The organism is Acinetobacter sp. AM (assembly GCF_003105055.1).
Taxonomy (GTDB): domain Bacteria; phylum Pseudomonadota; class Gammaproteobacteria; order Pseudomonadales; family Moraxellaceae; genus Acinetobacter; species Acinetobacter tibetensis.
Window position 1 is genome coordinate 1 of sequence record NZ_QETG01000008.1, and the last position, 57,671, is coordinate 57,671.

Genomic DNA, 57,671 nt, shown 5'->3' on the forward strand with positions numbered 1-57,671 from the left:
AACTCAGAAGTGAAACCTCTTAGCGCTGATGGTAGTGTGGGGTTACCCATGTGAGAGTAAGTCATCGCCAGCTCATTTATTCAAACACCCCCTAACCAATGTTAGGGGGTGTTTTTTATTGCATAGGTTTTTATTAAAAAATTAATAATACTTTAGCAGAGGGGGATAATAATAATTAGAGGATTTTATCGTTATTTTGAAATAACTAAAGAGGAGATAATAAAAATTAATGAGAAGCTTAAAATGCTGGTTTGAGATGTAAAATAATGATTAGAAAGATTTGGCTTTTTAATCCACTCGTTATTGTATGAAAATTATTATAAATAACCTTAAAGTTGCTACTTATAACTGTAAGGCTATTTCTTCGGTGTTTTTTAAATCAAAGATTAAAAATCTGAAATACGATTACTGGCAGTTTTTAAGGCATAAAGGAGTTGTCCTAGTAACACATCTTTTTCAGCAAGAGTCACAATAATCATTGGATGCTTGTTTGATGTAATAGAGGTGAGAATAGCTTTGCCATTCTCAGCATCTAAGGTGATGGATTGACAGCCTTCCAAATGAATTTCATTCATAAATGCTGCGACCATTGCGAGGATTGAGCTGCTCACGGCTGCAAGCTTTGTGCTATTGTAACCGTCTTTTTTATGGACATGAGCCAGTTCAAAGCCATCAGTGCTACAAAGCATCACATAATTGACACCACGGACATTCATCAGTAAGTCGTGAATTTCATCTTTGGCGAATTGAATTAACTCTTTGGGTGCCGTACGGTTTTGCTCTAGAGTAAACATATCAAACCTCTATTCAATTAATTAGCAATGTTGGAGTTAATTTCAATGGATGTGATTAACGCCTCTAATAATAAGAGTACATCTTCTTTCTTGCGTGCATCAATAAAATATAATGGTGAAAACAAGTCATTTTGTAATAACCAGTCTTTATAAATCCCTGTAGATTTTGAATTTTCAGAGATGAGATCGGTGTGGGTAATGCCGATCGAGATATTGTCGGTAAAGTTTTGGAAAGTTTCTAAGTAGCTTTCGAGTTCCTGAATAGGATCTTCAGAATGATGGTCGATAAGAATCACTGCACCGATTGCGCCTTTCGTAATCGCTGACCAGATAAAGTCAAAACGACTCTGCCCAGGTGTTCCATAGAGTCCGATAGTGACATTGTCATCTAGAGTGATTTCTCCGTAATCAATGCCAACTGTAGTTTCCATTTTGCTATGGCGTTGAGAATCTGTATTAAAAGCTTCAGTTTGCAACACTGGAATTTCTGATAATGATTTAATGGCTTCAGTTTTACCAGCCCCCATACCTCCAGCAAAAACAATTTTGAACCGTTGTAATATCATGATATTTTCCTATATGCCCAATTTTTTTCTTAATTTTCCAAAGAAACTTTTAATAAATCCTGAGTCTTCAGTCGTGACTGGAACTTCTGGTGGATTAAAGTGTTTATCCCAAATGTTGATTCGGGAAAGATTATTGGCTGCAATATTTGCTGCTATGAATCTTTGAACTGTTTCTAAAGGAATATTTAATTGAGTTGCAATTTTTGAAACTTTCCCTCCTTGAATAAAACAGCTAGAAAGTTGGAATATAACTTTTCGATCTAGGTCTTGAGAAGGTTTTGGCCACATATGAAGCTTAAAATGGCCATCTTCTGGTGCAATTTCTTTTAAGAATAAAGGGGAATCCCAAAAGAATTGCCATAACCAGTCATTTAAAAGATAAGTCTGTTTTCTTGAAACTTTCATAAAACTACTGGTGCTGGCAATATCATAGCCAAAACCAGAATCTGTAAAAGCCTGTTCTCGTTCTGTATTGAGCCAAGCAATATTTTTTTTGACATCGATAATTGCAATTGTGCCTAAAGTATCGAAAAGATGTAGTTTTGAGTTGTGCTCTTTGTCGAGCATCTTACTGAAATATTCGAGTTTATACGGGGTTTTCTTAGGATTAACTTCAAAAATATGATCGTTCGGATTTTCGAGTGATGTATTGAGCAAATGTTGTAAAATCCAGTCAGAAAAACTCTGTGGATTAACAATAGGTAAAGATAAGGTATTTTCCTGAAGGATATTCTCATTGTTATTATTCTTGGTAATTTTTAACCAAGGAAAATTACGGCTTTGAATTATTTTTTGAATACCGTCAGTTTCATAGAAATTTTCATGTATAAATAAGCAATCGATAGTGGGGTCTGCTGCTGTACTCCATTTAATTTTATATTCTTGTGGAATGAGATTACGTAGCTGGGTTTTGAGTTCTTCAGAATGATGAATACTTAAACCAGTTATCGCAATATTAAGATATTGCTCTGTCATACTATCTCTACACATCTAACAAGTTGAAACGGTAATCCCCCTTTTTAGACAATTCAAAAAGGGGGCATGTTGAATCATGAGAAATCTAAACCTTTCTCATAACTTTTAAGTTCATGACGTGCCATTGCAAGATTTGCTTTGGAACGCTCTAATACAAGGTATAAAAAGAGTTTTTCATTACCTTCTAATGGGCGAATTAGGTGATACTGTTTGCCGAGGGTGATCAATATATCTTCAATTGTATCGTTCAAATTTAGTGCATTTGCAACACGACGTTTTGAACGTACAACTTCAGTATTTCCTGCTGCAGCTAATTCAAGATCGATGTCACCCCCTCCCTGTGTTGCTAAAGCCAAACCGCTTTCCCCATCAACTAATGCAGCTGCATGGAAACCATCAATTTCTGATAATGCTTCTAATGATACTCTAGCCATATTGATTCTCTTATGTTTTTTGCATTTTTTGGATTGATTTAACTTGGTATCAAATCCATTTGATTATATGAATGGCACTAAAATATTATCAACAGAAATTATTTTTCTCTCTAAAAGCATCTGACAATTTGGGTCTATATCCGATTACGGCACTCAACTTAATTGTGACTTGAGTCTCATAATAAAGATAGGAATATGAATAACCATATGGATTTGGATGTCATATTATGACTATAATAGAAGTGTAACAATGTGTAAATTTTACCGGGCGGTCAAAAATAAAAAGAGGACTAATCAAATAAATTGATAAATAATTGAGACTAAATTTTTTTTTATAAAAAAGAGAGTGCAATTATGATTTAATCACACTCTCTTGTCATCTCTTATACAAACATCTGAGTTGCAGCAGAATAAAGTACCCATAAAATGGCTAAAGCGACAACTGGTTCTAAAATTTTAGCCCAAGTTGGAACCACAGTTTTTTCAACTTCAGTTACTTGTTCATGATGCTCTACAACATTGTTCTGATGAACCATTTGATTAAACTCCTTCATAGTTTCCTCTAATGATAGCTCTTCTTCGGGCATCGGTTTAGATCCTTTGAGCTCTGTTAGCTCACTTGTTGACCAAACCCAGTCAGCTGCTTGCCCAGACAAATGTTCGACTTGCCCTGTAATCAGTTCACGTAAGCCTTTAATGCCATAATGACCTGTATCATCTAATTGTTTTAATTCTGCTAACTGTAAAGACAAAACTTCCGTAATTGTATGTTCAAATTCAGCTTTCTTTAAAGTGGAATGATTCTGGTCTGAAGTGGTGAGGTGGCGAGCAATATCAATAATATAAAGTTGTTCTTGGGATTGAATTTCTTGATAGAGTTTATTTTCATCTTTACGCCATAAGGTAATCAGTTTGGCAAGACTGAGCGTATTAATTTCTGCCAGATGTGCTTTACGCTCACTCGACTGATATTGATTCAGAAGCTCTGGCTTTTGAATGTGAATTTGCTCTGCAAAATATTGTACTAAGTCAAAAGCCATATTGCTTCCTCTTGTTTTAATCTAATAACCTCAAGCTTGGCTTTTTCTTGGGTTGTTCTTGGTTTTGTTCAGGTTCTGATTTTAAATCATCTTGCTGAATTTGAACATTTTCATATTCATTTTGATCAAAAAATAAGCCTTGCCCATTTTCACGAGCATAGATACCTAATACTGCATATAGTGGCACATAAATATCACGAGATACACCACCAAAACGTGCACAGAAGGTAATTGCATCGTTACTCATATGGAGCTGATGTACCGCATGTGGCACGATGTTGAGGACGATTTGACCATCTTGAATGAATTGTTCAGGGACCATGGTGTTTGGTTGTGTCGCATCGACTAACAAGTATGGCGTGAGATTGTTATCACAAATCCATTCATAAATAGCTCGGGCCAAATAGGGACGGGTAGGAGATAAGTTGGTTTCCTGTTCAGACATTATGGTTTACTCGGTGGCGAAGATAAAAACTTGCTATAACGATTTTTTTCCTGCAAGGTCAAAGATTTGATAAATGCAGGTCGTTGGAAAATACGTTGACAGTATAAGAGGATTGGGCGACATAATTTATGCGGTAATTCTATTCCCATAGAATCTAAGCGTAAGAAAATGGGCGCTAACATACAATCTAAAATTGTAAAGTTATCCGACATAAAATAAGGATAATGTTGGAACAATGGTGTAAGAGAAATCAGAGTGTCTCTTAATCGCTTCTGTGCTTTAGCGCTATCATTTTTATTGAGGCTGTCTGGATGACGCAACATGATATCGGCTAATTTCAACCAATCTTGTTCAAAACGCCAAATATATTGACGCTGTTCGGCACGTGGTGCTGGTGCATCAGCATACAGTTTATTTTGACGATAGCGATCATCTAAATATTCCGAAATGATATTGGTGTTAAATAATTTAAGATCATTTTCAATCAACATTGGAAGTTGATGATAAGGGTTCAGGCTCGCCAGATCTTCATCGTCGTAATCGAGCAAGATGAGATTAAATTTAATCTGCTTTTCGGCAAGCACATAACGAATCCAATGCGAGCGAAAATCATCAGCGTGACTATAAAGGGTAATTCCCTGAATGGGAGTTGCAGGATTTTCTAAAGACATAAGTCTCAAAAATTTTGATTGATCATATAGAATACTAAAATTAGCGTCGGAAATCACGCCATGCTGAATAATATGCTGCTTATGAGCAGATTTATTCTCAAATAAACCAGAAAAGAGAAAAGCAAATGAGACAATCTCATTTTACAGTTGTGTTTGGGATTGTGTGCTTTGTGATAAGTGTGGATTTAGCATCGGTTTAGGTTGTTGATAAGATGTTAGAGATGGTATAGGGGATTGTGGTAACGGGTGATTGATTAAGCTGTCAGATGCTGAAATTAAAAAAGCAGTAGAGTTCGAAGAGTGTAAACGGCCGAATTACTCTTAAAAGACCATCAATTTTTTAAGGTCTATAAAGTAGATGGGCAGCATAGTTGTCAAATGTTGAAGTATGCCAGTGGTGATGTAGAGATGTTTTGTTCTAAGCCAGAAGAGTTTTACTTAAGATATAAAAAAACCTCGGGAAATCCGAGGTTTTTTTGTCCGATTCGGTAAGCGAATTAACGTTTAGAGAATTGAGGACGTTTACGAGCTTTACGTAAACCAAGTTTCTTACGTTCAACTTCACGAGCATCACGAGTAACGAAACCAGCTTGACGAAGAGCAGGTTTTAAAGTTTCGTCAGAAGCGATCAACGCACGAGTAATACCGTGACGGATAGCGCCAGCTTGACCACCGATACCACCACCAGCAACAGTGATGTAAAGGTCATACTTTTCAGTAACGTCAAGAAGCTCTAAAGGTTGACGAACAACCATACGAGCAGTTTCACGACCGAAGTATTGCTCAAGAGTACGGTTGTTAATTACGAGCTTGCCTGTACCAGCTGACAAGAAAACACGTGCAGTTGCGGTCTTACGGCGACCTGTACCATAATTAGTAGCCATGTGCTGTATCCCTTAGATGTCCAAAACTTGTGGCTGTTGAGCAGCGTGTGGATGCTCTGTACCTGCATACACTTTCATTTTCTTGATCATTGCATAACCAAGAGGACCTTTTGGTAACATACCTTTAACAGCTTTTTCTAAAACCGCTTCAGGTTTGTGAGCGATTAACTTTTCAAAGTTAGTCTCACGGATACCACCAGGGAAGCCAGTGTGGCGATAGTATTTTTTATCAAGTGCTTTTTTACCAGTCACTTGAATTTCTTCAGCATTGATTACAACGATATAATCGCCAGTGTCAACGTGAGGAGTATAAGAAGTCTTGTGCTTACCACGTAGACGACGAGCGATTTCAGTCGCAAGGCGACCTAAAGTTTTGCCAGAAGCATCAACAACGTACCAGTCGTGTTGAACTTCAGCAGGCTTAGCGCTGAGAGTTTTCATTAAACCACTACCTATTATAGTTGGTTTGGACTATGGAATCTGTCCAAACAAAAGGAGACGCGATTCTAAACGAATACGTTAAGAATCACAAATGAAAATATAAAATTTCAAGAGCCGTATTCTAAGGTATTTCCCCGTATAAAGGAAGAGAACGAAGTTTATTCTTTTTAAAAAATACAAATATGGTCATGGCATATATGCCGAGGCTGACGTTCGGATAAGAACAAAAAAGAATAAAAGGGTTTTAGCTTTTGAAATACAGGCTGCTGATAGCGTTTGAATACTTTGTGTTTTATACAATATATTGTTTATTCTTTCTTTTTTTGATTTCAAACTTTGCCCCGTGATAAGGTTTTTCAGTCAATTGAAATAAGCGCAGTTAGAATTGAAATAAACAAGCTTTAGATATGCGTTTTGTCATTCATCGATCTGGAAATAGACGTTGTATAATGAGCGACATGCATTTTCTCTGAGTTGCTTATGCTTCCTTTATATGTCACCAGTGGTGAACCTGCTGGAATTGGTCCAGATATTTGTTTGAGTCTTGCAGGACGTATAGACGAGCGTCCTATTGTGGTCCTTGGAGATCTCAATTTATTGCGTCAGCGTGCAGAATGCTTAGGTATTTCCGTTGAGCTGATTGAGTATTCAGGTCAAGAAAATTCATCGCTTCTCGGTCAACTTTATGTGGAGCATATTGCTTTAAATCAGACTGTGGTTTTGGGTGAGCTGAATCCTCAAAATTCGGCTTATGTTTTAGAGCAACTTCGTCGCTCGGCGGAGTATGCCATGTCTGGAAAAAGTGTTGGTGTGGCGACTGCACCTGTACAAAAATCAATTATTAATGATGCAGGCATGCATTTCAGTGGACATACTGAATATTACCAAGAGTTTGCTGGGGTTGATCGTGTGGTGATGATGTTGGCAACCAAAACTTTGCGTGTCGCGCTTGCCACAACGCATTTGCCATTAAGAGCCGTGCCAGATGCGATTACTCAAGAACGCTTACATCAAGTGATAGATATTTTACTGCATGATTTAAAAACCAAATTTAAAATTTCGAACCCTAAAGTATTGGTTTGTGGATTGAATCCTCATGCTGGTGAAGGCGGTTATTTGGGTATGGAAGAAATTGAAATTATTAATCCTGTGTTGGAAAGCTATCGTGCTCAAGGAATCAATCTGAGTTTAAGTTTACCTGCGGACACCTTGTTTACACCTGAGAATTTGAAAGATGCTGATGCTGTTTTGGCAATGTATCACGATCAAGGTTTACCTGTGCTAAAATCACAGGGTTTTGGTGAAGCCATCAATATTACTTTGGGCTTACCGTTTATTCGTACTTCTGTAGATCATGGCACAGCACTCTCCCTTGCAGGCACAGGACAGGCAAAAAGTTCTAGCTTGAATGTTGCTGTAGACTTGGCTTTAGATTTAGCTCGACACTGATTTATTTAATCAATCTCACGTTGGAAATGTTTTATGTATCAAATTAATGCGCTTAACCCGAAACAAGAAGGGCATCAGGCTCGTAAACGGTTTGGTCAAAACTTTTTGCATGATCAACGTGTCATTGCGAAAATTGTACGTTCAGTGAACCCACGAACTGGCGATAATATTGTTGAAATTGGCCCTGGTTTAGCGGCATTGACTTCACCCTTAATTGGCGAATGTGATGCATTAACTGTGGTTGAACTAGACCGTGATTTGGCGGCAGGCCTACCAGGGCGTGTACCTCATCCTGAACGTTTAACCATTATTGAAACGGATGCATTGAAATATGATTTCACTAATTTATTTGAAGAGGGGCGTCCGCTACGCGTGGTAGGTAACCTGCCGTATAACATCTCGACACCACTTTTGTTTCACCTCTTGGAATTTGGTGACAAAGTTAAAGATATGCATTTCATGTTGCAAAAAGAGGTGGTGGACCGTATTACCGCAGAGCCAAATACGAAAGAGTACGGGCGTTTATCGGTGATGATTCAGTATTATTGTAAGCCAACTTTTTTGTTTGAAGTGCCACCAGGTTCATTCAACCCACCACCTAAAGTGACATCTGCTGTTTTCCGTTTGGAGCCTTATGCAACCAAACCGATTATTGCCAAAGATGAAAAAGCTTTAGCGCGTTTGGTGTCGCATGTGTTTACTCAGCGTCGTAAAACGCTACGCAACAGCTTAAAAGGGATGTTGCGTGAAGATGGTTTTGAACAAGCGGGTATTGATCCAATGGCACGTCCTGAAACATTAAGCTTGGCTCAGTTTGTGGCTTTAGCCGATCAAATGGTGTAACCATGGCGCGTTACAATTATGTCATTGGCGATGTGCAAGGCTGCTTCGAAGCATTAAAAGCATTATTGAAGTCCATTCAGTTTGATCCTGATCAAGATTTTATCTGGTTTGCAGGCGATTTGGTCGCACGTGGTGAAAACTCAATTGGCGTATTACGCTTTATTAAAAAACTGGTAGAGCGCGGTTCTGCTGCGACGGTATTGGGTAATCATGACCTGACACTTTTGGCATGTGCACGCGGCTTGAAACAAGTGAAAGATAAAGACCGTACCCGAGATGTGATTGATGCTATTGATAGTGATGATTTGATTGATTGGTTACGCAAGCAACCGCTTTGCTTGTTTCCGAACGAACAGACTATTTTGACGCATGCGGGTATTCCATGTATTTGGACAGCGGAACAAACCGCAGCTTTAGCGAAAGAAGTGGAAGCTGTTATTGGTCATGAAGACTTTACTGTGATGGATGCCTTCTTAAAAGAAATGTATGGTACGCATCCTGATGTGTGGTCGGATGAGTTAAACGGAAATGCGCGCTTACGTTGTATTACCAATTATCTGACGCGGATGCGCTTAAGTAATGCTGAAGGGCGTTTGGAGTTTAGCTTTAAAGATGCGCTTGAAGATCCGATGCCTGAGGGATTTCAACCTTGGTTTGAATTTGAATCGAAAGCCACTGAAACCCATCAGGTGATTTTTGGCCATTGGGCTGCTTTACAAGGTAGAACGATTAATCCACATATCCAAAATGTAGATGGTGGATGTGTCTGGGGTAATCAATTATTGGCGTATCGTTTGGAAGACCAAGAGCTTTTTGCAGTCGATAATCCTGTGATGAGTTGAAAAAAAGCCACGATTTCGTGGCTTTTTTTGACTTTATTGGATGCTTACCCAAGTTTGACTACGTCCCAAAATAGAAGCTCCAATATAGGCGCGCAGGGATAAACGCTTACCAGAAGGGTTGAGTTTCATTTTGGCATCATAGATTTGACCATTCAGTGGATCAACTACAAGACCTTGATTGGAGCTAGATGTCCCTCAACGCTTTTTAGTCCTTTTAACACAGTCATTCCTAAAATCGGTTTATTGATATAAGGGGTAGGGCAATTCACACAGTTGGGCGGAGGAGAATAGTCAGGTCGTTTGATTAAATCAATCACAGTACCAGAATGAGTATTATTCGATTCTTTCCAAATTTCGATGGTGGCTTGGGGATTCCCTGACCTATCATCAATGTGTTGCCAAACGCCAGTAATATCTTGTGCAAAAATAGAACTTTAGATAATCATTGAACCGAAAATAACAATTGAAGCAGCAATTTTTTCATTTTTCTATCCATTAGAAATAATTTACGTTGTTATATCCTTGTAAAAATATGTTAGGTAAGTTGTATATGCACTGCAATGAGAAAACGGTTCAAGTGAGAACTTATAGTTTATTGGATTTATGCTTGATTTTTATTTGCTTAGAGTATGTTGGAAATCATGTTGGATTGAGCTGAAACCGCCCAATCCATTTTTTAATAAGCGCTTATTCAATTCTTAACCAAGTTTGATTGCGCCCTAAAGCGGAAACACCCAAATAGGCACGCAAAGATAGGCGTTTACCTGTTGCACTCAGTTTCATTTTCGCATCGTAAAATTTACCTGACAGAGGATCAATCACACGCCCTTTTTCGTAATTATTCGTGCCTTCAACATATTTTAATCCCTTTATGATTTCCATACCTAAAATGGGTTGGTTTGTATATGGGGCAGGGCAATTGTTACAACGCTCACGCGGGGTATAGCCTGGTCGAGGGGTGATTTTAGTGATTTTCCCCGTATAGGTATTGTTTGATTCTTTACGAATTTGAATAATTGCCTTTGGTGAGCCTGACTTATCATCAATTTGTTGCCAAGTACCCACAATATCTTGTGCAAATGAGATCGATGTTGCAGAGAAAAGCCCTACTAAAATACCCAAGGAGATGATTTTTTTCATTGATTCCCTATTTGTGTAAAAGTGACGTATTTATATAAATTACGCAGATATGTTAAGTAACTTATTGGTTTGTCCCGATAAAACCAACTAAAAAGAATAAACTTACTAGTCAATTTGTCATAAAGATATGCTTTGAGCGCATAAAAAAGCCGCCTTTAAGGCGGCTAAATATGCTAATTTTTTATTCTTGACGAATCCAAGTTTGGCTACGTCCGAGTGCAGAGATTCCAACATATCCGCGCAGGGTCAAACGTTTGCCATTGGCACTCATTTTGGCTTTGGTACTGTAAATTTTGCCAGAAAGTGGATCAATAATTTTGCCACCCGAATAATTTAAACCATTTTCATGCTTTAACCCTTTGAGCACATCCATACCTAAAATGGGCTTATTGGTATAAGGGGCTGGACAATCAATACATGTGTCTTTTGGTGTATAGCCCGGGCGTGGAGTCACTTTCACAACTTTAGCTGTATAGGTACCATTCGATTCCTTACGAATTTCTAAAACGGCTTTAGAAGATCCTGTTTTATCATCAATGTTTTTCCATGTCCCTGAAATATCTTCCGCAAAAGCCATGCTACTAAAAGCAGATAAAACAAGTGCGCTGATAAATTTAGCTTTCCCCATCATAAATTCCTTTTTACTGACTTAATCGACTAAACAAAATCTATCTTAGGGATGTTTTCTGTACAAAACAACCTTTGGAATGCTCTGTTAGTCACATATTTTGCACGTAAAGTATGAAAGTTGGCAGCCAAATTGCGGTGAAAACGGCATTTACTGCCATGCCAAATGCTGCATAGCGACCCGCGACACTACCTCGTTGCCAAGCTTGAGCTGTTCCAATGGCATGCGCAGCAAGACCTAGCGCCAGTCCTGAGGCACGCTCATCATTAATATGGCGTAAAATCAGTGGAGAAAATGCCGCACCAATGACACCTGATAAAATTACAATCAGGATGACTAAAGTGACTGGTGCGTGCAATAACGTCGCAATATTGATGGCAATTGGTGTGGTTACCGCACGGGTCGCAAAAGCCATAATAGTTGAATCGGTCATATGCAACAGATACGCCAAACCCATGGGAAGTGCAACGGCACTGATGCTTGCAAAAACCAAGATACTGATGATGGCTTTAGGGGGTAAATCATCATAACGCATGGCAGCTAAAGGAATGGCGAGTGCAACCGTGACATAACCGAGTAAGTGACTAAAGATGGCATTGGTTTGCTGCATATAGGATTCGTAAGGAATGCTGAACAAAAATAGCAAACCGATCACAAAAAACATACCGATGACAATCACGGGAATTTGTGGAATTTTTTTATTGATTGGTTTAGCACATAGATAGGCAATAAGTGTAATGAGAAATCCAGACAGAATTGAGAACATGTGATTTTCCTATAACCAGCGCTTTGCCATTTTGGCGTAAACCCAGAGTGGAATGAGGGTACTCACCACCAGAATCAGCACAAATAAAGGAATTTCACTACCCATCTGTACCAACATCAGTAAAGAACCTGCACTAATGGGTAAAAAGGCAAAGGCACTTTCTTTCATGATTTTATTGTTGGTATCGACCAAACGCGCAGGGACTTTACGGAACTTGCGCCAGATTAAAAGCAGTATCAGCAGGCTGATGAGTCCAATTAAATTGCCCAATTCAGGATGATTGAACTGCGTCATGATCCAGACGGAAAATTCACGAAACCCGACAATCAGTGTCAGAGTACCCATCCATGCAGGCCAATCTATTGTTTTTACCCAATCCATGATTTGTCATTACATTTTAAAATTTTACTTATCACGTTTTAACCGATTTAAGGTTTGATTTCAAATTCCTCTAGCGTTCTCTTGAACAGGGCCGCTTTCTCTCCCAGAATTTCATCAAGAGGTAAATGTGCCTGACGAATCAGTTGTTCCAATTTTGCAGGTGCAATTTTAACGTTCAGATGTAGATTGCCTTCATCATCATAATGTTCGGATTGAATCACATTGAGCGTATAGAGTTGGGTACGGAATTTGCCATAAGCGGGTTTGAGTGTCAGTTCAAAGTTTTGAATTTGTCCCATCAGACATTCATGCACCGCTTGTTGTAACAACTCGATGCCTTGTCCTGTATGGGCTGAGACATACACCCGTTCTGGGCAGTTGGGCTGGCTATACACAATTTTTGCATCTTCAGCACTTTGGTCAATTTTGTTGTAAACGCGAAGTACAGGTACATCAGCCCCAATTTCTTTGAGGACTTTTTCAACTGCTTCAATTTGTTCCAACATTTCTGGACTACTCGAATCAATCACATGCAGCAACAAGGTGGCTTCTAGTGTTTCTTCTAATGTGGCTTTAAATGATTCGACTAAAGAATGAGATAGATTTCGTACAAAACCAACGGTATCTGCCAAGACTACGGTGCCAATGCCTTCCCAAGAAAGTCGACGTAAGGTCGGATCTAAGGTCGCAAATAGTTGGTCAGCCGCATACACATCGCTGTTGGCCAAGACATTAAACAGGGTGGATTTGCCTGCATTGGTATACCCAACCAAGGATACCGTAGGAACAGCGGCTTTTTGACGTGCAACGCGACCTTGTAGACGGGTTTGTCGAACTTTATCGAGTTTGGCTTTGAGTTGCCCCATGCGAATTTTTAAAAGACGACGATCTGTTTCGAGCAGGGTTTCACCAGGGCCGCGCAAACCGATCCCGCCTTTTTGACTATCTAGTGTCCCGCGACTGCGAATCAAACGGGAGGATAAGTGTTGTAATTGAGCCAATTCAACTTGTAGCTTACCTTCAAAGGTACGCGCACGCTGAGCGAAAATATCCAGAATTAATTCATTCCGATCAACCACACGGCATTTGAGGATGTATTCGAGATTACGGGCTTGTGCAGGCGTTAATGCATGGTCAAAAATGACTAAGTCGGCTTCATATTCTGTAACCAGTTCAGCAATTTCTTCGGCTTTGCCTGAGCCAATGAAAAGTTTGGCATCGGGTTTAATACGCTGTGCGTGTATATGTGCCAATATTTCAGCACCAGCCGATTGAGCCAGCAAATTGAATTCTTCGGCATCAAGATTTTCCAGCATTTGCACAGAAACGCTGACCAGAATAATGCGTTCACCACCTTGATGACCTTTAATATTTGCCACTCAGCCATTTCTCCACTTTAAAATTCTATTCTAGTGGAAAAAGGGCTGGGATGCTTGAGATTCGTTGATTTATAACGTAGCAGCGAATAATTTTGCAAACAGAATGATGGCAGCAAAATACAGAATACTAAAGCCGATGACCACTTGTAGTGTATGTAACCAGTGGTGGGATGACTTGGATTTTTGAGGTGATGTATGGGTTCGCATATGTTACACCTATTCATTTTAATGCTTATAAAATCATCATAATGAAGTTGTCATTTGAATTAAAATTGGATTTTGTAATGTTCATATTCGGTTTTTATAATCAATGCATGTGGGGAATGAACCGTATAGAATGAAGCAAAGTTCATCAAATACTCACAAGGTTTTGCTGGTTAGTCAAAATATATGAAAGAAAATTCAGCTGCTCAAACGTCTTCATTGAATCCAATTTCCAAGCTGTTCTTGTATGGTCGAAAGCTCAGTTCGGGCTTAGGCGTGGTTTCGGAAGGATTTTATCTGGTTGCCCGTCATGGGTTATATAAAGACCCGAACAATGCCAATAATACTCGCTACGTTCAGTATTTTTGCCGTCAATTATGCAAGGTATTCAATCTTGACGTTGAAGTACACGGTACGATTCCGCGTGAACCTGCCTTGTGGGTCAGTAATCATATTTCTTGGCTCGATATTGCAGTATTAGGTTCTGGGGCACGCGTATTCTTTTTGGCCAAGGCTGAAATTGAAAAATGGCCTGTGTTTGGAAAACTGGCCAAAGCGGGTGGAACTTTGTTTATTAAACGAGGTTCGGGGGATTCAATCAAAATTCGCGAACAGATTACCAACTTCCTTAAACAAGATATTCCTGTGTTATTTTTTCCTGAAGCAACCACTTCCGATGGCACACGGATTAAAAAAGTACATGGGCGAATTTTGGGGGCAGCGATTGAGGCGCAGCGACCAGTTCAGGTCTGTGTGATTTGTTATGTGAATCAGCAGGGTGAGTTAGATATGGTGGCGCCGTTTATTGATGAAATCACCTTTGCTGATCATATTAAAAAAGTGTTAGAAATGCCGAAAGTGACTGCACATTTGTTAACTTTGCCGATGATTGATACTGAAGGGCACACGGTCGAAAGTTTAACCGCAACCGTACAACGTGAAATGAACGTGGGTCTAGTGCAGTTACATCAACGAGTGTTACATTCGGTACAAGCAACGTCCAACCGTGCTTTGGTTTAAGCACAGTTGGAAACAAGGGTATTACATAAAGCCTTCTACAGGTAACCAAGAAATAAACTTAACCCCAGCTTTGTGCCACCATTTCATTTTAGGTTCTTTGGTGTACGTTTTGATATTTCCATTCGGATGCGTGAGTTGCCAATTAATTTGATTATTGGCATCTAAAACCAGTTTATAGGCATATTTCGATAGATTTTGGTCCATGGTTTCATGCACCGCTTTAGCCAAAGGTGGGCTATTTAAAATTACCCCAATTTCAGTATTGAGATACGCTGAGCGTGGATCGAAATTAAAAGAGCCAATAAACACTTGGCTTTCATCAATCGCTAACATTTTGGCATGTAAGCTAGAGTGGCTGAGTCCTCTTAAACTGATTTTGGCTTTTTGTGAAAGCTCTTCTGTATTGCGATACCAGTTTTCTTGTTCAGGAGCGGCCAGAAACTCATACATTTGCACGCCATTTTCTAAAAGGTCTTGGCGATATTTTCCATAAAATGCATGGACTAAAGCCACGTCATTGGCAATAAAGGAATTGGTCAACACGCGAACCTGAACCCCTTTTTGCGATATTTTTCCGAGAATATCCGCCCCTTTCTTTTCAGGTACAAAATAAGCGGAAACAATATCTAAACTTGAGTTCGGCGTTTCTAAATACGAAATGAGTTGGTGATTTAAATAATCTTCTGGTGCAGCTTTGTCGCGTGTTTTATTGGGAGAGTCTTTCACGACTTTGGCTTTGACCCAGTCAAATTGAATACTATGATCCAACCATTGCTCAAAAGCTTGTGAGCGATTGGCTAAGTCGAGGTAATTTTGTACCGCAGTATCGGCATAGTGTTGGTTGACTTGTTGTTTTAAACCTTCATAGCGTAAGGTGTACTTTTGTGGATCAACAATTTGATTGACTGGATAAGCATAAGCATCATTCCAGTATTCATTGAAAGATGATGCAATTTCATCTGAAGCCGTGCCGACCAACATGACATCAACATCAGAAAACTGATAATGATCACTCACATTATAGTATTGATTGCTCATGTTCCGTCCACCAATTAGGGCAATCTGGTTGTCGACAATAAAGCTCTTATTGTGCATGCGTCGATTGACACGTTTTAAATCCAGCAAGATATCCATCGCACGGAAGTTACGGAAACCATAAGGATTGTAGAGTTTGACATCGATATTACGGTGCTGTGCCAGTGCTAAATAAATGCCTTCCATTTTGCCTGCGTTATTGTCATCAATCAGCAGGCGGACTTTGACGCCACGATCAGCCGCCTGAATAATCTCACGCAAAGCGATTGCACCAATTTTATCGTTGTCCCAAATATAATATTGTAAATCTAACGTTTTTTCGGCACGCTCAATAAGGTGAATCCGTGCAGCCAAAGCCTCCAACGGGTCACTCAGGACATGGAAACCGGTTAAATTCGGATTTTGTTTACGTAACGGATCAATAATTTTGGCTAATGATGTATGAGAAGTGTCAATATCAAATGAATTGACTACAGGTTGTGGCGTATATTGGGGGAGAGTCGAGCAAGCAGGTAAACCGAATAATAAACTGCTACAAAGTAAAATTACTGCCTTGGATGAGGTCTTCTTTTTAACGACAGACATCTGACGCTGCACGACGTGATTGTTCGGGTCTATTATACTCATCACACTATTATGATCGCTAGATTTGGTTTGAGTATAATTGTCAGCTATGAAAAGATAAATAAAAATAGAGAATTAGTAATTGGTATAGTGAGTAATGATATTGACAACAGACTCAATGATTTACGTTTTTTATGGAAGTTTCGTGTTGATTGCATTTTGGGCAATTGCACAGGCATGGCATAGCCAGTCGCATACAGAAACGATCCATCCATTTAAAGCATTTGTGCATTTACTTGCGTTTTATTTGTCTTATTTACTCTGGCCTTTGGCACTATTTAGTCTTTATGCCGGCTGGAGTGGCTATTATTCGTTACATGAAGCAGGGTTTGTATTCTTGCTGAGTATCGTTTTACTTTATGCACGCTTTGTAGAGCCCCATTGTGTTCAAGTCAAAACCACACGATATCAATTGGATGCAGGAAATCGAATTCAAAAGCCTGTGAAAATAGCCTTGGTTGCTGACTTACATATCGGCTTGTTTTCAGGACATGAGCGACAGCTAAAAATAATCGTGGAGAAAATCAATCAGCAGCAGCCAGATTTAGTGGTGGTGGCAGGGGACTGGACGTATGAACCTGAAGATGCTTTGGCTGATGAATTGGCACCCTTAAAAAAAATTCAGGCACCTGTGTATTCAGTTTATGGTAATCATGATGAGCAATATCCTGGTCCGCCGATACAGGCGTTATTGAGTCATGCACTCAGTGTGAATGATGTGATTGATATTGAGGGGCAGATTGTTGAATTTGAAGAATTTCGTTTAATCGGGGTTGGCGATTTGTGGGCAGGAAAAGCCGATATGCGTTATCTGCCAGATTTACCCCAAGACAAGCCTTGGGTGATTCTCTCTCATAACCCTGACACAGTGGATATGGTTCCAAAACTTCCGAATCGTCCATTAATGTTGTCGGGGCATACCCATGGTGGACAAGTAGAGTTGCCGTGGTTAACGAATTATGTGATGAAAAAAGTCTCTATTCTGGGACATAAAAAAGGACTGTATAACCACGAACATGCAGATGTGTTTGTGACGGTAGGGACTGGAATGGTCGGTGTTCCATTTCGATTTCGTGTTCCGCCCACCATCGATATTATTGAATTAGTTTAATTTAACGCTTTTAGATGCCATCTTGGTATTCGCATAAAAAAGCCCTCAAACTTTGTAAGGTTTGAGGGCTTTTCATCGTTTTAAGATTTTATCGGGTGTAATTGTGATTAAACTTGGTTATTTACATCATCATTTTTAGTTTCACGAATGGCAAGGAATGCCAGCAATGAAAGAATGGAAGCCGCCGTGAGATAATAACCCACAGCATATAATCCGTAAGTTGTTGCGAGTTTGGTGGCAATCAGTGGCGCAAAAGAAGCACCGAAAATACCAGCCAAGTTAAAGGTCAAAGCAGAGCCGGTATAGCGAACTGAAGTTGGAAAAATCTCAGATAAAACTGTGCCAATGGGACCATAAGTTAAGCCCATAATGGCTAAACCTGTACACAAGAATAAGAACACCACAAAGGTGTTGCCAGATTCGAGCATGGTCGAGAAAACCAAACCAAATAATGCTGATAGTACACAGACTGCAATCGAGGTGGTTTTACGCCCAAATTTTTCTGCCAATACCGCAGAAAGTGGAATAAAAGCAGCAAAACAAAGTGTTGCGACCAATTGTAATTCTAAGAACTCAGCACGTGAATAGCCAAGTTTGGTGGTTCCCCAGTTCAATGCAAATACTGTTGTCAGGTAGAACACCACAAAAGTACAGATTGCAGCGATTGTACCCAATACCAGCATTGGCAAATGCTTGGTCATGACTTCTTTAAAAGGTACATTCACTTCTTTTTGCTTGTCGAGTACCTTTTGGAATGCAGGTGTTTCATGGAGCTGGAGACGAATCCATAAACCCACAATTACCAAAATTGCACTGGAAATAAATGGAATACGCCATCCCCATTGCATAAAGTCTTGTTCAGACATTAATGCACCCAAGGTTAGGAATGAGCCCGTTGCCAAAATAAAACCAATTGGTGCACCCAACTGTGGAAACATGCCATACCAAGCGCGTTTGCCTTCTGGAGCATTTTCGGTTGCCAATAACACGGCACCCGACCATTCACCGCCTAAACCAAGCCCTTGACCTAAACGGCAAAGTGCAAGCAGTAAAGGTGCGACAATACCAATTTGGGCATAGGTGGGTAATAGACCGATACAGACCGTAGAAATTCCCATGGTAAGTAAGGCTGCGACCAAGGTGGCTTTACGACCGATCCGGTCTCCCAAATGACCAAATAATGCGGCACCAATCGGGCGTGCAATAAAGGCAATCGCAAAGGTCGCCAGTGACTGAATAGTGGCTGTCATCGGATCTGTACTTGCAGGGAAGAACAGATGCGGAAAAATAATGACCGCTGCCGTGGCATAGATATAAAAATCGAAGAATTCGATGGTGGTACCCACCAGACTAGCGGTAAGTACACGAAATTTTGAATTAGTTGCTACTTCTATTGTAGCTGTAGTTGATGACGCCATGGATAACCTTACACTTACTAAAATTAAAAGAACTTAGTTTTAAAAGCGTAATCTTTTTAAAAAAGGCGTAATTTCTTAAAAAAACAACGGAAAATCGAACTCACATCTACTCTTTTAGGGTCACTAAAACGCGAGAGAAGTCGATTAAATCACGTACAGATAGACCGCGAGGAAGTGTGATCCCGCGCCTATCAGTACAAATACATGCCAGATCGCATGGGTATATCTTACCCGTTTTAAGGCATAAAACAATGCTCCGACTGTATAAGCCAGCCCCCCAAAAACCAGCCAAAAGAGCGCATCGGAAGATAAATAACGTTGCATATCACTGACTAATAACACAGCAAGCCAGCCCATGACCAAGTAGGCAATGAGCGAAACTTTCTGGAAACGATGAATGAAGATTAACTTGAAAAGTGTCCCAAGCAATGCAATCACCCAAAGTGCAATCAGTAAGTTGTGGGCTTTTTCGGTAGGAATTGCAATCGAGAGAAAAGGGGTATAAGTCCCAGCAATCAAATAATAAATGGCGGTGTGATCGAGTTTTTTTAGCCAAAAACGTTTTTCGTAGGTTTGAGCCATGTGGTACAGGGTTGAACCTGTAAACAGCAGAATCATGCTAAAACCGTATACCCAAAGTCCAATCCATTGTCCCGTAGAGAGGTAAGATCCTTTCATGATGAGCAGAATTGTGGCGATACAGGCAAGAATTACGCCGAGCGCATGGCTCCACACATTAAACTGCTCTTCGGTTGGATGATAATCTTGCGTATGGGGAGCGGTCATAGCGGCTGCTTTTTATTAAAAATACAAATGTATAGTAATTCAATTTTGCTTTTCGTGTAAGACGCTTTAAAATTTAGTCGCAAATTTGATTAGGTTTATTGTATGTCTGACTCGACTTCTCCTTCAGCTCAGGAACAACAGTTTCTCGATGCTGTGCAGCAAGCACTTGAAACACAAAGTTTTGAGCGTTTAATCCTGAGCCAATACAAGGGGGAAATGCAACAGTTAGAAAAAATGACTTTCCGCCTGATTGAGCTACAACAGCAACCTGTCTTGAATGTTTTATATCGACATAAAACCCAAGATGTCACCAAAAACTACCCAATCTCAGATGCTATGCAAATCATTGCGGAGCATCTAGCCTGTTGTAAGCAAGGCAATTTGTTTGCATCGACTCAAGATGTACAACTCAAGCGCAACAAGAAAAAAGATTTACTGACCATTACTCAGAAAACAGCGGTGGCAAAAAATGAAGCTCGTGCAGCCCAAGCGCATGATCGGAGCAAACATCGTTTTGTAGAGCAAGAAAGTGTGTTTTTGCAGCATTTAAGTATTACCGATGCTCAAGGCCAGATTATTCCCAGCATGGCGCGTAAATGGAAACAGATTAATAAATTCGTGGAAATTTTTTCAGGGGCTTTGACGCAACTTCCAAATCAAGATCAGGCGTTGCATGTGGTTGATTTTGGTTCGGGTAAAGGCTATTTGACCTTTGCTTTATATGATTATTTGGCGAAGCAGCAGCAAGTGCCCTTTGTGACGGGCGTGGAATTGAATGAAAAGATGGTAGAGTTCTGCCAACACGTGGCAGAGGCTTCTGGTTTTAAGCAACTGGATTTTTTCCAAGGCGATGTCCGAACCTATCAGCCTGAGCGTTTAGATGTAATGATTGCGCTGCATGCTTGTGATGTGGCAACCGATTTTGCTATTCATACGGGGATTCGCTTAAATGCACAGATGATTATGTGTGCGCCGTGTTGCCATAAGGAATTACGTCCTCAACTGAAAAGCCCAGAAGTATTGAAGCCAATGTTGCACTTTGGTATTCACGCGGGGCAACAGGCAGAAATGCTGACTGATACCATTCGCGCATTACTGTTAAAAGCCTATGGTTATGAAACCAAGGTCTTTGAATTTGTTGCTTTAGAACATACCAGCAAAAATAAGATGATTTTAGCCACCAAACGTGCCGATTTTGTTGCACCTGACGCTACGGTATTGGCGCAAATTGAGGCTTTAAAAAATATGTATGGCATTCAAAAACATTCCTTGGAATTATTGCTCAATAACCAATGGGATCAACGTGATATTGGTGCTAAGTGCTAAGTAGCAAGATTCAAAAGGAATTCGACATGACACTACAGATTCACACAGGGACTTGGGTTGAATTGCAAACAGATGTAAAGCCCATTCGTGAGCAAGTGTTTATTCAGGAACAACATATTGCTGCGGCAGATGAGTGGGATGCACAGGATGAGGTTTCCCAGCATTTTGTGGTATTTGATGGGGAACATGCCATTGCGACAGCACGCTTATTGCCAAATCACAGTATTGGGCGTGTTGCCGTATTGGCATCACATCGTGGACAAGGGATTGGCAAGCTTTTGATGTTGCAAATTATTCAGCAAGCGCAGCAGCAGCAACGTCCTTTATTGCAGCTTTCCTCTCAAGTCCATGCCATGTCTTTTTACCAAAATTTAGGCTTTCAAGTCCGTGGAGAAGCGTATTTAGATTGTGGGATTCCACATATTGATATGCAAATGTCCTTGCTTGCACAGAGCTAAACGTCCTAAATTTTAGGCATAAAAAAGCCATCTTCTGAGAGATGGCTTTGGGATTTAATGCCCGTTGTGTGCTGTAGATGCCGAGGACTCAGTCATCGCAGCATGTTCTTCGGCACTCATGTCCATAGTGTGCTCTGCTGCGGCACTGCTGGCTTGGGCAGCACGAGCTTCGCGTTGTTTACCTGGCATATAGTCAGGTTCGTTCTGCATGGCTAAATAGAACACCACTAGAAAAATAATACTAAGAATTGTGGCAATGATCAGGGCCTTCCAACCCCATGGAGATTTTTCAGGAGAAGTGTTGTCTGACATAACAAATAACCCAATGGATAAAAAAGAAACTTCTAAAAATTATGTAACTTTATAACATAAAATGGGATGGATGCAGACTAAATTTTATAAAAAGCTTAAGTGTTCTTGCTTAAGGATGAGGGTGAAAAGATTTGGAGGATGTGTCCTCCAAATCAAATTTTGCGTATAGAAAATTTATTGAATAATTTCTTTCTTCTGCGCTTTGTCTTTTAACAATTGTGGTGGATTGAAACGTTCACCATATTTAGCAGCCAATTCTTCTGAACGTTGTAGTGATTTTTCAATCCCGTTTTGATTTAGGAATTGAATTGCGCCACCAGTCCATGGAGCAAAACCGATTCCAAAAATTGAACCGACATTGGCATCAATCACTGATTCTAGAACACCTTCTTCATAACAGCGTAAGGTATCCAGTGCTTGAACAAACAAGAAGCGATCAATCATATCTTGTTCAGAAATATCATTCGCTTTCGTCCAACGGCTGAGTCCATCCCACAAATGCTTTTTGCCATTTTCAGGATAGTCATAGAAGCCTGCACCTGCTGCTTTTCCTTTACGATTCAGCTCGTGAATCATGCTGTGAACCACTTCATCTACAGGAGTTTTCGGTAGGTCTTTCCCTTCAGCTTGCAGTGCTTTGCGCGTTTCGCTTGCAACATGCTCAGTTAGAGTCAAAGATACTTCATCCTGAATCGCAAGAGGACCCACAGGCATACCGGCTTTGAGTGCCGCCATTTCGATTTTCGCTGGATGCACGCCTTCAGCAAGTAAACGCATACCTTCTTGAATGTATGTACCAAACACACGACTGGTAAAGAAACCACGGCTGTCATTCACCACGATTGGTGTTTTCGCAATTTGTTGTACAAAGTCATAAGCTTTAGCTAATGTTTCCGCAGAAGTTTCTTTACCTTTGATGATTTCGACCAATTGCATTTTGTCTACAGGGCTGAAGAAATGTAAGCCAATAAAGTTTTTGGCATCTTTACTTGCTGTAGCTAGACCTGTGATTGGTAAGGTAGAAGTGTTCGATGCAAAGATTCCACCTTCAACTAAATACTGCTCAGCTTCTTGAGTCACCTTGGCTTTGAGTTGTTGATTCTCAAATACCGCTTCAATGATTAAGTCACAACCTTGTAGATCTGCTGCATCAGCAGTAGCCGTAATAAGTGCTAACACTTGATCACGTTTTTCTGCGGTCATACGACCTTGGGAAACACGTTTATCAAGTAGCTTTTGCGAATAAGCTTTGCCTTTTTCTGCATTTTCTACAGACACATCTTTGAGTACTACAGGAATGCCTTTGATTGCGGTTGAGTAGGCAATCCCTGCACCCATCATACCTGCACCTAAAACACCGACTTTCTTCGCTTGCCATTTAGCAACATCCGCAGGGCGGCTCGCACCAGATTTAATTGCATTCAAACCATGCCAGAACGTACCAATCATATTCTTCGACACTTGACCGACAGTCAGTTGTGTAAAGTAACGTGATTCAATACGAAGCGCGGTATCTACATCGACTTGTGCACCTTCAACTGCCGCAGCCATAATCGCTTCAGGAGCAGGATAACAGCCTTTAGTTTTGTCACGAAGCATGGCAGGGGCAATTGCAAGCACTTGCGCAACCGCAGGCGTTTTAGGATCACCACCTGGGATTTTGTAGCCTTTTACATCAAACGGTTGCTGACTTTTTGGATTGGCTTTGACCCAAGCCATTGCTTTTTCTAACAGCTCTTGTTCATTCTCTGCCGTGTCATGTACTAAGCCGAGAGATTTTGCTTTATCGACACCAAATTGCTTACCTTCCATGAGGAAGGGGAATGCATTTTGTAAGCCGAGCAGACGTACCATACGCACGATACCACCGCCACCAGGAAGTAGACCTAAAGTCACTTCAGGTAAACCAAATTTGGTTTTTGGATCATTGATGGCAATACGATAATGACAACCTAAAGCGATTTCCCAGCCACCGCCAAGCGCAGTACCGTTTAAAGCTGCAACAACAGGCACACCTAAAGTTTCGATTGTGCGTAAGTCACCTTTGAGTTTTTCAATCATCTTGAAAAATTCAGTGGCGTGTTCAGGTTGTACTTGAATCAGCTCATCTAAGTCACCGCCAGCAAAGAAGGTTTTCTTAGCTGAACGGAAAATAATACCTTTCAGATCAGTTTCAGCTTTAAGCTTTTGACTGACTTCATCTAAAGCATCACGGAATTCTGCATTCATGGTGTTTGCAGATTGACCCGATGAATCAAGCGTAAGAATTACAATATTGTCAGCGTTTTTTTCGTATTTAATCGCGCTCATACATCATCGTCCAATATTTTATGGGCTTAATCGTAAGCAATCTGCGGAAGTAAAGATAAGCACCGCAGCGTCTTGTTAAGCTCTCATCTAGTTTCAGGATAAACCTTCGGTTCGACCTACTTTTGTTTCGGCAAAAGTAGGCAAAACCATTGTCATTCGCAAAACCTGAGGTACGAATAGCAAAGATTAATAATCTTTGCCGTACCGCAAGGCGAAAGCTATGCTTGAGCATAAACTACGCACTTTGTTTGTCTTGTGCTGATCCAAAGCTTTAGCCGCTTTGGTTTGCTCAGATTGCGAATGACGTTTCCGAGTCTCATATTTCAGGGAGGTGTTGAGTGCTTTACACCAACTCAATAATAGTCGCGATGCCCATACCACCACCGACACATAATGTTGCTAGACCACGTTTCTTGCCTTGACGCTCTAATTCATCTAGCAAAGTTCCTAGAATCATGGCACCTGTTGCACCCAATGGATGTCCCATCGCAATTGCACCACCATTGACATTGACTTTCTCAGCGGGAACTTTAAGTTCAGTGATAAAACGCATGACCACCGCAGCAAAGGCTTCATTCACTTCGAACAGGTCAATGTCATCAATGGTCAAGCCTGCTTTGGCTAAAGCTTTGCGTGCAGCAGGTGCAGGACCTGTCAACATGATGGTTGGGTCTGTACCGACCAATGCGGTTGCAAGTACCTTGGCACGTGGTTTCAAACCTTGTTCTTTCAATGCTTTTTCAGAAGCAAGCAATACCACCGCAGCACCATCGACGATACCTGATGAGTTACCTGCATGATGAACGTGGTTAATTTTTTGCGCTTCAGGATACTTCTGTAAAGCAACAGCATCGAAGCCCATTTGCCCCATCATTTCAAAGCTAGCATTCAGTTTTGCTAAACCTTCAACAGTGGTATTTCCTTTGATAAATTCGTCTTTTTCTAAGATTGTTACACCTGCATGATCTTTCACAGGCACAACTGATTTATCGAAATAACCATTTGCCTGAGCCGCCGCCGCCTTTTGTTGCGAACCGACCGCAAATGCATCTACATCAGCGCGGCTATAACCATCTAAAGTTGCGATCAAGTCCGCGCCCACACCTTGGGGCACAAAAGAAGATTTTAAGTTGGTTTCAGGATCAAGTGCCCAAGGCCCACCATCAGAACCCATTGGAACGCGTGACATGGATTCCACACCACCAGCAACAACAACATCTTCCCAACCTGAACGAACTTTTTGTGCAGCTAAATTGACAGCTTCTAAACCAGAAGCACAGAAACGGTTGATTTGCACACCTGCAACATCATCATTCCAACCTGCGGCAATGGCGGCGGTCTTGGCAATATCTGCACCTTGATCACCAATTGGTGTCACACAACCGAGAACGATATCATCGACTTTAGACGTATCGAGTTGATGGCGTTGTTGTAATTCATTCAGTAATGTGGTCAGTAAAGTAATTGGTTTTACTTCATGTAATGAGCCATCTTTTTTCCCTTTTCCGCGTGGCGTGCGTATTGCATCAATAATGTAAGCCTCGCTCATAATAGTTCCTTTTTTATTGCTTAAAATTTATTTGTGTTTTGAGTGTACTGGTTTTAATAGCGAGTGCAATGACAAGACTGGCATAGGCAGCATGATCATTTTGGTCAATTGATGTGTGGAAATATGAACTTGATCAAGGTGGAGCTTGATCAGTAAACTATGCAACCATAAAAAATAATCTATTTAAATGAAATTTATTAATATTATTGGTACGACTGGCTCAGGCAAATCGACGTTTGCACAAAAAATAGCTAAAGAACGACAAATACATTATATAGAGCTGGATGATTTACTTTGGTTGGATGACTGGAAGGAATCGCCAAATGACGCTTTATTTTTGAAGCTAAAAATCGCTATGGAAAATGCTGCGACAGGGTGGATCATTGATGGGCTTTATACCCGTACTATCCCAATGATTATGGAAAAGGTAGATACTGTCATCTGGCTAGATTATCCCTTTCACATCAATTTATACCGTTTGAGCGAGCGTACATTTGGACGCGTGATTAGCCGGAAAAAGTTATGGGAAAACTCAAATAATAGGGAAAGTTTAAAATTGATGCTGTCCAAAGAATCTATTTTTATCTGGCTTATCAAATCGTATCCTAAAAATCGTAAGAAATATTTCGACTTAATGCAGAATCCCGCTTATCAACATATTCAATTTATTCGTTTAACTTCACCGAAACAAGCAGCAGAATTTTTACAGAAAATTAAGAGCATATAATGATGCATATTCCAGCAAAGGCGCTTTGTATTTTTCGATATCAAGATAAAGTTTTGCTTTCTCATGGACATGACCCCAGCAAAAATGAAAATTATTTGAGACCGATGGGAGGCACTATTGAATTTGGAGAAACGTCCTTAGAAGCAGTTAAACGAGAAGTTTTAGAGGAAATAAATCAGCAGATTATTCATACAAAACTGTTAGGTGTTCTTGAAAATTTATTTACTTTTGATGGTCAAGCAGGGCATGAAATCGTTTTTGTTTATGAGGCTGAATTTTTTGATGAAACTTTGTATAGCCAAGTAGAAATAAAGGGGTGCGAGACAAATGGTTCAACTTATATCGCTGAGTGGGTTAATACACAGTTATTGGTGTCAGGTCAGTATCCTGTTTATCCCAAGGGCATAGCGCAGTGGTTGTTTAAAAAATAGACAGCTTATATAAGCTGTCTATTCAAAAAATTATGGCTTAAAGATAACCATGTAATTGACGGTATAAACCTGGGGTTACGCCCGTCCATTTCTTAAATGCGCGGTGGAAAGTACTGGTTTCACTGAAACCAACCTGCTGTGCGACATCTTCCAAAGTTAAATTTGGATTGAGTAACAAGTGAATCGCGGCATCACGACGTAAGGCATCTTTCACACCTTGATAGCTTTTACCTTCTGCAGCTAAACGACGACGTAAAGTTTGCGGCGAAAGATATAACATTGACGCTACATCATTCAGCGTTGGCATTTCTTCACCAATTTGACTCTTCAACACTTCACGAATACGAGAGGTGAGAGAATTGGTGTTTTTAAATTTAACCAATAGCTGTGCAGGCGCTGCTTTTAAGAATTCTTCTAAGGTTTCTTCATTTTGACGAATTGGTAAGTCTAAATAATCTGCCGCAAAGGTGATTTCGGTACGTGGCATATCAAACTGCATCACAGGAGCGAAAAACAGGGCATCATATTCATCTGCATGGGCAGGGCGCGGGTAGCCAAAATGTACGCGCTCTAAAGGTAGGCGACGTTCAATGAGCCAAGAGGCTAAACCGTGCCAAATCATTAACATGCTTTCAGTAATAAAATGATTTGGGTCCATTCCAATTGGAATGAGTGGAACTAAGCGGGCTTCATGCTTATCACGTTCTAAAGAAACACACCATTCATCGCCGAACAATTTATAAAATTGCGTCGATAATTCAAGTGCATCACCTAAGGTTTTTGCGTGGATGATCAGTTGGCACATAATGGCAAAGGTGCCCAAACGACGAGGTTGGGTATCGAAACCAATATGTTCATCTTGAGTCACCATCCATAACATTTTCACAAAACGTGTGTATTGTTCTGGAGAAATTCGAGCTTTAGGCTGACGTAGCAGTTCGGCTTCAATTCCGACGTGCGAAAGTAAGGTTTCGACATCCATGCCGAGGCGTTTTACGCCAGTCAAAGCCGCATTGACAAAATGGATACTGATTGTATCGCGGCTCATGTTTAATCCTTCAGTCTCTTTTGTATTCACTTGCGTATGACCTAAATGACGCTAAAAAAGTTTTTATAGGCAATTTACAATAGGTAAATTTGCCTTTCTACATGGTAAATTGCCGAAATGATCAAGGTAAATGGCTGAACATGACATTGTTTTGTTGATTTTATATTTCTAAGATACATGAAAATACAATAGTCCAAGAGTAAAAAGAACATGCAACATGCTTTACAGGGATTGAAAGTACTGGATTTTTCAACATTATTACCCGGTCCATTTGCCACTTTATATTTAGCAGATTTGGGGGCAGAAGTGATTCATGTTGAATCACCCACGCGCCCAGATTTGATTCGTCTTTTTCCACCTTATGCACATGGGCAGGCGACTGCACATCTTTATTTGAACCGAAATAAACAATCCGTAGCTCTGGATTTAAAAGACCCACAAAACATCGCTGCGATTAAGGAAAAGATTAGCCAATACGATATTGTCGTAGAGCAATTTCGCCCGGGTGTCATGCAACGACTGGGATTGGACTATGCCACTTTAGCGGAAATTAATCCGCGATTGATTTATTGCTCGATTACAGGCTATGGTCAAACGGGGAGTTATAAAGATAAGGCAGGGCATGATATTAACTATTTAGCCTTATCGGGGATTGCGGGGCATAGTGGTCGTACCCAGAGTGGACCACCACCTTTAGGTATTCAAGTCGCGGACATTGCAGGTGGTTCTTTACATGCGGTGATTGGCATTTTAACGGCTGTGATTGAGCGTACTCAAAGTGGAAAAGGGCAGTATATTGATATTTCCATGACCGATTGTGTTGTGGCGTTAAACAGTATGGCCGCCGCCGCCGCATTGGCAGGAAATATCACCCCGCAGCCAGAATCAGGCATTTTAAATGGTGCTAGCTTCTATGATTACTATGAAACACAAGATGGGCGTTATCTTTCAATTGGCAGTTTAGAGCCACAATTTATGTCGGGTTTGGCTCGGTTGTTAGAATTGCCAGTTTTATTAGAGAAAGGTGCTTCACTACAGTCGGAAGATTGCCTTAAGGTCAAACATGCTCTACAGGAAAAAATTAAAACCCGTTCCTTGTTAGAGTGGCAGCAACTGTTTTCGACCCAAGATGTCTGTGTAGAACCTGTTTTAAAGTTAGATGAAGCTTTGCATTCAGATTTGGCGCAACAACGGCATTGGGTAGTCCACGTTCCACTGCATGAACATTCCACCGAAACCCAAGCGCAGTTGGCATGCCCAATCAAATTTTCTCGTTCAGCAATGCGCTATGACTTTATGGGGCAAGTATTAGGTACAGGCACTTGGTAGCCTGTACTTTTGTAAATTTTACTCTATATCAGTAGCTTAACAAAAAACGACAAAAAGATTATATTTTAACCATAAAAAACAGGCGTAACCTGATAGGAATAAAAAAATTATAAAAGGTTGCAGGTATGCAAAAGCTCCGAATCTCAAGGGGATTGCTCACGTTGTGTTTAATGGGTTTGAGTGTAAATTCATGGACGTATGCCCAGTCGGCTTTTGCTGTCGACAGTCCTTGGATGTTTGGAGATTGGAATGGCACTCGAACTGAATTAGAAACCAAGGGTTATCGCTTTAATTTGGGCTATACAGGAGAAATGGCAACTTTACTGGACGCGAAAAAGCATTCGAGTCACGGTACTGAATATGCCGATCAGTTCGTGTTGGGGAGTCATTTCGACTTAGACAAAATACTGGGATGGCAAGACACTGAAGCACAAATTATTATTACTGAACGGAATGGACATTCTTTATCACAAACGTCGGATGCCTTAAATGGGCATTTAAGTTCAACCCAAGAAGTATGGGGACGTGGGCAAACGTGGCGTTTGACCAATTTTTGGATTAAGAAAAAATTTCTCAATCAACAGTTAGATCTTAAAGTCGGACGTTTTGGTGAAGGGGAAGATTTTAATAGTTTTGATTGTGATTTTCAGAACTTGGCTTTATGTGGCTCTCAAGTTGGCAATTGGGTGGGGGATCAATGGTTTAATTGGCCCGTCAGTCAATGGGCAGCCAGACTGAAATATCAATTTTCCCCTGAAGTCTTTAGCCAAATTGGGGTATATGAATATAACCCTGAGAACTTAAAGCGTAGTCAGGGCTTTAATTTAAGTACTTCGGGTGCCGATGGCGTCATTGTACCTATAGAGATGGTCTGGCAGCCGAAAATTGGTATGCAAGGCAAAACAGGTGAATATCGACTGGGCTATTACTACAGCAGCGCGGATGCCATTGAAATTCAAAATCCCAGTGCAACATCACATAAGCAAGGCATGTGGATTGTGGCAAAACAACAATTGTTGCAACACGCTCAAGATCCGCAGCGCGGACTTACAGGATTTATAAACCTGACTGTGCATGATGATAAAACCAACAATGTCGACACTATGCAAAATATTGGTTTGATCTATACAGGTGTGTTGGATATGCGCCCGCAAGATGAAATTGCCTTGGGATTTGCCCGAATCCATCTAAATGATGACTTAAATACGGGGCAAGATGAAGAATACAATACCGAACTGTATTACGGGGTACATGCCACCAATTGGTTAACGATCCGTCCAAATCTTCAATATATCCGACATGTGGGTGCGGATAAAAATGGAGAAAATGTTTGGGTCGGTGGGATTAAGTTTCAAACCGCATTTTAACGATGTTAGAGAAACCATCTTTCCTAGATCAATGATTTAAATGCGAATAAGAATAGCGAAACAAACGACAAAATAATCTAGCTGTTTTTACTGGGCTAGCGATAAATAATAAAGTGAATGAGGTGAATGGAATGAGTAACCCATCAAATACGATGCGAACCTTTACCGTTATTGTGATGCTTTTAATTGCTGCCTATCTGTTGATTGGGGGGGGATGGCTCATTCTACTCGGTGGTTCAATCTATTATGTGATTGCTGGTCTGCTAATTTTGGCATCAGCCTTTTTACTTAAAAGGGGGCAAGGTTCCTTTTTATGGGTGTACAGTTTCTTAATGCTAGCAACCATACTCTGGAGTTTATGGGAGGTTGGAACTGATTTTTGGGCTCTCGCACCTCGTTTGGATATTTTGGGGGTATTGGGTTTATGGTTACTCATTCCTGCAGTCACGCGCAATATGAGTCAAGTCCAAGGCAGCAAAATCGCCCTTTCGGGCACGTTGTTGATTGCTATTGCAGTTATGGTCTACGCGATTTTCAACGATCCCCAAGAAATTAATGGCGTCATTCAACAACCACAACCTGCATCGGCTCAAGCCATTGAGGGGGTGGCAGAACAAGACTGGCCCGCTTATGGACGTACTCAGGGCGGGGTGCGTTATTCACCTTTGACACAGATTAATGATCAAAATGTTAAAAATCTGAAAGTGGCTTGGACATTCCGCACAGGTGATGTCAAAACAGATAAAGATTCGGGAGAAACCACCAATCAGGTGACCCCGATTAAAGTGGGCAATAACTTATATATGTGTACCACTCACCAATGGTTAATTGCCTTGGATCCAGCAACGGGCAAGGAAAAATGGCGTTTTGATCCAAAATTGAAAGCCGACCATACTTTTCAGCATCTCACCTGTCGTGGGGTAATGTATTACGATGCCAATAATACAGCCGAGTTTGCGACCAGTTTGCAAAATCGAAAATCAGTTTCTGCCGAGTGTCCACGTAAGGTAATTGTTCCTGTGAATGATGGGCGTTTAGTCGCAGTGAATGCTGATACAGGCAAAGTCTGCTCAGATTTTGGTGAGCAAGGTGAAGTGAATTTACAAAAATTTATGCCTTATGCCTATCCTGGGGGCTATAACCCGACATCACCTGGGATTATTTCGGGTACAACAGTGGTTATTGCGGGTTCAGTCACGGATAACTATTCTTCCAAAGAGCCTTCTGGGGTCATTCGTGGCTATGATGTGAATACAGGTGAGTTGCTTTGGGTCTTTGATACAGGGGCACAAAATCCTAATGCCATGCCGAACGAAAATACGACCTTTGTACATAACTCTCCAAATGCGTGGGCACCTTTGGCTTATGATTCCAAACTGGATATCGTGTATGTACCAACAGGGGTAGGAACCCCCGATATTTGGGGCGGAGATCGTACTGAGTTAAAAGAGCGTTATGCCAATTCGATGTTGGCAATCAATGCCAGTACAGGCAAGTTGGTTTGGCATTTTCAAACAACCCATCATGATTTGTGGGATATGGATGTACCAGCGCAACCTTCTTTGGCAGATATTCAAGATACTACTGGAAAAACCGTCCCAGCGATTTATGTGTTAACCAAAACAGGGAATGTCTTTGTACTAGACCGACGTACAGGCAAAGCGATCGTGCCTATTAACGAGCGCGCAGTCCCTCAAACAGTAAAACGCGGGCCACAAACCCAAGGCGAATACTATTCGGCAACCCAACCCTTTTCTGATTTAAATCTGGCACCACAAGATAAGTTAAAAGATAAAGACATGTGGGGCGCGACCATGTTTGATCAGTTAATTTGTCGGGTCTATTTCCATCGTTTGAATTATGACGGTATTTATACTCCACCTTCAGAAAATGGTACGTTGGTCTTTCCTGGGAATTTAGGCGTATTTGAATGGGGTGGCATGTCGGTAAATGCAGACCGTCAGGTTGCTGTGATGAATCCAATCGGATTACCGTTTGTAAGCCGCTTAATTCCCGCAGATCCGAACCGTCAAGAAACGGCCAAAGGTGCAGGGACTGAACAAGGGGTACAACCAATGTATGGTGTGCCTTATGGTGTGGAAATCAGTGCGTTCTTGTCTCCGCTCGGTTTACCGTGTAAGCAACCTGCTTGGGGCTATGTGGCGGGTGTAGATTTAAAAACCCATCAAGTGGTCTGGAAAAAACGGATTGGGACTATCCGTGACAGTCTGCCGAAATTGTTCCAACTGCCACCTTTAAAAATTGGAGTACCTGGTTTGGGTGGCCCAATTTCAACCGCAGGTAATGTGATGTTTGTCGCTGGCACGCAGGATAATTATCTTCGTGCATTTAACGTCACCAATGGCGAGCAGTTGTGGGAAGGGCGTTTACCCGCAGGTGGTCAGGCAACACCAATGACCTATGAAAGCAATGGTAAGCAATATGTGGTCATTATGGCCGGCGGGCATGGTTCTTTTGGCACCAAGATGGGGGATTATTTGGTCGCCTATGCTTTGCAATAATTGACTACATCCTCCATAAAAAAAAGCTTGATTCGTCAGGCTTTTTGCTGTCTAAATTGGGACATGATGGTTCTATTTAGAGCGTTAGCAATAAATAAGATATAGATAGAAGAACAAAGTCCAAAACAGCTAAAAAAGTGCTTAAGCCTTATAGATTGGATCTTTTAGAAAAACAAAAAAGGCTTATCAATAAAACCGCTATGAAATATGTAAAAAACGCGTTTTGTTGATAGTTTAAATATCGTTATGCTGTGAGCCGTTATAATGAAACTACTAGCTGTACGCCATGTATTTATATACTGATTTTGATCAGCAACTGATCAATGAACGTGTTGCACAGTTCCGTGACCAAACGGAACGTTATTTAGCGGGTAAACTCACTGAAGATGAATACCGTCCGCTACGTCTCCAAAACGGTTTATACGTACAACGCTATGCGCCGATGTTACGTATTGCTGTTCCTTATGGTTTGATGAGCTCTACGCAGTTACGCAAGGTTGCGGAATTGGCGAAAGAATATGACCGTGGTTATGCACACGTGTCAACACGTCAAAACATTCAGTTTAACTGGCCTGCACTTGAAAATGTGCCTGACATGCTTGCCGAATTGGCAACTGTGCAGATGCATGCGATTCAAACTTCAGGTAACTGTATTCGTAACACCACAACAGACCAATATGCAGGTGTGGTTGCGGGTGAAGTTGCTGATCCACGTCCAACGTGTGAATTGATTCGTCAATGGTCAACCTTCCACCCAGAATTTGCCTTCTTACCACGTAAGTTCAAAATTGCGGTGTCTGCTTTAGAAGAAGTAGATCGTGCTGCAACGTCATTCCACGATATTGGTGTGTATATCGTGAAAAATGAGGCAGGCGAGATTGGTTATAAAATTAAAGTGGGTGGCGGTCTAGGTCGTACACCAATCATTGGTTCAATCATCAAAGAATGGTTGCCACGTGAAGATTTGATTGCTTATCTTGAAGCGGTACTTCGTGTGTATAATTTACACGGCCGCCGTGACAACAAATACAAAGCCCGTATCAAAATTTTAGTCAAAGCATTAACGCCTCAAGTGTTTGCAGAAAAAGTGGAAGCAGAATTTGCTCACACTGTGCAAACGCTAAAAGTAGATGCTGAAACTTTAGCGAAACTTGATGAAGAATTTACTCCATTTGCATATCAGCAATTGGCAGATGAAGACTTCACAGCATTATTTGCTGAATATCCGAAGTTCAAACAATGGTTCAACATTAATACCAATGCACATAAAGTGACAGGTTACCGTGTAGTGACCATTTCGCTAAAACGAGCAGGTATTGCACCAGGTGACGTGACCACTGAAGAAATGAATTTGATTGCAGACCTTGCAGACAAATACACCTTTGGTGAATTACGTACCACGCATGAACAAAACATTTCGTTGGTCGATGTACCACAAAAAGACTTGTTTGAATTGTGGCAAACCCTTGAACAACACGACTTGGCGCGTGCGCATATTGGTTTTATTACCGATATTATTTGCTGCCCAGGTGGTGACTTCTGTTCATTGGCAAATGCGAAATCAATTCCAATTTCTGAAGCAATTTCACGTCGTTTTGATGACCTAGATACGGTTTACAATTTGGGTCATATCGACTTGAACATTTCAGGTTGTATGAATGCTTGTGGTCATCACCACGTGGGTAATATTGGTATTTTAGGTGTCGATAAAAAAGGCGCTGAATTCTATCAAATTACCTTAGGTGGTAATGCAGACCATGATGCCTCAATTGGTGACATCTTAGGGCCATCATTTGCAGCAGAAGTTGTACCTGACATTATTGAAGAAATTCTGAATACTTATCTTGATTTACGTCAAGAAGGTGAAGAGTTTATTGAAACTTACCGCCGTGTTGGCATTCAACCATTCAAGGAGCGTGCTTATGCTTAATACCGCACTTCAAGTGCTCTCTAAAGATGGCACAGTGGCAGACAATAGTTACCAATTCATTGGCGAAGATGCTGTATTACCGCAAGGTGATGTGGTATTGACTGTTGATCAGTTGGATCAACTTACCAATATTACAGGTAAAAAAGCATTATTCATTACTGTGGATGCTTCTCCTGAAATTAATGAATTTCCTTTAAATCAATTAGATGCGATCTTTATTGATTTTGCAGGCTTCAACGATGGCCGTGGTTATTCATTTGCTGCATTGTTGCGTCGCCAAGGTTTCCAAGGCGAATTACGTGCGACAGGTGATGTGTTTAAGGATGTCTTAAACTATATGAAGCGTTCTGGTTTCGATACTTTTGTGATTAAAGAAGGTAAAGATATTCAGGAAGCAGCGGCAGGTTTAAATGATTTTAGACATCCGTATCAAGCTTCTACAGCAGTTGCTCAAGCAAGCTATCAAACTGGGGCTTAAGTCCTTCAGTTTTAAAAAAGCCAGATAAAATCTGGCTTTTTTTATTTTTATAACAGCCATCTTTACAAAAAAATCATTTGTTCTTTGGTGAAACATTACATCTCTTCAAGTTGGCAATTCACCATCCATTTCACGCCAAACTGATCGGTAAATGCCGCATAGAGTGCACCCCAAAAGGTCTTTTCCAAGGGCATTTCAATTTGCCCATTTTGTGACAGCGCTTCATACAGACGTTGTGCTTCTGCTTGTTCATGCTTTTCTAAATTAATGGAAATGTAGTGATTGGTGCCTTTGATAAAAGGGCTATTTGCTGCACAAAACTGTTCAGTGGTATCGGAGGCCATCAGAATTGTAAATTCATTAATTGGTAAGGAAACATGCAGAATATAATTTTTTTCGGCATCGCTGAGCTGAGATTTTTCATCAGAGGGCATATCACCATAACGTTTTAGCATGGCAAACTCACCACCGAACACAGATTTATAAAAGTTAAATGCGGCTTCGGCTTCACCTTGGAAATTCAGATAATGGTTGAGTTGCATTGTTATATGTTCCATTTTTTATTTTGGGTGTCTTAATTTAACAGTCTTGATCAAAAAGAATAATGAAAAAATGTAAGTATAAAAAATCCCCCATTATGGAGGATTTTTTATTTCGCAATGAGTGATAGTAAAATATACAAATTTAGAGAAGTTCAATCGCAACAGCCGTTGCTTCACCGCCACCAATACATAAAGCTGCAATCCCTTTCTTACCGCCAGTACGTTTTAAGGCGTGAATGAGCGTTAAAATAATCCGTGAGCCTGTTGAACCGACTGGGTGACCTAGCGCACAAGCACCACCATTAATGTTCACTTTTGCAGGATCAAGTTTAAAGTCATCCATTGGGCACATGGTTACCATTGCAAACGCTTCATTGATTTCCCAAAGATCAACGTCTTGCGCATCCCAACCAGTTTTCTTTAACACTTTCTCAATTGCACCAACAGGAGCAATCGTAAACTCAGAAGGATGTTGAGAGTTTGATGCATAAGCCAAGATTTTAGCCAATGGCTGTAAACCTTTTGCAGATGCATTATCCGCTGAAGTTAAAACTAAAGCTGATGCACCATCAGAAATTGAGCTGGCATTTGCAGCAGTAATGGTACCATCTTTGGCAAATGCTGGACGTAATGTAGGAATTTTTTCAATGTTGGCGTTGAAAGGTTGTTCATCTTTATCGATAACAACATCACCTTTACGTGTTGAAACGGTCACAGGGACAATTTCATCTGCAAAGTAACCTTCGTTGACCGCAGTTTGCGCACGTAGTAATGAACGAATTGCAAATGCGTCCATTTGCTCACGTGTATAGCCACGGGTATTGGCCATATCTTGTGCAAATGAGCCCATTAAACGACCAGTTTCAGCATCTTCTAAACCATCAAGAAACATGTGATCTTTAACTTCGCCATGACCCATGCGGTAACCCGCACGTGCTTTGGTCAAGACATAGGGTGCATTGGTCATAGACTCCATACCACCTGCAACCACAATTTCAGCAGAACCTGCTTTAATCATATCGGCAGCTTGCATGACTGCTTTCATGCCAGAACCACATAATTTATTGATTGTAACGGCACCTGTTGAATCTGGTAAACCTGCTTGACGCATAGCTTGGCGAGCAGGACCTTGTTTCAGACCTGCAGGTAAAACGCAGCCCATAATGACTTCTTCTACATCGGTCGGTTGTAGGCCAGCACGAGCAATCGCTTCCTTGATTGTTGTTGCACCAAGTTCTGGTGCAGTTAGACCAGATAAACTTCCTTGAAAACCGCCCATTGCAGTACGTGCGCCATTTACAATCACGATATCAGTCATTGATATATCTCCGAACGAGTATAATTGGTTATTGTTCAATCTCATGCAGTATATTGAAAACTGGAAATTAGATGTTACTTTTGCTGTTGACTCATCGGTTTTCAACAATTGCTTAGGTCAATGCTGCGTGAATTACCCATTTTATTCAGGATAATCTTCATATGTTTTACAGTTGACGAGCAGTAATAGAAACTGCCGTTTGAGCCGATGGGCAGACCATCTTCAGCCATAAAATTAAGGCTGGGGAAGTGCAAGGTTCCACGCCAATTTAATGTGCCGTAGGACAAGTCCGTACGTTCTTGGGTAATTAAGGTTTCATTCAAATCTAGCTGTCTATTTTGATTGGAATCGAGAAATAAAATAAAACCTTGTTCCCACATCGCTTCTTTACAGTTTTGCATGTCTTGTGAAGAGCACATTACAACATTGGTATGATGTATAGCAGCATGCTGTTTTGCGAGTTGTATACTACCTACAACTTGTCTAAAAATTGTTCTGCGCTCTTGGTTTGCTTTCATTTCGTGGTAATAAGGTAAAGCAAGTGTAACAAGTATTGACAAAACTAATATTGTAATGGCAAGTTCTACTAATGTATAAGCCATATATTTATTGAGGTGCATATAAAATAACCTAAGTACCTGTATTTTTTTAAGTTAATAATGAATATTAATCTCTTGTTTTTTATTCATTTTATAATGAAAAATGTGTTTCTCAGCGAATAAGAAAATGCTATAGTGAATCGCAAGTGAGGATAAGCTATTCTTAAAAAGCAAGAGATTATAAATTTACTGAACTACAACTGAAATTGTAAGTAATTTTGTCAATAATTTACTTGATTAAAATTATCAAACACTTGGACAAACGAATTAAGTGTTTGTATTATTCAAGGTGAGTAGCTTAAAAATAAAACTGGGGTATTTAAAAAAGCCTATCTCAGGATAGCTAAAATTTTAGGCTTAGCTTGAACAACAATTGTTTATCTCTGGAGGATAAATCCATGAAAATGAGTCGTATTGCTTTAGCGATGCTCGTTGCTGCACCTTTAGCTGCTGCTAATGCTGGTGTAACCATTACTCCTTTAATGCTCGGTTATACTTGGCAGGATTCTGAGCATAATAATGACAAACTAACTAGCCATGCAGAATTACAAGACGATATGTTCGTTGGTGCTGCATTAGGTGTTGAGTTAACTCCATGGTTAGGCTTTGAAGCTGAATATAACCAAGTTAAGGGTGATCTTGACGGTACTGGCGTACAGGGTGCTGAATACAAACAACGTACTGTAGCTGGTAACTTCTATGCTACTTCTGATTTGTTCACTAAAAACTATGACAGCAAAATCAAGCCATACGTACTTTTAGGTGCTGGTCAGACTAAAACTGACTTTGATGGCATTTATGCAGACAAAGAAGACACGATTGGTAATGCTGGTCTAGGTGCTTTCTGGCGCTTAAACGACGCATTGTCTCTTCGTACTGAAGCTCGTGGTACTTATGACTTTGATGAAAAGTTCTGGAACTACACAGCTTTAGCTGGTCTTAACGTTGTTCTTGGTGGTCACTTGAAACCTGCTGCACCAGTAGTAGAAGTTGAACCAGTTACTCCAGTTGAGCCAGTTCCTGAGCAATTGACTGAAGATCTTAACATGGAACTTCGTGTATTCTTTGATACGAATAAATCAAACATCAAAGATCAATACAAGCCAGAAATTGCTAAAGTTGCTGAGAAGTTAGTTGAATATCCAAACGCTACTGCTCGCATCGAAGGTCACACAGATAACACTGGTCCACGTGCATTGAACGAACGTTTATCTTTAGCTCGTGCTAACTCTGTTAAATCTGCTCTTGTAAATGAATACAATGTAGATGCATCTCGTTTGTCTACTCAAGGTTTCGCTTGGGATCAACCGATTGCTGACAACAAAACTAAAGAAGGTCGTGCTATGAACCGTCGCGTATTCGCGACAATCACTGGTAGCCGTACTGTTACAGTACAACCTGGTCAAGCTCAATAATTAATTATTGATTTTGATTTGAGAAAGCAGCCTTAAGGCTGCTTTTTCTTTGCTATAAAAAAATAAATGCTTTATTTTGCATTAAAAAACGAGCCAATAGGCTCGTTTTTCTTCAATCTTGAATCTGTATCTATTTACTGACCATCAAAGGTAATATGTGAGCTTGCATTCATTAAGCGATCAGCTCCCTCTTCAGAGAGTTTGATTTGTAAGCGTAAATCATTTGGTGAATCGGCGTGTTTCAGTGCATCTTTATAGGTGATTTGCTTGGCTTTATACAAATCATAAAGTGCTTGGTCAAAGGTTTGCATACCGAGTTCACGTGAACGCTTCATTAAATCTTTAATTTCATGAATATCACCCTTGCGGATTAAATCAGAAATTAATGGTGAATTAATTAAAATCTCAATTGCAGCGCGACGTGAATTACCATCTGGGGTTGGAATAAGTTGCTGTGCAACCATGGCTTTTAGGTTTAAAGATAAATCCATAAACAGTTGACTGTGTCGGTCCGCTTCAAAGAAGTGGATAATACGGTCAATGGCTTGGTTGGCGTTGTTGGCATGCAGTGTTGCAAAAACTAAATGTCCTGTTTCTGCGAAGGCAATCGCATAGTCCATGGTCTCACGTGAACGAATCTCACCAATTAGAATCACATCGGGTGCTTGACGCAAAGTATTCTTCAATGCAATTTCAAAGGAATCAGTATCGATACCCACTTCACGTTGAGTGATAATACACCCCGCATGTTCGTGAATAAATTCGATCGGGTCTTCAATGGTAATGATATGACCTTTCGAATTGTGATTACGAAAACCAATAATTGAAGCCAATGATGTTGATTTACCAGTACCTGTTGCACCAACAAAGATAATGATGCCACGTTTGGTCATGGCTAAATCTTTGAGTACTGGAGGAAGCTTGAGTTCATCCATCGTTGGAATTTTGGTTTCAATACGACGTAACACCATGCCAGGTTGGTCGCGTTGTTGAAAAGCACTGACACGGAAACGTGCTGTTTTATCACGATTCATAATCGCAAAGTTGCATTCGCGTGTTTCAGCGAATTCTTTGCGTTGTTTATCGCTCATAATCGAATTTAAGAGCTGACCAACAATTTCACCTGTTAACTTGGTTTTCGCAACAGGAACAATTTGACCATTAATTTTCATGGATGGTTCAACGTCAGCTGTGACGAAAAGGTCAGATGCTTTTTGTTGAATCATGAGATTGAGTAAGTCGTTAAAGTCCATAACCTTATCCTAATTCCGTTTTGATATTCTTATAAGAATGATTCTGGTTGTTTGGCAACAGTACGTGCTGTTTGTGGACTAATGATACCTTTAGAGACCAGCGTTTTAAGGCTTTGGTCTAAGGTAGACATACCATAGTTAGCACCTGTTTGGATCGCAGAGTACATTTGCGCAACTTTGTTCTCACGAATTAGGTTACGAATAGCAGGAATACCAATCATGATTTCATGCGCGGCGACACGGCCACCACCATTTTTCTTTAAGAGTGTTTGTGAGATAACTGCTTGTAATGATTCAGAAAGCATGGCACGAACCATATCTTTTTCTTCAGCGGGGAATACATCAATTACACGGTCAATGGTTTTGGCCGCAGAAGTGGTATGCAGTGTACCGAAAACCAAGTGACCTGTTTCTGCAGCGGTCAGGGCTAGGCGAATGGTTTCAAGGTCACGCATCTCACCAACCAAAATAATGTCTGGATCTTCACGTAGTGCAGAACGTAATGCTTCGTTAAAGCCATGCGTATCACGATGTACTTCACGTTGATTAATCAGGCATTTTTTTGATTGGTGTACAAATTCGATTGGATCTTCGACGGTTAAAATGTGGTCATAACGCTTGTCGTTAATATAGTCAATCATTGCTGCTAACGTGGTCGATTTACCAGAACCCGTTGGGCCCGTGACTAAAACTAAACCACGTGGTAAGTCACAAAGCTCTTTAAATGTTTGTCCTAATCCCAAGTCATCCATGGTAAGAACTTTTGAAGGAATGGTACGGAATACTGCGCCAGCGCCGCGGTTTTGGTTAAATGCGTTTACACGGAAACGTGCGATGCTTGGAACTTCGAAGGAAAAGTCAGTTTCCAATTGTTCTTCAAAGTCACGACGTTGTTTGTCATTCATAATGTCGTACACCAGTTTGTGTACTTCTTTATGTTCTAAAGCTGGTAAGTTAATGCGACGTACTTCACCATCTACGCGAATCATTGGTGGCATACCCGCAGATAAGTGTAAGTCAGAAGCCCCGTTTTTTGCAGAAAAAGCCAATAATTCTGTAATGTCCATGAATTCCCCGAGATCATATAAATCTTAATTATTTTGATAGAATAATAAGGCTTTCCTGCCACTTAACCAACAGTTAGAGTTGCTTGAACGTAAAAAAAGATGAATGAAATGAGAATATCGTCAATGAATAGTTTGAAAGAGTCGCGAAATCAAGTTTTAGGGCAAATTGAGGCTGCGTGTCAACAGGCAGGACGTCAGGCAGAAACTGTGCAATTGCTTGCAGTATCGAAAACTCATCCAAGTGAAGCATTGCGTGAGATGTATGCAACAGGACAGCGTGAGTTTGGTGAAAACTACTTACAAGAAGCCCTTGAAAAAATTGAGACTTTGGCTGATCTGGAGATTGAGTGGCATTTTATTGGGCATGTGCAGCGTAACAAGACCAAGCATCTGGCGGAAAAATTTGCTTGGGTGCATGGGGTAGATCGTTTAATTATTGCTGAGCGTTTATCGAGTCAACGTTTAGCAACTCAGCCACCTTTGAATATTTGCTTGCAAGTCAATATTGATGGGCAGGACAGTAAAGATGGCTGTCAGCCAGAAGAAGTTGCAGAGTTGGTACAAAAGCTGAGCCAACTTCCGCATTTAAGACTTCGTGGCATCATGGTCATTCCTGCACCGCATAATACAGCGGCATTATGGGATGCCAAAACGCTGTTTAATCAGGTGAAAACACTCCATGCACATCCTGAAGATTGGGATACTTTAAGTATGGGCATGTCAGCAGATTTGGAGGCTGCGATTGCGGCAGGTTCGACGATGGTACGGATTGGGACGGCATTATTTGGTGCGCGAGATTATTCGAAATAGATGTCGGTGGTTTTTTGTAGGTTTTGGCTGACAGCATTTGATCCTTATAGCGTCTCGCAATCCTAATGATTTATTTATATGATGGATTTATCAGGAACAGGATGTTTCTTTACAATAACAATAATAGTGTAGAACGGATGCAAAACGGTACGACAGGAGTTATACCGCAGCAAGAATCTAATAAAGCCTCGACAGGAAGTCGGGGCTTTTTAGTTTAAAATATACGGTTTTGTATATTGATTATCTGATTGGAAAACTCCAGAACTCATCTGCTTCGACTGCGATTATGTAAGCTTTATTTTGTATATAGTTAATTTTTAATGGTAAATTTAAGAAGTAAAAAACAGCCCGAAGGCTGTTTTTTAAGAGGAAATTATTCTCGCTCTATCTTCATCGGGCTAACATCCATTTCTTGATAAGAAATCAACTTGGTTTTGTATTTCCATTTATAACCGAGCCAAATCACCAAGAATAAGAAAATCCCAATATAGGTGGATAAAACTGATAACCACTCACCCGCAAGTACCGCTTGGTAATTCTGACCTAGAACCACAATTGAGCAGAGAATAAAAGCAAACCATGGCGCAAAAGGGAAGAATTTTGCACGATAAGCTAAATCTTCAATCTTATGTCCTTGAGTAATATAGCCTTTACGGAAGCGATAGTGTGAAACCGCAATCCCTAACCAAACAATAAAACCGCACATGCCTGACATATTCAGTAGCCAGTTAAATACTTGCTCTTCACCAATAAAGGTGGTTAAGAAGCAGAGTGCAGCAATTGCTGTGGTTGCAAACAGTGCATTCATTGGCACGCCACGTGGGTCGAGTTTGCCAAAGACTTTAGGCGCACTGCCATTCTGTGCCATGTTAAACAGCATACGGGTTGAGGTATACATGCCCGAGTTACCTGCTGAAAGAATCGCAGTTAAAATCACAGCATTCATTGCACTCGCAGCAAAAGCAAAACCTGCTTTTTCATAGAGTAAGGTAAAAGGAGAAAGCGCAATATTTTCAGATGAAGCAGCTTGTAGAAGCAATGGATCATCATAGGAAATGAGTGTACCGATAATAAAAATACACACCACATAAAATAACAAGATACGCCAAAAGATTTGCTTGATGGCAATCGGAATGGTTTTTTGCGGGTCTTTAGATTCACCTGCTGCAACCCCAACCATTTCTGTACCTTGGAACGAGAATCCTGCAATCATGGCTACACCAATCAGTGCAGTTAGACCACCAACAAAGGGTGCTTCACCTTTGGACCAGTTCGCGAATGTTGTGACACCAGGCGTCATCATGATTTTAGCAATCATGAAGATACCAATGATGATAAACACAATAATGGCAAAGACTTTAACCAATGAGAAGAAGAACTCGCTTTCACCAAAGCCTTTCACTGTGAGGGCATTGATCCCGAAGACAACAGCTAAGAACAGGGCACTCCAGTAGAAACCAGGTATATCTGGGAACCAGAATTTCATAATAAATTGGACAGCAACCAATTCAAATGCAACCGTAATGGCCCAGTTGTACCAATAGTTCCAGCCGAGGGCAAAACCAAAGCCGCCTTCAACATACTTGGTGCCGTAAGTGAAAAAGGCACCTGAAGTTGGGTTATGGGTCGCAAGTTCACCTAGGCTGGTCATGAGAAAGTAAATCATCACACCAATTAAGCAGTAGGCTAACAATGCACCGCCTGGACCAGCATTTGCAATGGTTGCACCTGAGGCCAAGAATAAACCTGTACCAATAGAACCACCAATGGCGATCATATTCAGATGACGAGCTCCAAGCTTACGCTTGAGTTGAGCTGGTTGAGTCGTTTCGCTCATCGTTGTTCCTTAAGATTTCTTTTGTGCGCTAGCAAACAGCACTTTAAAGCCTTGTTGATCGGCTTTGGTTGTACATTGACCAAAACTTTGCTCAATAAGTAATGGGTAATTCAAAAAGCGATTGGCAACAATCCACAATTCACCATCTGATTTCAGATGACGGCGGGAAGTTTTGCATAAATTTTCGCTGGCATTGTAATCTGTATGAATGCCTTGATGGAATGGGGGATTACTGACGATTGCGTGCAAAAAGAGGGGTGCATCCTCAATTCCACGGACTGCTTTAATCTCAAGTTGTTCTGGTAAAAGATTATTTCTTTCAAAGGTCATTTTGGTAGAGGCGAGTGCAAAGGCATCGACATCTAAAGAAAAAATGCGGTTTTTCGGATTCAATTTGGCTAAATAGGCGCTGATTACACCAGCACCACAGCCAAAGTCTGCAATTTTGCCAGAGGTGACCTGTGAAAGGTGAGGTAATAACACGGCGGTACCCACGTCTAGGCGGTTTTGGCTAAACACACCGGGTAATGCACAAATCTGTAATTCACCTTTAGGGGTTGGTACCGTGTAATGTTGTGCCCAATCGGCCAAAGGTTTTGCGGTTACGGTCTTTTCGGTGACCAATTGCCACATTTGACAATGTCGAGCGCTGTCTAATTTGAGGCTTTTGCCAAAAGGTTGCAGTTGCTTTGCTGCACGTTCCACTCCACCTTTTTTTTCACCAACTAAAAAGATGGAAGAACCTACGGCCATACGACCGACCAGTTGGTATAGGACGTAGTTGAGTAGTTCTTTTGATTTTGGGACAAAGACGATTGCCTGATCAAAACCTGTCTCTGGCAAATCGGTGCCAAAATGTACAGGGCTTTGTTGGGCTTGAAAATATTGTAATTCGTTAAAATTCCAAGTCCAAAAATGGGTTTCAACTGTCCCTGCCAGTTCTGAACTTAATTCATCACACGGTGCATTGACCAACAGAACTGAACCAGAAAGAAATGTTTGCTGACGAAGAATAACTTCACTTCGTGGATCCATCTTATTTACTCCATAGTAAAAACGATGCCCAGACAATGCTGGGCAAGGTGCATACAGAAATGAAAACTTATTTCTTCGTTTCAGGAAGCACAATATTTAAAACCAGTGCGGCAATACCACCTGTTGCAACACCTGAACTAAAAATGTTACGGAACAATTCAGGCAGGTGCTCTAAAATTTGTGGTACTTGAGCAACGCCTAGACCTAATGCGAGTGAAATCGCAATAATGAGCAGGGCGCGACGGTCTAGATGTACTCCTGCAAGAATATTAATGCCTGATGCTGCTACAGCACCAAACATGACCATGACAGCACCGCCTAACACGGCTTGAGGAACGGCTTGAATCACGCCTGCAACCGCAGGAAGTAAACCCAAAATGACCAACAATGCGGCAATCCAGATACCGACGTAGCGGCTCGCAACGCCAGTAAGTTGAATCACACCATTGTTTTGCGCAAACACCGAGCTAGGGAAGGTATTGAAAATACCTGCGAGGAATGAGTTTGCCCCATTGACCAATACGCCGCCTTTAATGCGTTCCATCCATGTTGCACCATCGACTGGTTGGTTGGAAAGCTTAGAGGTTGCAGTAATATCACCAATCGCTTCTAAAGATGTGACCAGATAAATAAAAGCCATAGGAATAAACAAGCTCCAAGAGAAGCCAATTCCAAAGTGCATTGGTGTGGGTATTTGTACCAAAGGAGCATCTTTTAGACCTGAAAAATCGAGATGTCCCATAAAGGCTGCCAGCACATAGCCGACAATCAATGCGATTAAAATGGCTGAACTTTTGACCCAAGTAATATGAATACGGTTCAATATAATGATCAGTGCCAGCACTGTACACGACATGATTAAGTTGTCTGCATTGGCAAAGGTATTGTTTGACATGGCTTGATAGCCACCGCCCATGCTGATTAAGCCTTCCTTAATTAAAGTCAGACCAATCAACAGCACCACAATGCCTGTGACCAATGGGGTAATGAGCATTTTGACCCAAGGCAAAATACGCGAAACGCCCATCTCAATGAATGAACCTGCAATCACCACGCCAAAAATTGCCGCCATAACTGATTCTACAGGTGTGCCTGCAGCAACCATGGCAGACCCAATTCCAATAATTGGGCCAATAAAGTTAAAACTTGTGCCTTGGACAATCAGTAAACCTGCGCCAAAAGGACCCACTTTTTTACATTGTAAGAAGGTTGCTATGCCAGAAATAACCAAAGACATGGATAAAATCATGTTGGTATCTTTTTGGGATACGCCTAAAGCTAAGCAGATGAGTAAGCCCGGCGTAACAATCGGAACAATAATGGCAAGTAAGTGCTGAAAGGCAGCGAGGAAAGCAATCAGCGGCTTTGGACGGTCATTTAAACCATAGACCAAGTCAAGCTGATCTTGCGAATGGGGAGATTGATTCTGATGAGACATAAGCCAAAAGCTGTGGGCCAAGATGGCGCTATTCTAATCGAGTTACACGGCTTTACAAAACAAAATGCCGACCACTTGTGAAAAAAAATGAGCTTGTCAATAAACTGTCACTACTAAAATCTATTATTTTTCTGTATAATTTGCCCTCAAGTTTTAGACTTATCGAATTCTATGTCAGATATCAAAAATCTCCGCAATATTGCAATTATTGCCCACGTCGACCACGGTAAAACCACACTTGTCGATAAATTACTTCAACAATCAGGTGCTCTCGGTGATCGCGCAGGTGAGATTGAGCGTGTCATGGATTCGGGCGCTATCGAAAGTGAACGTGGTATTACCATTCTTGCAAAGAACACTGCAATTAAATGGACTGATGCTCGTACGAATACTGAGTATCGTATTAACATCGTCGACACCCCGGGACACGCAGACTTCGGTGGTGAAGTTGAACGTGTAATGTCGATGGTTGACTGTGTATTGTTATTGGTTGACTCACAAGAAGGTCCAATGCCACAAACTCGCTTTGTAACGCAAAAAGCGTTCGCGCGTGGTTTGAAACCAATCGTAATTATCAACAAAGTTGACAAACCAAGCGCACGTTGTGACTGGGTAATCGACCAAGTATTTGATTTATTTGATAACTTGGGTGCGACTGATGAACAGCTCGACTTCCCAGTTGTTTATGCATCTGGCTTACGTGGTGTTGCTGGTCCTTCTCCGGAAGAATTGGCTGACGACATGACCCCGTTATTCCAAACAATCGTTGACATTGTTGAACCACCAGCAGTTGATGCTGATGGTCCATTCCAAATGCAGATCTCTTCACTTGACTATAACAGCTTCGTAGGTGTTATCGGTGTGGGTCGTATTCAACGTGGTTCAATTGGTTTGAATACACCTGTAACTGTCATTGATAAAGACGGTAAGACGCGTAACGGCCGTATCTTAAAAATTATGGGTTACCACGGTCTAGAGCGTGTTGATGTTGACTCTGCTCAAGCAGGCGATATCGTATGTATCACAGGTATTGATGAACTTCATATTTCTGACACCATTTGTGATCCGAAAAATGTTGAAGCTTTACCACCATTGTCTGTAGATGAACCTACAGTGACCATGACTTTCCAAGTAAACAACTCACCGTTTGCAGGTAAAGAAGGTAAATTCGTTACTTCACGTAACATCCGTGAACGTTTAGACCGCGAATTAATTCACAACGTAGCATTACGTGTAGAAGATACTGACAGTCCAGACCGTTTCAAAGTATCTGGCCGTGGTGAACTTCACCTTTCAGTTTTAATTGAAAACATGCGTCGCGAAGGTTTCGAAATGGGCGTATCTCGCCCACAAGTAATCATCAAAGAAATTGACGGTGAAAAACAAGAACCATACGAAAACGTAACTTTTGACGTTGAAGAACAGCACCAAGGTTCTGTAATGGAACAAATGGGTAGCCGTAAAGGTGAAATGACCAATATGGAAGTTGACGGTAAAGGCCGTATCCGTATTGAAGCAACTGTGCCTTCACGTGGCTTAATTGGTTTCCGTTCAGAATTCTTGACCATGACTTCTGGTACAGGAATCATGACTTCAAGCTTCTCTCACTACGGTCCGATGAAACAAGGTACTGTTGCGAAGCGTCAAAATGGTGTGTTGATTTCTATGGTTCAAGGTACTTGCCTTGGCTATGCACTGTTCAGCTTACAAGACCGTGGTCGTCTATTCGCTAAGCCACAGTTAGAAGTTTACGAAGGTATGATCGTTGGGATTAACTCACGTTCAGACGATATGGTGGTTAACCCAACTAAAGCGAAACAGTTAACTAACGTACGTGCTTCTGGTACTGATGATGCGTTGACTCTTGTTCCTGCTGTTGAATACACACTTGAACAAGCGCTTGAGTTCATTGAAGATGATGAATTAGTTGAAGTAACACCTAAGTCAATCCGTATCCGTAAGCGCTGGTTGACTGAAAACGAACGTAAGCGTAACAAATAAGTTATTCTTATCTTCGGATGAAAAAAACCGCTGATTTTGATCAGCGGTTTTTTTTGTATAAGTTGTTCAACAAAGCGTTGTAGAAAATTTACAAAACCAAGTAAATTAGATGGAAATATATAGATTTCAATAATGTATACTTCATCACATAAATTAAAGTCAAAAAATAACTGGAGATTTCAATGAGCATTGTTCAAGAGTTTCGCGAATTTGCGGTAAAAGGCAACATGATTGATTTGGCTGTCGGTGTGATCATCGGTGGGGCATTTGGTAAGATTGTTGATTCATTGGTAAAAGACATTATCATGCCGCTGATTACTGTCATCACAGGTGGTGGTGTGGATTTCACGCAAAAATTCTTTGTTTTGGGCGATAATCCGAATAACCTACAATCCTTAGATGAGTTGACCAAAGCAGGGGTAAATGTCCTGACTTATGGTAACTTCCTTACCATTTTAATTAACTTCATCATCTTGGCATGGGTGGTGTTTTTAATGGTGAAAATGATTAACCGTATGCGTCGTAAGCAAGAAGAAGCAGCACCAGAACCAGCAGCAACACCTGAAGATATTCAATTGCTACGTGAAATACGTGATGAATTAAAAAATAAATCTTAATCGATTTATATTTTATAAACGGCACTTTCAAGTGCCGTTTTTTATGTCATTAATTGCACATTAAAGGGCTAGTTTTTGTACATTTTTCCGATTAAGATGCGCGCTGATTTTTAACTAAAAGATGAAGATCCGATGAATCGATTGTTTGTCTACGGAACCTTACGCCCAAATCAGGAAAATGCGCATATTTTAGAAGGCATTGGCGGTACATGGCAAAAAGGCTATGTAAATGGTGTGGTACACATTTTGGATTGGGGGCCAGACCAAGGATTGCCCGCAATTGTACTCGACCAAGCAGCCCCGAAAGTAGAAGGTTATTTTTTTAGTACAGACAAATTGATTGAACATTGGGCTTCGTTAGATGCCTTTGAAGGCATGCAGTATCAACGGGTCACGGTTCAAGTTGAATTGGAATCGGGCGAACGAACGGATGCTTGGATATATGCAATGAAAGCGGCTTAAACCGCTATCAAAAGGGCAGTGCCTAAAATCATATAGGCGCTGCTTTGCGGGATCATTTTAGAATGCCATACGGAATTTTATTTCAACCAAATGAAAGCCAAATTGACTTTTCACTGGACCATGCAAGACGTGCTCAGCCGCAGTAAAGACCAGTTTATCAATAACGGGCACCAATTGTCCCTTTTTCACCTCACCCAGTTCACCACCACGCTTACCCGAATTACAGGTCGAGTATTGTTTGGCAATTTTGGCAAAATCGGCACCATCTAAAATTTTCTTTTTTAACTGCTCAGCTAACTCTTTATCTTTGACCACAATATGTCGAACAATGGCTGTTTTCATTTGATCTTACCTCGCTTGATTGCTGTCGTTTTAGCTACCTGTTTCAAGGGTTGGCATTGTGGGCAGAAGACACTTGCACGTTGCCCCAGTTTTAAATTTTCCAATGTTGTTTCACAGTTCACACACATTTCACCAGCACGACCATAAGCGAGCAGGGTTTGTTGAAAGTAGCCATTTTCCCCCATTGCGTTACTATAATCTCGTAGCGTTGATCCGCCCAGTTGAATGGCGTGCTGTAAGATTCTTTTGGTTTCCTGCACCAGTTTTTCAATTTGCTGCATAGATAAACTTGAGGCCATTTGTGCTGGATGTATGCCTAAATTGAATAGGCTTTCAGTGGCATAGATGTTGCCTACACCCACCACCACATGATTATCCATGAGTGCAATTTTTATGCCGACCTGTTTGTTTTTCAGTTTTTGGCTTAAATAATCTGCATTAAATGCTTCGCTGAGAGGTTCAGGTCCTAAAGGGGCAAGCAGTTTTGCTTCAGTTTCTGCATCCCACCAAAGAATGCAACCAAAGCGACGCGGGTCGTGATAGCGCAATTGAATGTCATCAAATTGAAGAATTAAATGATCGTGTTTGCGTTTTTCTTCATGTGTTTCACACAATCTAAAACTTCCTGACATACCTAAATGCCAAAGCATCCGATCTTGTTCAAATTCCGCCAAAATATACTTAGAGCGACGCGTGAGTTTGAGTAGTTTTTGTCCTTGTAAGCGGTGCAAATCATCAGGTATCGGCCAGCGTAAACGTGGCTCAAAGACTGTAACGGATTGAATATTTTGCCCAATCAGCGGGAGCAGGCTGGTTTTGGTGGTTTCAACTTCAGGTAATTCAGGCATAAGCTTCAAAATGACGGTTCTAAGACAACAAGGCTAATATCGGGCTGAATAGGCGGGAATGCAAGCCTTTTCAAAATCTGATCGCTTTCTTTTGAGGATGGGACTTCAACAATAGATGAAAAGAGTATTTGCAGCCTCGGCATAATCTGTATAACGTGATAAGTCACGAAAATTAGAATGATGAGGCATCGCATGTCACGCTTATTTCAGCCCATTCAGTATGGTTCACTCTCTGTCAAAAATCGCATCGTAATTGCGCCAATGTGCCAATATTCAGCCAACGATCAAGGTGAGTTGAGTTATTGGCATGAGCAACAATGGGGTAACTATGCCTTATCGGGTGCGGGCTTATGTATTATTGAAGCAACAGCAGTGCAACCTGAAGGACGAATCAGTTTTGCCGATTTAGGATTGTGGAATGATCGACAACGCGATCAAATGCAGCAGTTATTGAAGAAAGTACGTTCAATCTCTCCAATGCCTTTTGCGATTCAATTGGCGCATGCAGGGCGTAAAGCATCTACGGATAAGCCTTGGTTAGGCAGAGGACAATTTACTCCAACAGAACAACATGGTTGGCAAACCGTTTCTGCCAGTGAGGTGACATTTAATCCGAAAGATATTCCTCCACATGCATTATCGACGGCTGAGCTGAAGCAGGTTCAGCAAGATTTTGCCCAAGCTGCCATTCGTGCTGTTGATGCAGGATTTGATTTAATTGAGTTACATGCAGCGCATGGTTATTTATTGCATCAATTTATGTCACCACTGGCGAATCAGCGTCAAGATGAATATGGTGGCGAGTTTGAAAATCGCATTCGGATGACCTTAGAAACTTTTCAAGCCATGCTTGATGTTGTACCTCAAGGCTACCCAATTGGTGTGCGTCTTTCGGCCCAAGATTGGTTTGATGGCGGTTGGACGGTTGAGGAATCGGTTGAATTGTCGAAACGCCTGCAACAATTGGGGGCTGCCTATATTCATGTTTCCAGTGGGGGTTTACATGTAGAGCAGGCGATTCAGATTGGTGCGAATTATCAAGTTCCGTTTGCGCAAGCTGTAAAACAAGCCATTGATATTCCAGTGATTGCAGTGGGGTTGATTACGGAAGCTCAACAAGCAGAACAGGTGTTGCAACAAGAGCAAGCCGATGCTATAGGCTTAGCACGTGCAATGTTGTACGACCCGCGTTGGCCTTGGCATGCTGCAGCAGAATTGGGTGAAACTCTGGAAATTGCACCACAATATCTGCGTTGTCAGCCGCATGGCGTGAAGCAATTATTCAAGCCATTTTCGGAATAAACCAAGGCTGAATTCATTGTTGGCGTAGAACCTTCCCGCAATCATACCGTGATGATTGCATGCTAAAGCATAGCAAGGAGGCATTTTGAAAAAGCGTTGGTATGGAGTACACATGTGGTCTTAAGTATTATTTTGCCGATTATATTGTTGGTATTGCTTGGGTTTGCCTGTGTCAAAGGTGGCTTAATCCTGTCTGAACAGATTAAAGCGCTCAGTGCCTTCGTGATCAAGATCGCATTACCTGCATTTTTATTACATGCCTTAGCCAGTCGTAATCTAAATGAGATTTGGCACCCGAGTTATTTCATTGCGTATGGTGGTGGCTCATTACTGCTGTTTGTTTGTGCCTTTGTTTTATATCGGCATTATTTCCAGCATCGCTTAACTGCTTCGGCTGTTATGGCGATGGGGGCATCGATGTCAAATACAGGATTTATTGGTACTGCAATTTTGACCATGCTGATTGGTCAACATGCGGCAATTTATATTTCTCTGACATTGATTATTGAAAATCTGCTGATTGTGGCTTTGGTGTTAATGATTGCTGAGGCAGGACTACAGCAGCAGGGCAGTTTTAAACAGGTTGCCCTTCCAACGTTGGTTAATCTGCTGAAAAACCCCGTCATTTTCGCCATTATTTTAGGGATGAGCTGTGTGTTATTGGGGCTAAAATTGCCCGCTGCCATCGATCAGATTCTAGCAATGTTGGGGAAGACGGCATCGCCACTGGCGTTGTTTGTGATTGGTGGGAGTTTGGTGGGTATAGGTCTTAAAGCTGTTGATATACAAAGCCTTGTTTTGGTTTTCTTTAAAATTATTCTAATGCCATTGACCATTTTTCTTCTGTTTTCCGTACTGCCGAATGTCAGTCAGGAAATGTTGTATGCAGGAACTTTATTGGCGGCATTGCCGATGCCCATCGCATTTGGCATATTTGGGCAGACTTATGGTTTGAATGAAAAAGCACTCACGCCTTTAATGCTCAGTACGGTACTGGGTTTTGGGGTTGTGAGTGGGCTAATTGCATTGTGGTGGGGATAGAAGTGCCGTACTTTCTAGCCAAAAAAATGCCCATCTTTAGATGGGCATTTTATATGAGCAAGTAATCAGGATAAATTAGCTTTTTTTCGCAGCTTTAGTGGATGATGCGGTTGATACTTTCGCCTGTTCAGCCATCATTTTTTCAACCACGACTAACGATTCTTGTGCTTGTGGTACATTTTCTTTGGCAAGTGCCACGAAGATTTTTTTCGCTTCAGGCAGATTTTGCGGCACGATATTGCCATTGGTAAACATATTACCTACTGCCATTAATGCAGGAATATAACCTTTCTGTGCCAAGCTTTGAATGCTGGCTAAACCTTGCTTAATCGGAGCTTCATCTTTGTTTTTGAATCCAGTGCTAATGTCATACAAGGCTTTAGCGTGAAGGGCTTGGAAATTCCCTTTTTTGATTAAAGGATCAAGCTTTTGTAATGCCAGTTTGTCCGAGGCTGGGTTATTTTCAGAAAAAAGTAACACCGCCAGATCAACTGTTGCATCGCTAAAACCTTTAGCAGAGGCTTTTTCAAAATACTGTTTTGCTTTCGCTGTATCTTGTTTTAAACCCAAAGTACCTGCTAAATAATTTTTGCCAAGTACATAGTCCGCAACGGGGTAACCTTTACTGGCAGATTGCTCGTAAAGCTGAATGGCTTTCTTTTCATTTTTGGTTGTGCCTTGCCCCATTTGGGTTAAATAACCTAAATTGTAAAGGGCTTGAGCATTGCCTGCCTTGCCAAGTTTTTCCAATGCCTGATAGGCACCCGTCATATTATTGGCTTTGACCATGGCTTCGACTTCAGTAAAAGCGGGATCTGCTGTGGCAGGTTTGCTTTCGGCAAATGCGAATTGTGTGGACATCGCGATTAAACTAGCAAGAATTATTTTTTTCATCTTTTAAAAACCTTGTAGGGCATTCACACAATTCCATCTGTGTGTCGGGTAGAGAAACAAATATATAATAAGTTGAATTGACCGAATGTAAATATAGCAATTGTGTTTTGCTTAAAATTATTGTTATTGATTTGCCAATATTCATCAGTGTTTAAATTCACTCAATTAGAGCTTGTGAACGTAACCACGCCATATACCCGATATGGGGTGGTGAATATGACAATTCATGTATCTTGACAGGCTGAGTGGAATCTTAAAGTTTACACCAAATGATATTTTCGCCATCTAAATCTACAGTAAAACTAAATTTGCTATCATCGCTTACCAATAAAGAATTCGGTGTTTTCAATAAGACTTTAAGAATCGTGCCTTCTTCGAAGACTTTCGCGGTGTGATTTTCTTTTTCTAGGGTAATTGGTTTAATCAGTTCGATGACAAATGATTCCATATTATTCTCCTCATCAATTTAGTTAATTTTATGGCAACAGTCTAACATTATTCCTTTCAGACATAGATTGCCCTACGTCTGAAATACAAAAAAATTCATGGAATAACGATGAAAAAATTCTATCGATCTTGATAAAAATCGAAACTCTATTTCACATCTTGCTGCTTTTTTAGTAATAGCCAATCTATAAGCAAGATATAGGGAGGCTGATTGATTACCAATATAATCATTATGTAAAAGAATCAATCGTTATGGACGAAAGGTCAGTGTTGGAATGTGAAACCCTAATGGATAAAAAAGTATGCGATTGATCCACAAAAAGATTGCGCAAATGAGAATTATTTGCATAAATAAATGATTACAAAAGAAAAAAGTACAAATATCTGCAAAAGTTCGTACCAGAAATTACAAAATTAGGATTAGTATTCCAAGGATATCCATTCAAACAATTCAAGGATTTTCGGGTTCAATGTTTAAATCATTTTTTCCAAATCCCAAATGGTTTTTTATTTCGGTGTTGATCTGGTCAGTACTTAATATGACGTTGTGGTACACAGGAGGAAATACATGGGGGAGTGCCATTGGATGGCCACAGGGATATACCAATGCTGAGTTACCTGTAGGCGTGAGTCGCTTTTGGTCACCTTCATTTTTATGGTTTTATGTCTGGTTCTTTATTTCAACTGCATTATTTGCTTTGTTCTGGAAGTTTTTTTCCGACAATAAATGGCAACGTTGGTCGATTTGGGGTTCTGCCTTTATTTTGTTTAACATTTGGTTTGGCGTACAGGTCAGTGTTGCAATCAATGCTTGGTATGGTCCATTTTGGGACTTAATCCAAAATATGTTGGGCAAAGGCGGTAATATTAAAGACCTATATATGGGCACCTTAACCTTTCTCTACATTGCGATGGTCGCAGTGACTTTTGCTGTGATTAATGCTTTCTTTACCAGTCACTATGTATTCCGCTGGCGTACAGCGATGAACGAATACTATACAGAACGTTGGGAAAAACTACGCCAAGTTGAAGGGGCATCACAGCGTGTGCAGGAAGACACCATGCGTTTTGCCACCATTATGGAAGATTTGGGGGTCGAGCTGATTAAAGCGATTATGATTTTGGTCGCTTTCTTGCCTATTTTATTTGATCTGTCCAAACATGTGCCCGTATTACCGATAGTGGGAGAAGTTGAGCATTCACTGGTCTGGGCATCTATTATTTGGGCAATTTTTGGTACCGTATTATTGATGGTAGTGGGGAATAAGCTGCCAGGTTTGGAATTTAATAATCAGAGAGTGGAAGCAGCATATCGTAAAGAATTGGTATATGGAGAAGATCATGTAGATCGTGCGCAGCCTGCAACCTTAGCTGAACTTTTTAGTCGCGTACGCAAAAACTATTTCCGTCTGTATTTTCATTATGCCTATTTCAACTTGGTGGCAACGTGGTACCGACAACTTGATATTTTATATAGCTTAGTGGTGCTATTTCCGTCCATTGCAGCAGGAAAAATGACCTTAGGTTTGGTCAATCAGATTGGGAATGTTTTTGATAAAGTTCGTGAATCTTTCCAATATTTAATTATGTCTTGGAAAACCATTATTGAACTGTTGTCCATTTATAAGCGTTTGAAAGCCTTTGAATCGATTTTGGATGAATAATCGAACTGTTTATCGATTGAAAAGAGCCTGCATTTTGCAGGTTTTTTTATTTTGGCAAATAAGGTAATTCTGTTCAAAAATATGAAAAGCGTTAAACTAAAAATAATGATGACAATAAATAGCAGTATATTCCTGATGAAATGTATCACTTATTTTATTTCTGTAACGTGTTTAACTGCGGTTAGTGCGAGTGTGTTAGCACAAGACATTCAAGGGATGTCCTTTTCTCATGAAGATTGGGAGCTTTATTGTAGTAATACAGGTACATGCCGTGCGGCGGGTTACCAAAATGATGATCTCAGTCAATCAGAACCTGCATCAATACTTTTGACGCGTCACGCAGGGGTGAAGCAAACGGTAAAGGCAGAATTTGCTTTAGCGAGTTTTGAAGAAGAAGAATTGCCTGTGTCTAAGGTTCGCAATATTCATTTTTTTGTGAATGGTCAGGACTTAGGGGTGGTGAGTGTGGAGGGCAATGAGCTTCCTTTGATGGGGACGCTGTCTAAGTTGCAAGTGAATGCTTTATTAGAAGTTGCAGCTCAAAATGTCAAAATTGAATTCAAAAATCAGAACGTACATTGGCAAATCTCTGATAAGGGCATGACTGCGACACTGTTAAAAATGGATGATTTCCAAAAACGGATAAATACTGTCGGCGCTTTGATTAAAAAGGGACGCAACAGTGAAGCTGGAGTTTTAGCGGCTGCTCCAAAATTCGTGGTGAAACCAGTGAAGACCGCAAATCAACCTTATCGGACTTTAGCACCAACTCAAGCACACTATCAGGCATTGTATAAAACGTTGATGTCATCGCAGCCTAAAACGGAAGATGTTGCTGAAGGTTTTTGTGAAGGGATATATACAGGTGATGGACAGGAACCACAACCAATTCAACTGTATAAACTGAGTGGACAAAAGGTATTGGCCACAACGCTGTGCTGGCGTGCCGCCTATAATGAAGGTTATGGCATGTGGGTATTAGATACTTCACTTAAAGGTCCTGCAACTTTTATTACCGAAACTGCGTCAGATTTTTCGGAGGGGCATATTTATAGTGGGCAAAAAGGACGAGGCAT

At 40.9% G+C, this 57,671-nt stretch carries 56 protein-coding genes and 1 pseudogene (1 of these 57 running past the window's edge); 23 read left to right on the forward strand and 34 right to left on the reverse strand.

Going from position 1 to position 57,671, the window contains the following annotated elements; all coding sequences use genetic code 11:
- Positions 1 to 386: 386 nt before the first annotated feature.
- The 9 genes from DCO44_RS05755 to rplM form a co-directional block, all read right to left on the reverse strand.
- The gene (locus DCO44_RS05755) at positions 387 to 794 is read right to left on the reverse strand and encodes a roadblock/LC7 domain-containing protein (protein WP_116759935.1); all 408 of its coding nucleotides are present in this window, start codon (positions 792 to 794) and stop codon (positions 387 to 389) included.
- A 17-nt stretch (positions 795 to 811) separates the two neighbouring features.
- Positions 812 to 1,360 (reverse strand): GTP-binding protein, encoded by a 549-nt coding sequence (locus DCO44_RS05760; protein WP_116759937.1) that lies wholly within the window; start codon positions 1,358 to 1,360, stop codon positions 812 to 814.
- Between the two features lie 9 nt (positions 1,361 to 1,369).
- A complete protein-coding gene (locus DCO44_RS05765) occupies positions 1,370 to 2,335 on the reverse strand; it encodes a hypothetical protein (RefSeq protein WP_116759939.1) in 966 nt (321 codons plus the stop codon).
- Between the two features lie 74 nt (positions 2,336 to 2,409).
- A complete protein-coding gene (locus DCO44_RS05770) occupies positions 2,410 to 2,769 on the reverse strand; it encodes a hypothetical protein (protein WP_016165410.1) in 360 nt (119 codons plus the stop codon).
- A gap of 383 nt (positions 2,770 to 3,152) precedes the next feature.
- Positions 3,153 to 3,809 (reverse strand): hypothetical protein, encoded by a 657-nt coding sequence (locus DCO44_RS05775; protein ID WP_116759941.1) that lies wholly within the window; start codon positions 3,807 to 3,809, stop codon positions 3,153 to 3,155.
- A gap of 16 nt (positions 3,810 to 3,825) precedes the next feature.
- Complete coding sequence (locus DCO44_RS05780) at positions 3,826 to 4,254, reverse strand: ClpXP protease specificity-enhancing factor (RefSeq protein ID WP_116759944.1); 429 nt, start codon at positions 4,252 to 4,254, stop codon at positions 3,826 to 3,828.
- Positions 4,254 to 4,925 (reverse strand): glutathione S-transferase N-terminal domain-containing protein, encoded by a 672-nt coding sequence (locus tag DCO44_RS05785; protein ID WP_104441104.1) that lies wholly within the window; start codon positions 4,923 to 4,925, stop codon positions 4,254 to 4,256. Before DCO44_RS05785 ends, DCO44_RS05780 begins: the two co-directional genes overlap by 1 nt.
- Before the next feature lie 497 nt (positions 4,926 to 5,422).
- Positions 5,423 to 5,809: a 30S ribosomal protein S9 gene (rpsI, locus tag DCO44_RS05790; protein ID WP_004829853.1), complete on the reverse strand. Its 387-nt coding sequence runs from the start codon at positions 5,807 to 5,809 to the stop codon at positions 5,423 to 5,425.
- Between the two features lie 12 nt (positions 5,810 to 5,821).
- A complete protein-coding gene (gene rplM / locus DCO44_RS05795; RefSeq protein ID WP_004695096.1) occupies positions 5,822 to 6,250 on the reverse strand; it encodes a 50S ribosomal protein L13 in 429 nt (142 codons plus the stop codon).
- Between the two features lie 480 nt (positions 6,251 to 6,730).
- Here rplM and pdxA point away from each other — a divergent pair, with 480 nt between their 5' ends.
- From pdxA to DCO44_RS05810, 3 genes are read left to right on the forward strand one after another with little or no spacing between them, the layout of a single operon-like run.
- The gene (gene pdxA, locus DCO44_RS05800; RefSeq protein WP_116759946.1) at positions 6,731 to 7,699 is read left to right on the forward strand and encodes a 4-hydroxythreonine-4-phosphate dehydrogenase PdxA; all 969 of its coding nucleotides are present in this window, start codon (positions 6,731 to 6,733) and stop codon (positions 7,697 to 7,699) included.
- A 33-nt stretch (positions 7,700 to 7,732) separates the two neighbouring features.
- Positions 7,733 to 8,542 (forward strand): 16S rRNA (adenine(1518)-N(6)/adenine(1519)-N(6))-dimethyltransferase RsmA, encoded by an 810-nt coding sequence (gene rsmA / locus DCO44_RS05805; protein ID WP_116759948.1) that lies wholly within the window; start codon positions 7,733 to 7,735, stop codon positions 8,540 to 8,542.
- Positions 8,543 to 8,544: 2 nt separating this feature from the next.
- Complete coding sequence (locus tag DCO44_RS05810; protein WP_116759950.1) at positions 8,545 to 9,384, forward strand: symmetrical bis(5'-nucleosyl)-tetraphosphatase; 840 nt, start codon at positions 8,545 to 8,547, stop codon at positions 9,382 to 9,384.
- Positions 9,385 to 9,417: 33 nt separating this feature from the next.
- Here DCO44_RS05810 and DCO44_RS05815 read toward each other — a convergent pair.
- From DCO44_RS05815 to hflX, 6 genes and pseudogenes are all read right to left on the reverse strand, one after another.
- Positions 9,418 to 9,812, reverse strand: a pseudogene (locus DCO44_RS05815) (DUF2147 domain-containing protein).
- Between the two features lie 259 nt (positions 9,813 to 10,071).
- Positions 10,072 to 10,524, reverse strand: coding sequence for a DUF2147 domain-containing protein (locus tag DCO44_RS05820; protein WP_116759952.1), 453 nt, complete (start codon positions 10,522 to 10,524; stop codon positions 10,072 to 10,074).
- 181 nt (positions 10,525 to 10,705) lie between these two features.
- Positions 10,706 to 11,152: a DUF2147 domain-containing protein gene (locus DCO44_RS05825; protein ID WP_116759954.1), complete on the reverse strand. Its 447-nt coding sequence runs from the start codon at positions 11,150 to 11,152 to the stop codon at positions 10,706 to 10,708.
- Between the two features lie 91 nt (positions 11,153 to 11,243).
- Positions 11,244 to 11,918, reverse strand: a complete 675-nt coding sequence (locus DCO44_RS05830; RefSeq protein WP_116759956.1) for an LrgB family protein — start codon at positions 11,916 to 11,918, stop codon at positions 11,244 to 11,246.
- A gap of 9 nt (positions 11,919 to 11,927) precedes the next feature.
- Positions 11,928 to 12,299 (reverse strand): hypothetical protein, encoded by a 372-nt coding sequence (locus DCO44_RS05835; RefSeq protein ID WP_116759958.1) that lies wholly within the window; start codon positions 12,297 to 12,299, stop codon positions 11,928 to 11,930.
- A gap of 47 nt (positions 12,300 to 12,346) precedes the next feature.
- Entirely contained in the window at positions 12,347 to 13,678 is a 1,332-nt protein-coding gene (hflX, locus tag DCO44_RS05840; RefSeq protein WP_116759960.1) for a ribosome rescue GTPase HflX, read from the reverse strand.
- 390 nt (positions 13,679 to 14,068) lie between these two features.
- On the opposite strand from hflX, the gene DCO44_RS05845 reads away from it, so the two are divergent.
- A complete protein-coding gene (locus DCO44_RS05845) occupies positions 14,069 to 14,902 on the forward strand; it encodes a lysophospholipid acyltransferase family protein (RefSeq protein WP_116759962.1) in 834 nt (277 codons plus the stop codon).
- A gap of 21 nt (positions 14,903 to 14,923) precedes the next feature.
- Here DCO44_RS05845 and DCO44_RS05850 read toward each other — a convergent pair whose 3' ends face one another.
- The gene (locus DCO44_RS05850; protein ID WP_116759964.1) at positions 14,924 to 16,522 is read right to left on the reverse strand and encodes a phospholipase D family protein; all 1,599 of its coding nucleotides are present in this window, start codon (positions 16,520 to 16,522) and stop codon (positions 14,924 to 14,926) included.
- Positions 16,523 to 16,658: 136 nt separating this feature from the next.
- Between DCO44_RS05850 and DCO44_RS05855 the strand changes: the two genes are divergently transcribed.
- Positions 16,659 to 17,672 (forward strand): metallophosphoesterase, encoded by a 1,014-nt coding sequence (locus tag DCO44_RS05855; protein WP_416224520.1) that lies wholly within the window; start codon positions 16,659 to 16,661, stop codon positions 17,670 to 17,672.
- Between the two features lie 107 nt (positions 17,673 to 17,779).
- Here the strand turns inward: DCO44_RS05855 and DCO44_RS05860 are convergent, their stop codons facing one another.
- Together DCO44_RS05860 and trhA are read right to left on the reverse strand one after the other, a co-directional pair.
- The gene (locus DCO44_RS05860) at positions 17,780 to 19,090 is read right to left on the reverse strand and encodes an MFS transporter (protein WP_116759966.1); all 1,311 of its coding nucleotides are present in this window, start codon (positions 19,088 to 19,090) and stop codon (positions 17,780 to 17,782) included.
- A 144-nt stretch (positions 19,091 to 19,234) separates the two neighbouring features.
- Entirely contained in the window at positions 19,235 to 19,876 is a 642-nt protein-coding gene (gene trhA / locus DCO44_RS05865) for a PAQR family membrane homeostasis protein TrhA (RefSeq protein ID WP_116759968.1), read from the reverse strand.
- Positions 19,877 to 19,978: 102 nt separating this feature from the next.
- On the opposite strand from trhA, the gene DCO44_RS05870 reads away from it, so the two are divergent.
- The gene (locus DCO44_RS05870) at positions 19,979 to 21,202 is read left to right on the forward strand and encodes a class I SAM-dependent methyltransferase (protein WP_116759970.1); all 1,224 of its coding nucleotides are present in this window, start codon (positions 19,979 to 19,981) and stop codon (positions 21,200 to 21,202) included.
- 26 nt (positions 21,203 to 21,228) lie between these two features.
- Positions 21,229 to 21,660, forward strand: coding sequence for a GNAT family N-acetyltransferase (locus tag DCO44_RS05875; protein ID WP_116759972.1), 432 nt, complete (start codon positions 21,229 to 21,231; stop codon positions 21,658 to 21,660).
- 54 nt (positions 21,661 to 21,714) lie between these two features.
- Here DCO44_RS05875 and DCO44_RS05880 read toward each other — a convergent pair whose 3' ends face one another.
- The 3 genes from DCO44_RS05880 to DCO44_RS05890 form a co-directional block, all read right to left on the reverse strand.
- Positions 21,715 to 21,972, reverse strand: coding sequence for a hypothetical protein (locus tag DCO44_RS05880; protein ID WP_116759974.1), 258 nt, complete (start codon positions 21,970 to 21,972; stop codon positions 21,715 to 21,717).
- Between the two features lie 174 nt (positions 21,973 to 22,146).
- Positions 22,147 to 24,282, reverse strand: coding sequence for a 3-hydroxyacyl-CoA dehydrogenase NAD-binding domain-containing protein (locus DCO44_RS05885; RefSeq protein WP_116759976.1), 2,136 nt, complete (start codon positions 24,280 to 24,282; stop codon positions 22,147 to 22,149).
- Positions 24,283 to 24,625: 343 nt separating this feature from the next.
- Entirely contained in the window at positions 24,626 to 25,831 is a 1,206-nt protein-coding gene (locus tag DCO44_RS05890; protein WP_116759978.1) for an acetyl-CoA C-acetyltransferase, read from the reverse strand.
- A gap of 187 nt (positions 25,832 to 26,018) precedes the next feature.
- Between DCO44_RS05890 and DCO44_RS05895 the strand changes: the two genes are divergently transcribed.
- On the forward strand, positions 26,019 to 26,558 hold the full coding sequence (locus DCO44_RS05895; protein ID WP_116759980.1) for an AAA family ATPase: 540 nt from the start codon (positions 26,019 to 26,021) through the stop codon (positions 26,556 to 26,558).
- Positions 26,558 to 26,989, forward strand: a complete 432-nt coding sequence (locus DCO44_RS05900) for an NUDIX hydrolase (protein ID WP_116759982.1) — start codon at positions 26,558 to 26,560, stop codon at positions 26,987 to 26,989. Before DCO44_RS05895 ends, DCO44_RS05900 begins: the two co-directional genes overlap by 1 nt.
- Positions 26,990 to 27,026: 37 nt before the next feature.
- On the opposite strand, the gene DCO44_RS05905 is transcribed toward DCO44_RS05900, so the two are convergent.
- Positions 27,027 to 28,037: an AraC family transcriptional regulator gene (locus tag DCO44_RS05905; RefSeq protein WP_116759984.1), complete on the reverse strand. Its 1,011-nt coding sequence runs from the start codon at positions 28,035 to 28,037 to the stop codon at positions 27,027 to 27,029.
- Between the two features lie 210 nt (positions 28,038 to 28,247).
- Between DCO44_RS05905 and DCO44_RS05910 the strand changes: the two genes are divergently transcribed.
- The 5 genes from DCO44_RS05910 to DCO44_RS05930 all read left to right on the forward strand — a co-directional run bounded on the left by DCO44_RS05910 (position 28,248) and on the right by DCO44_RS05930 (position 35,663).
- Positions 28,248 to 29,366 (forward strand): CaiB/BaiF CoA transferase family protein, encoded by a 1,119-nt coding sequence (locus DCO44_RS05910; RefSeq protein ID WP_116759986.1) that lies wholly within the window; start codon positions 28,248 to 28,250, stop codon positions 29,364 to 29,366.
- Between the two features lie 125 nt (positions 29,367 to 29,491).
- Positions 29,492 to 30,733: a carbohydrate porin gene (locus DCO44_RS05915; RefSeq protein WP_116759988.1), complete on the forward strand. Its 1,242-nt coding sequence runs from the start codon at positions 29,492 to 29,494 to the stop codon at positions 30,731 to 30,733.
- Between the two features lie 131 nt (positions 30,734 to 30,864).
- Positions 30,865 to 33,255, forward strand: a complete 2,391-nt coding sequence (locus DCO44_RS05920; RefSeq protein ID WP_116759990.1) for a glucose/quinate/shikimate family membrane-bound PQQ-dependent dehydrogenase — start codon at positions 30,865 to 30,867, stop codon at positions 33,253 to 33,255.
- 286 nt (positions 33,256 to 33,541) lie between these two features.
- Complete coding sequence (locus DCO44_RS05925; protein WP_116759992.1) at positions 33,542 to 35,185, forward strand: nitrite/sulfite reductase; 1,644 nt, start codon at positions 33,542 to 33,544, stop codon at positions 35,183 to 35,185.
- On the forward strand, positions 35,178 to 35,663 hold the full coding sequence (locus tag DCO44_RS05930) for a DUF934 domain-containing protein (RefSeq protein WP_116759994.1): 486 nt from the start codon (positions 35,178 to 35,180) through the stop codon (positions 35,661 to 35,663). Before DCO44_RS05925 ends, DCO44_RS05930 begins: the two co-directional genes overlap by 8 nt.
- 95 nt (positions 35,664 to 35,758) lie before the next feature.
- Here the strand turns inward: DCO44_RS05930 and DCO44_RS05935 are convergent, their stop codons facing one another.
- From DCO44_RS05935 to DCO44_RS05945, 3 genes are all read right to left on the reverse strand, one after another.
- Positions 35,759 to 36,205, reverse strand: a complete 447-nt coding sequence (locus tag DCO44_RS05935) for a VOC family protein (protein WP_116759996.1) — start codon at positions 36,203 to 36,205, stop codon at positions 35,759 to 35,761.
- Between the two features lie 142 nt (positions 36,206 to 36,347).
- On the reverse strand, positions 36,348 to 37,523 hold the full coding sequence (locus tag DCO44_RS05940; RefSeq protein WP_116759998.1) for a thiolase family protein: 1,176 nt from the start codon (positions 37,521 to 37,523) through the stop codon (positions 36,348 to 36,350).
- A 101-nt stretch (positions 37,524 to 37,624) separates the two neighbouring features.
- Entirely contained in the window at positions 37,625 to 38,143 is a 519-nt protein-coding gene (locus DCO44_RS05945; protein WP_116760000.1) for a GspH/FimT family pseudopilin, read from the reverse strand.
- A 377-nt stretch (positions 38,144 to 38,520) separates the two neighbouring features.
- Between DCO44_RS05945 and omp38 the strand changes: the two genes are divergently transcribed.
- Positions 38,521 to 39,537 (forward strand): outer membrane protein Omp38, encoded by a 1,017-nt coding sequence (gene omp38 / locus DCO44_RS05950; RefSeq protein ID WP_116760002.1) that lies wholly within the window; start codon positions 38,521 to 38,523, stop codon positions 39,535 to 39,537.
- Between the two features lie 134 nt (positions 39,538 to 39,671).
- On the opposite strand, the gene DCO44_RS05955 is transcribed toward omp38, so the two are convergent.
- Complete coding sequence (locus tag DCO44_RS05955) at positions 39,672 to 40,790, reverse strand: PilT/PilU family type 4a pilus ATPase (RefSeq protein ID WP_116760004.1); 1,119 nt, start codon at positions 40,788 to 40,790, stop codon at positions 39,672 to 39,674.
- A gap of 29 nt (positions 40,791 to 40,819) precedes the next feature.
- Positions 40,820 to 41,857, reverse strand: a complete 1,038-nt coding sequence (locus DCO44_RS05960) for a type IV pilus twitching motility protein PilT (RefSeq protein ID WP_116760006.1) — start codon at positions 41,855 to 41,857, stop codon at positions 40,820 to 40,822.
- A 123-nt stretch (positions 41,858 to 41,980) separates the two neighbouring features.
- Between DCO44_RS05960 and DCO44_RS05965 the strand changes: the two genes are divergently transcribed.
- Positions 41,981 to 42,667, forward strand: coding sequence for a YggS family pyridoxal phosphate-dependent enzyme (locus tag DCO44_RS05965; RefSeq protein WP_116760008.1), 687 nt, complete (start codon positions 41,981 to 41,983; stop codon positions 42,665 to 42,667).
- Positions 42,668 to 43,040: 373 nt separating this feature from the next.
- On the opposite strand, the gene DCO44_RS05970 is transcribed toward DCO44_RS05965, so the two are convergent.
- The 3 genes from DCO44_RS05970 to DCO44_RS05980 all read right to left on the reverse strand — a co-directional run bounded on the left by DCO44_RS05970 (position 43,041) and on the right by DCO44_RS05980 (position 46,977).
- The gene (locus tag DCO44_RS05970; RefSeq protein ID WP_116760010.1) at positions 43,041 to 44,504 is read right to left on the reverse strand and encodes an amino acid permease; all 1,464 of its coding nucleotides are present in this window, start codon (positions 44,502 to 44,504) and stop codon (positions 43,041 to 43,043) included.
- A gap of 9 nt (positions 44,505 to 44,513) precedes the next feature.
- Complete coding sequence (locus DCO44_RS05975) at positions 44,514 to 45,539, reverse strand: class I SAM-dependent methyltransferase (RefSeq protein ID WP_116760012.1); 1,026 nt, start codon at positions 45,537 to 45,539, stop codon at positions 44,514 to 44,516.
- Positions 45,540 to 45,606: 67 nt separating this feature from the next.
- The gene (locus DCO44_RS05980; protein WP_116760014.1) at positions 45,607 to 46,977 is read right to left on the reverse strand and encodes a uracil-xanthine permease family protein; all 1,371 of its coding nucleotides are present in this window, start codon (positions 46,975 to 46,977) and stop codon (positions 45,607 to 45,609) included.
- 171 nt (positions 46,978 to 47,148) lie between these two features.
- On the opposite strand from DCO44_RS05980, the gene typA reads away from it, so the two are divergent.
- From typA to DCO44_RS05995, 3 genes are all read left to right on the forward strand, one after another.
- Positions 47,149 to 48,978: a translational GTPase TypA gene (typA, locus tag DCO44_RS05985; protein ID WP_116760016.1), complete on the forward strand. Its 1,830-nt coding sequence runs from the start codon at positions 47,149 to 47,151 to the stop codon at positions 48,976 to 48,978.
- Between the two features lie 182 nt (positions 48,979 to 49,160).
- On the forward strand, positions 49,161 to 49,595 hold the full coding sequence (mscL, locus tag DCO44_RS05990) for a large conductance mechanosensitive channel protein MscL (RefSeq protein ID WP_116760018.1): 435 nt from the start codon (positions 49,161 to 49,163) through the stop codon (positions 49,593 to 49,595).
- 132 nt (positions 49,596 to 49,727) lie between these two features.
- Positions 49,728 to 50,057, forward strand: a complete 330-nt coding sequence (locus tag DCO44_RS05995; protein ID WP_116760020.1) for a gamma-glutamylcyclotransferase family protein — start codon at positions 49,728 to 49,730, stop codon at positions 50,055 to 50,057.
- 57 nt (positions 50,058 to 50,114) lie between these two features.
- Here DCO44_RS05995 and DCO44_RS06000 read toward each other — a convergent pair whose 3' ends face one another.
- Entirely contained in the window at positions 50,115 to 50,399 is a 285-nt protein-coding gene (locus DCO44_RS06000) for a peptidylprolyl isomerase (RefSeq protein ID WP_116760021.1), read from the reverse strand.
- Positions 50,396 to 51,247 (reverse strand): bifunctional DNA-formamidopyrimidine glycosylase/DNA-(apurinic or apyrimidinic site) lyase, encoded by an 852-nt coding sequence (gene mutM, locus DCO44_RS06005; protein WP_116760022.1) that lies wholly within the window; start codon positions 51,245 to 51,247, stop codon positions 50,396 to 50,398. The genes DCO44_RS06000 and mutM overlap by 4 nt, the downstream gene beginning before the upstream one ends.
- Positions 51,248 to 51,439: 192 nt before the next feature.
- On the opposite strand from mutM, the gene DCO44_RS06010 reads away from it, so the two are divergent.
- Positions 51,440 to 52,549 (forward strand): NADH:flavin oxidoreductase/NADH oxidase, encoded by a 1,110-nt coding sequence (locus tag DCO44_RS06010; RefSeq protein WP_116760023.1) that lies wholly within the window; start codon positions 51,440 to 51,442, stop codon positions 52,547 to 52,549.
- Between the two features lie 114 nt (positions 52,550 to 52,663).
- Complete coding sequence (locus DCO44_RS06015; protein ID WP_116760024.1) at positions 52,664 to 53,590, forward strand: AEC family transporter; 927 nt, start codon at positions 52,664 to 52,666, stop codon at positions 53,588 to 53,590.
- Positions 53,591 to 53,665: 75 nt separating this feature from the next.
- Here the strand turns inward: DCO44_RS06015 and DCO44_RS06020 are convergent, their stop codons facing one another.
- Positions 53,666 to 54,484, reverse strand: coding sequence for a tetratricopeptide repeat protein (locus tag DCO44_RS06020; RefSeq protein ID WP_116760026.1), 819 nt, complete (start codon positions 54,482 to 54,484; stop codon positions 53,666 to 53,668).
- A gap of 253 nt (positions 54,485 to 54,737) precedes the next feature.
- A complete protein-coding gene (locus DCO44_RS06025) occupies positions 54,738 to 54,932 on the reverse strand; it encodes a hypothetical protein (RefSeq protein ID WP_116760028.1) in 195 nt (64 codons plus the stop codon).
- Positions 54,933 to 55,401: 469 nt separating this feature from the next.
- Here DCO44_RS06025 and sbmA point away from each other — a divergent pair, with 469 nt between their 5' ends.
- Positions 55,402 to 56,595 (forward strand): peptide antibiotic transporter SbmA, encoded by a 1,194-nt coding sequence (gene sbmA / locus DCO44_RS06030; protein ID WP_116760030.1) that lies wholly within the window; start codon positions 55,402 to 55,404, stop codon positions 56,593 to 56,595.
- A 144-nt stretch (positions 56,596 to 56,739) separates the two neighbouring features.
- Positions 56,740 to 57,671, forward strand: the 5' portion of a protein-coding gene (locus DCO44_RS06035) for a DUF1176 domain-containing protein (RefSeq protein ID WP_416224521.1). The gene runs 142 nt beyond the window's last position; only the first 932 of its 1,074 coding nucleotides appear in the window; the start codon lies at positions 56,740 to 56,742; its stop codon lies beyond the right edge, outside the window.

Bases quoted from the DNA above. Each gene is read 5' to 3' on its own strand.
- DCO44_RS05895 (WP_116759980.1), top strand. From the start codon at position 26,019: ATGAAATTTATTAATATTATTGGTACGACTGGCTCAGGCAAATCGACG.
- DCO44_RS05955 (WP_116760004.1), bottom strand. From the start codon at position 40,790: ATGGACTTTAACGACTTACTCAATCTCATGATTCAACAAAAAGCATCT.
- DCO44_RS05850 (WP_116759964.1), bottom strand. From the start codon at position 16,522: ATGTCTGTCGTTAAAAAGAAGACCTCATCCAAGGCAGTAATTTTACTT.
- mscL (WP_116760018.1), top strand. From the start codon at position 49,161: ATGAGCATTGTTCAAGAGTTTCGCGAATTTGCGGTAAAAGGCAACATG.
- DCO44_RS05995 (WP_116760020.1), top strand. From the start codon at position 49,728: ATGAATCGATTGTTTGTCTACGGAACCTTACGCCCAAATCAGGAAAAT.
- DCO44_RS05940 (WP_116759998.1), bottom strand. From the start codon at position 37,523: ATGACTGATATCGTGATTGTAAATGGCGCACGTACTGCAATGGGCGGT.
- DCO44_RS06020 (WP_116760026.1), bottom strand. From the start codon at position 54,484: ATGAAAAAAATAATTCTTGCTAGTTTAATCGCGATGTCCACACAATTC.
- DCO44_RS05925 (WP_116759992.1), top strand. From the start codon at position 33,542: ATGTATTTATATACTGATTTTGATCAGCAACTGATCAATGAACGTGTT.
- DCO44_RS05825 (WP_116759954.1), bottom strand. From the start codon at position 11,152: ATGGGGAAAGCTAAATTTATCAGCGCACTTGTTTTATCTGCTTTTAGT.
- DCO44_RS05935 (WP_116759996.1), bottom strand. From the start codon at position 36,205: ATGCAACTCAACCATTATCTGAATTTCCAAGGTGAAGCCGAAGCCGCA.
- DCO44_RS06010 (WP_116760023.1), top strand. From the start codon at position 51,440: ATGTCACGCTTATTTCAGCCCATTCAGTATGGTTCACTCTCTGTCAAA.
- DCO44_RS05930 (WP_116759994.1), top strand. From the start codon at position 35,178: ATGCTTAATACCGCACTTCAAGTGCTCTCTAAAGATGGCACAGTGGCA.
- DCO44_RS05900 (WP_116759982.1), top strand. From the start codon at position 26,558: ATGATGCATATTCCAGCAAAGGCGCTTTGTATTTTTCGATATCAAGAT.
- DCO44_RS05755 (WP_116759935.1), bottom strand. From the start codon at position 794: ATGTTTACTCTAGAGCAAAACCGTACGGCACCCAAAGAGTTAATTCAA.
- DCO44_RS05890 (WP_116759978.1), bottom strand. From the start codon at position 25,831: ATGAGCGAGGCTTACATTATTGATGCAATACGCACGCCACGCGGAAAA.
- DCO44_RS05835 (WP_116759958.1), bottom strand. From the start codon at position 12,299: ATGGATTGGGTAAAAACAATAGATTGGCCTGCATGGATGGGTACTCTG.
- DCO44_RS05760 (WP_116759937.1), bottom strand. From the start codon at position 1,360: ATGATATTACAACGGTTCAAAATTGTTTTTGCTGGAGGTATGGGGGCT.
- DCO44_RS05975 (WP_116760012.1), bottom strand. From the start codon at position 45,539: ATGGATCCACGAAGTGAAGTTATTCTTCGTCAGCAAACATTTCTTTCT.
- DCO44_RS05820 (WP_116759952.1), bottom strand. From the start codon at position 10,524: ATGAAAAAAATCATCTCCTTGGGTATTTTAGTAGGGCTTTTCTCTGCA.
- mutM (WP_116760022.1), bottom strand. From the start codon at position 51,247: ATGCCTGAATTACCTGAAGTTGAAACCACCAAAACCAGCCTGCTCCCG.
- DCO44_RS05875 (WP_116759972.1), top strand. From the start codon at position 21,229: ATGACACTACAGATTCACACAGGGACTTGGGTTGAATTGCAAACAGAT.
- pdxA (WP_116759946.1), top strand. From the start codon at position 6,731: ATGCTTCCTTTATATGTCACCAGTGGTGAACCTGCTGGAATTGGTCCA.
- DCO44_RS05920 (WP_116759990.1), top strand. From the start codon at position 30,865: ATGAGTAACCCATCAAATACGATGCGAACCTTTACCGTTATTGTGATG.
- DCO44_RS05960 (WP_116760006.1), bottom strand. From the start codon at position 41,857: ATGGACATTACAGAATTATTGGCTTTTTCTGCAAAAAACGGGGCTTCT.
- DCO44_RS05785 (WP_104441104.1), bottom strand. From the start codon at position 4,925: ATGTCTTTAGAAAATCCTGCAACTCCCATTCAGGGAATTACCCTTTAT.
- DCO44_RS05980 (WP_116760014.1), bottom strand. From the start codon at position 46,977: ATGTCTCATCAGAATCAATCTCCCCATTCGCAAGATCAGCTTGACTTG.
- typA (WP_116760016.1), top strand. From the start codon at position 47,149: ATGTCAGATATCAAAAATCTCCGCAATATTGCAATTATTGCCCACGTC.
- DCO44_RS05910 (WP_116759986.1), top strand. From the start codon at position 28,248: ATGCAACATGCTTTACAGGGATTGAAAGTACTGGATTTTTCAACATTA.
- DCO44_RS06000 (WP_116760021.1), bottom strand. From the start codon at position 50,399: ATGAAAACAGCCATTGTTCGACATATTGTGGTCAAAGATAAAGAGTTA.
- DCO44_RS05870 (WP_116759970.1), top strand. From the start codon at position 19,979: ATGTCTGACTCGACTTCTCCTTCAGCTCAGGAACAACAGTTTCTCGAT.
- omp38 (WP_116760002.1), top strand. From the start codon at position 38,521: ATGAAAATGAGTCGTATTGCTTTAGCGATGCTCGTTGCTGCACCTTTA.
- DCO44_RS05860 (WP_116759966.1), bottom strand. From the start codon at position 19,090: ATGGCGTCATCAACTACAGCTACAATAGAAGTAGCAACTAATTCAAAA.
- DCO44_RS05780 (WP_116759944.1), bottom strand. From the start codon at position 4,254: ATGTCTGAACAGGAAACCAACTTATCTCCTACCCGTCCCTATTTGGCC.
- DCO44_RS05775 (WP_116759941.1), bottom strand. From the start codon at position 3,809: ATGGCTTTTGACTTAGTACAATATTTTGCAGAGCAAATTCACATTCAA.
- DCO44_RS05770 (WP_016165410.1), bottom strand. From the start codon at position 2,769: ATGGCTAGAGTATCATTAGAAGCATTATCAGAAATTGATGGTTTCCAT.
- rplM (WP_004695096.1), bottom strand. From the start codon at position 6,250: ATGAAAACTCTCAGCGCTAAGCCTGCTGAAGTTCAACACGACTGGTAC.
- DCO44_RS05880 (WP_116759974.1), bottom strand. From the start codon at position 21,972: ATGTCAGACAACACTTCTCCTGAAAAATCTCCATGGGGTTGGAAGGCC.
- DCO44_RS05965 (WP_116760008.1), top strand. From the start codon at position 41,981: ATGAATAGTTTGAAAGAGTCGCGAAATCAAGTTTTAGGGCAAATTGAG.
- rsmA (WP_116759948.1), top strand. From the start codon at position 7,733: ATGTATCAAATTAATGCGCTTAACCCGAAACAAGAAGGGCATCAGGCT.
- DCO44_RS05885 (WP_116759976.1), bottom strand. From the start codon at position 24,282: ATGAGCGCGATTAAATACGAAAAAAACGCTGACAATATTGTAATTCTT.
- DCO44_RS05945 (WP_116760000.1), bottom strand. From the start codon at position 38,143: ATGCACCTCAATAAATATATGGCTTATACATTAGTAGAACTTGCCATT.
- rpsI (WP_004829853.1), bottom strand. From the start codon at position 5,809: ATGGCTACTAATTATGGTACAGGTCGCCGTAAGACCGCAACTGCACGT.
- sbmA (WP_116760030.1), top strand. From the start codon at position 55,402: ATGTTTAAATCATTTTTTCCAAATCCCAAATGGTTTTTTATTTCGGTG.
- DCO44_RS05810 (WP_116759950.1), top strand. From the start codon at position 8,545: ATGGCGCGTTACAATTATGTCATTGGCGATGTGCAAGGCTGCTTCGAA.
- DCO44_RS05855 (WP_416224520.1), top strand. From the start codon at position 16,659: ATGATATTGACAACAGACTCAATGATTTACGTTTTTTATGGAAGTTTC.
- DCO44_RS05905 (WP_116759984.1), bottom strand. From the start codon at position 28,037: ATGAGCCGCGATACAATCAGTATCCATTTTGTCAATGCGGCTTTGACT.
- DCO44_RS05845 (WP_116759962.1), top strand. From the start codon at position 14,069: ATGAAAGAAAATTCAGCTGCTCAAACGTCTTCATTGAATCCAATTTCC.
- DCO44_RS05830 (WP_116759956.1), bottom strand. From the start codon at position 11,918: ATGTTCTCAATTCTGTCTGGATTTCTCATTACACTTATTGCCTATCTA.
- DCO44_RS05915 (WP_116759988.1), top strand. From the start codon at position 29,492: ATGCAAAAGCTCCGAATCTCAAGGGGATTGCTCACGTTGTGTTTAATG.
- DCO44_RS05970 (WP_116760010.1), bottom strand. From the start codon at position 44,504: ATGAGCGAAACGACTCAACCAGCTCAACTCAAGCGTAAGCTTGGAGCT.
- DCO44_RS06025 (WP_116760028.1), bottom strand. From the start codon at position 54,932: ATGGAATCATTTGTCATCGAACTGATTAAACCAATTACCCTAGAAAAA.
- DCO44_RS05765 (WP_116759939.1), bottom strand. From the start codon at position 2,335: ATGACAGAGCAATATCTTAATATTGCGATAACTGGTTTAAGTATTCAT.
- trhA (WP_116759968.1), bottom strand. From the start codon at position 19,876: ATGACCGCTCCCCATACGCAAGATTATCATCCAACCGAAGAGCAGTTT.